Raw genomic sequence first — 55613 nt, 5'->3', positions numbered from 1 at the left:
GGTCACCCCACGATCATATCGTTATTTTGTTGAATGACAATATGATGACGGCGAGGAAAGGTGTGACCATGAGCCAGACCGCCGACCAGCCGACCGGGCCGCAGAGCACCGTCCCGGGTCTTGCGCCGCAGACACAGGAGTTCCTCAAGGCGCTCGGCAGTCCCACCCGTCAGCGGATCATGATGCTGTTCGCGCGCGGCGCCGAGATGTCCGTGGGTGAGGTGGCCGAGCGGGTCGGCATCAGCCAGGCCACGGCGTCGCAGCAGTTGACGCTGCTGCGCCGCGGCGGCGTGGTCACCTCGCGGCGGGACGGCAAGACGGTGTTCTATCGGGCTGACCGCGACGGCGCCCTCGCCGCTTTGTCGGATCTGCAGTCCTACCTGGCGACCTGCTGCTGATCAGCCGGCACCAACCCCGACGCACCTGGAACCAACGCCACCGCGAGACCGGCTTGACTCCAGAGAACTGGTCAGCGATAGTTGAGTCAATGGACGTTGAGCTTTCTTCTCTCGCGGGGCGAGCCCGGATCCACGCCGCCCTCGGCGATCCGGCCCGCCTGGCGATCGTGGACGCGCTCACCCTGGGCGATGCCTCCCCCGGGGAAATCGCGCACACCCTCGACATGCCGACGAACCTCGTCGCCCACCACGTCAAGGTCCTCACCGACGCCGGCCTGGTCGCCAAGGGTCGCTCCGAGGGAGATCGCCGTCGCACCTATCTGCGGCTGCTGCCGGAGGCTCTTGCCGCGCTCGCCACCCCACGGCTGGCCGGTGTCGGCCGGGTGGTGTTCGTGTGCACCCACAACTCGGCCCGCTCCCAGCTGGCTGCCGCCCTGTGGAAGCGGCGCACCCACAGCGCCGTCGCCTCCGCTGGCACGAAGCCCGCGGCCCGGGTCCATCCCCGCGCGGTGGCCGTGGCTCACCGCCACGACCTCGACCTCGACCCGACCGGCACCGCCCACGTCACGGACGTTGTCCGTGGGGACGACCTGGTCATTGCCGTGTGCGACAACGCCCACGAGGAACTGACCGGCCCAGTCCGGCCCCGCCTGCACTGGTCCGTTCCGGACCCGGTGCGCGTGGACACCGACGAGGCGTTCGAAGCCGCCTACGCCGACCTCGCCGACCGGGTCGACCGGCTCGCTCCCGCCGTCCTGTCCGGAGGTCCCCGATGACCGACACCAGCGCATGGCCCCAGCAGGAGATCACCCTCGACCAGCAGGTCGCTCTGCACACCGCCGCGGCCCGGCTGGCCGAGGAGTTCGACGGCATCTACGGCACCGAGACCGTCGAGAGGTTCCTGCACAGCAGCTACGACCAGTTCGCCACCGCCGCCACGGTCCCGAACTACCTGCCGCTGCTGGCCGAGCGTTTCGCCCGCCAGCGGCTGCGGGCCCTGGCTCGGGTCGAGGGTCACCACCGTGATGGCCGCCCGGTGGTGCTGTTCCTGTGTACCCACAACGCAGGTCGCTCGCAGATGGCCCTGGGCTTCTTCACCCACCTGGCCGGCGAGCACGCGGTCGCCTGGTCCGGCGGCAGCGACCCCGGCATCGAGATCAACCCCTCCGCGATCGCGGCGATGGCCGAACGTGGCATCGACATCTCCGAGGAGTTCCCCAAGCCCTGGACCGACGAGGTGGTCCGTGCCGCCGACGTCGTGGTCACCATGGGCTGCGGCGACGCCTGCCCTGTCTTCCCCGGCACCCGTTACGAGAACTGGGCCGTCGACGACCCCGCCGGCCTGAACCTAGCCGACGTACGGCCGATCCGGGACGAGCTCGAACGCCGCGTACGGCGTCTCCTCGACGAGTTGAACGTCACCACCACCTGGTAACCACCACCCCGGCGAGCCGGGGCCCCTCAGATCATGGGAGAGAACAGACTGATGACCATCGCACTTCGGCGACGCCTGCTGGCCGAGTTCGTCGGCACCGCCCTGCTGGTCACCGCCGTGGTCGGCTCCGGCATCATGGCCACCACCCTCTCCCCCGGCGACGTCGGCCTCCAGCTTTTGGAGAACTCCACCGCCACCGTCTTCGCGCTCGCCGCGCTGATCCTGATCTTCGGACCGGTCTCCGGGGCCCATTTCAATCCGGTCGTGTCCGCCGCCGACTGGTTCCTCGGCCGCCGCGCTGGCACCGGCCTCACCGCCCGCGACCTGGGCGGCTACGTCGTGGCCCAGGTGTTGGGCGGGATCGCCGGGTCGGTGCTGGCGAACCTCATGTTCGACCTGGCCGCCGTCGACTTCTCCAGCAAGGACCGCGCCGCAGGGCACCTGTGGCTCGGTGAGGTTGTTGCCACGGCAGGGCTGATCCTGCTGATCTTCGCCCTCGCCCGCTCCGGCCGCGCCCTAGTCGCCCCCGCCGCCGTGGGCGCGTACATCGGGGCGGCGTACTGGTTCACCTCGTCGACCTCGTTCGCCAATCCGGCGGTCACCATCGGCCGCGCGTTCACGGACACCTTTGCCGGCATCGCCCCCACCTCTGTGCCCGGGTTCGTCCTGGCCCAGCTCGTCGGCCTCGCCGTGGGTGTCGGGCTGCTCGCCGCTCTCTACCCCGACGCCGGCGCCGCCGCGGACCAGGTTGTCGTCCCCACCGACGAGGACGCCGCCGTCGGCCACCGCCCGTGACACCGCACCCACGCGACACCAGCACGGCTCGACCTGAACGCGGCGTCGTCAACCGCCGCTACTCCCCCGGCCGCTACCGCACCGTCGACCGCAACAGCAACCCGGACCGCCCGTTCCACGACCCGGACAACGCGCCAGTCAACCGGCCCCACGACCCGCACTGCAGCAAGAGAGGCACCTCATGAGCGACAAGCCCAGCGTCCTGTTCGTGTGCATCCACAACGCCGGCCGCTCCCAGATGGCCGCCGGCTGGCTGCGCCACCTCGCCGGCGACACCGTCGAGGTCCGCTCCGCCGGTTCCGCCCCCGCCGAGACCATCAACCCGGCCGCCGTCGAGGCCATGCGCGAGGTCGGCATCGACATCACCGACCAGACCCCCAAGCTCCTCGAATACGAGACCGCCGAGTCCTCCGACGTCATCGTCACCATGGGCTGCGGCGACGCCTGCCCCGTCTTCCCCGGCAAACGCTACGAGGACTGGAAACTCGAAGACCCCGCCGGCAAGGGCGTCAACGCCGTCCGCCCGATCCGCGACGAGATCCGCACCCGGGTGGAGAAGCTGCTCACCGAACTGCGTCCCACCGCCTGACCCACCCGCCAGCGCTGCCTGCCCGACAGGTCACCCGCGGGCGGGCAGCTGCACCCTGAGCAGGAGCCCCTCCGTGTCCGACCCGCACCGCCTGATCATCATCGGCTCCGGACCCGCCGGATACACCGCCGCCCTCTACGCCGCCCGCGCCAACCTCGCGCCCCTCGTGATCGAGGGCAGCCAGTCCGGCGGCGCGCTGATGACCACCACCGACGTGGAGAACTTCCCCGGCTTCCCCGACGGCATCACCGGCCCAGAGCTGATGGACAACCTCCGCAAGCAGGCCGACCGGTTCGGCGCCCAGTTCATCACCGACGACGTCACCCGCGTCGACCTCACCGGCGGGGTCAAGACCGTCTGGGTCGGCGAGCAGGCTCACCAGGCGCGGGCGGTCATCCTCGCCACCGGATCCGCGTGGCGGCCCCTCGGCGTTCCCGGCGAGCAGGAGTTGCTCGGCCACGGCGTGTCCTCCTGCGCCACCTGTGACGGGTTCTTCTTCCGCGACCAGGACATCGCCGTGGTCGGCGGGGGCGACACCGCGATGGAGGAAGCCACCTTCCTCACCCGCTTCGCTCGCAGCGTCACCATCATCCATCGCCGGGACACCTTCCGCGCCAGCCGCATCATGTCCGAGCGGGCGCTGAGCAATGACAAGATCCAGGTGGCGTGGAACAGCGTGGTCGAGGAGATCCTCGGCCATGACGGCGCCGTCGCCGGAGCGCGGCTACGGGACGTCCACACTGGCCAGACCCGGGTCTTGAACGTCACCGGCGTGTTCGTCGCCATCGGCCACGACCCGCGCAGCGAACTGTTCCGCGGCCAGGTCACCCTCGACGCCGGCGGCTACGTCACCGTCGACTCCCCCGGCACCCGCACCAACCTGCCCGGCGTGTTCGCCGCCGGTGACCTCGTCGATCGCACCTACCGCCAGGCCATCACCGCCGCCGGCACCGGCTGCGCTGCCGCCCTCGACGCCGAGCGGTACCTCGCCGCCCTGTCCTAACCGGCGCGCGGCCAAGGTCCGGCCAGCTCGGCCGGGCCTCGGTCCGACGGCTATCCGCGCAGGTGGGAGGCGATGTCGGCGACGGTCGCTTTCGCTGTCCGGCCGGCACCCACCAGCGTGGCTGACGCCGGCCCCGTCCAATCGCCGTAGCCGAGCAGGTAGAGGCGAGGCTCGTCCACCGACCGGGTGCCCTCGGTGGCCACCTCCCCTTTCCGCCATCCGGGCAGCAGCGGCGCGAGGTGGGTGAGGTTGGGCTGAAAACCCGTACACCAGATCACGGCGTCGCAGGGCTGCTCGGCGCCATCGGCCCAACGCACGCCACGGTCGGTCAGCCGCACGATCATCGGACGGGCGTGCAGGACTCCGCGGTCCCGCGCCTCGCGGACGCTGGGCACCATCACGATGTCCCCAAGGTCGCTGACACCGCCACCGGCACCACCGGCGGCCTTGCGGGTGGCCACACCGAACAGCACTCGACCGTCGACGTCGTCCGGCATGAACCGCGCCGGGCGCAAGGTGACCCAGGTGGCCTCGGCGACCCGGGACACCTCCGCCAGGATCTGCGCCGCGGAGTTGCCTCCGCCGACGATCACGACCCGCTGCCCCCGGAACTGCTCCGGCGAGGTGTAGTTCACCGTGTGCAGCTGCCGGCCGGCGAACTCCTCACGGCCCGGGATGTCGGGCACGTACGGGCACTCCCACGTACCGGTGGCGGCGATGACGTACCGGGCCAGCCAGCTCCCAGCATCGGTCTCCACCGCCAGGCGCTCCCCGGCACGCCGCACCTCGCGTACCCGGACCGGCCGACGCACCCGCAGCTCGTACCGCTGCTCGTACGCCTCTAGGTAGTCCACGACGTGCCCGGCGGTCGGGAACTCCTCACCCTCCTGCCGCAGCATCCCCCACCCCGGCAGCGGGCTGTACTCCGCCGGAGAGAACAACCGCAACGAGTCCCAGCCATGCCGCCACGCGCCACCCGGCTGAGACTGGGCGTCGAGGATGACGTAATCCAGGCCGGCACGGCGCAGGTAGTAGCCCGCTGCCAGGCCCGCCTGCCCGCCCCCGACAACCACCACGTCACACGTCCCAGGCACGCTCGGCACCTCCCTCCGACCGCGATCATCAGGCCGAAGTGGCCCAAGATCCCGATGTCCGGGCCGGCGCCGACAGTCGCCCGTTCCGGCCACGGACACGGCCGGAACGGGGCTAACAAGGTTCCCTGCCCGCGAACGGACGGTGACCCGGTCCGGCCTGTCGATGGTGTTGGTGCAACGATGGAAGTCGTGCCAACTGCGAAAACAGCTACACCTGCCATCTCGCCGCTTGCCGGCGAGCCGATCAAGCGCGCCGACGCCGAGCGGCTCGCGGGAGTGCTCAAGGCGTTCGCCGACCCCGCCCGGCTGCGACTACTCAGTCTGATCCAGTCCGCTCCCGAGGGCGAGGCATCCGTCAGTGACCTCACCGCACCGCTTGGTCTCTCCCAGCCGACCGTGAGTCACCACCTTCGGATCCTCACCGAGGCCGGCCTGCTCGAACGCGAGAAGCGAGGCGTCTGGGCGTACTACCGCCTCGTGCCGTCCGCGATCGCGGCGATCGCCGACCTGTTGACTCCGCCCCGCAAGCGGGCGACGAAGAAGACCCGCTGAGCGGCACCCTTTGCGCTTCGGGCCAAGACCGGGCAGCTTCACCAAGCGGGCGGTTCCTCCTCGATCACACAGGGCGCCCAGACCGAAGTGCGCCACGATCCGCTCGGTGAACGCCGGCCCGATGCCCTTCACCAGGCCAAGCCGAGATAGTGCTGGCCGTGATCATGCTCGGTACCCATCCTCGCGGTTCCCTTCGAAGACGGCGCGCGCTTCTACTCCCTGCTCGACGTCGCCGCGAGCATCGCCGCCGGACTCGGCGCGGCCTTCATCGGCGTCCTGCTCGCCGAAGCCCTCTGGCCATGACACGACCACAATTGCGGCCCGATGCCGGCACGGCTGCGACCGAGGCAGACGCATGAACCTCGACCTGGCCACCACCATCACCCTCGCATCGGCGGCCGCGTTTCTCCTGGCCTGGCTGTCCGCGGTCGCGGGATTCGGCGGTGGAGTGCTGCTTCTGCCGGTGTTCACCGCCTTGTTCGGCCTCCGCGCGGCCGTGCCCGTGCTCACCCTCGCCCAACTGTCCAGCAACGGCAGCCGCGTATGGCTGAACCGACATGACCTCAGATGGCCGATCATCGGCCGCTTCGCCCTCGGCGCGGTCCCCCTCGCCCTCGCCGGCGGCCTGCTGTTCGCCGCCGCGCCGCTGGCCCGCTCAAACGCCTCCTGAACGTGTTCCTCCTCATCGTGGTCGTCTGGCTGCGGCTCAACCCCCACCCACGCCGACCCCCACTCCGCGCGTTCGTCGGCGTCGGCGCCGCCTCCGGACTCGGCTCCGCCCTCCTCGGCTCCGTCGGCCCGCTCACCGCACCGTTCTTCCTCGCCTACGGCCTCGTCCGCAACGCCTACATCGGCACCGAAGCCGCCTGCGCCCTGGCCATGCACCTCACCAAACTCATCGCCTACGGAGCCAGCTCCCTCCTCAACCTCAAAGTGCTGCTTCTCGGCGCAGCGCTCACCCCCGCAACCCTCGCCGGAGCGTGGGCCGGCACACGAACCGTGCACCGGATCAGCGACCGCCTCTTCGTCCGACTCGTCGAAGCCGGCCACGTGGCCGCCGGCCTGCTATTCCTCCTCGGCTACTGAACGGCAGCCAAGCCGGGCAGACGTTGCAGCGGAACCTAGAGCCGCCGTCCCACCACCAGCATGAACGGCCGCGCGCCGTCGAGCCACAAGCGTCTAGGGCTGCTGTTGATGATCACTGGTTGCCGACGTCTCGCGGTGCCTTGTGCCCGTGTTGCCCACACTGCCGTGTTCCCGCGAGGTTGCGCCAGCCTCGCCCGACGCCCTCGCGTGAGCAAGCCCCCGGCCGGCGACGGCCTTGGCGAGTGGCGTGCAGCATTGGGCTTGCATCTGGTACCTGGGTACAGGCTTACCGTCGGGGTATGAGTGACGACCACATCACCACCGATGAGGCCTGGGTGCCGGATGCGTGCACCCTGCCGACCGTCGAACGGCCGCTGCGGCTCGCCGAATTCGATCAGTTCTTCACCGAAGCCGTGCGGGGGGTCAACCGGATGTCGGCGCAGCACCTGCGGTTGTGGCTCGACGGCGCGGCACAGGTGGAGCAGACGGCGCAGGACCTGACCGCGCGGGAGTCGTCGTGCTGCTCGTTCTTCGCCTTTGATCTGTCCCGACCCGAGCCCGACTCGCTGACATTGGACGTTCGGGTACCGGCGCCACACGTCGACGTGCTCGACGCCCTCGCCCTCAGGGCGGCATCGGTACGGGGCGACGGATGACCGGGGCGGGGCTGCGCAGCGGGCAGCTGGCCAAAGCGGCCGGGGTCAACCAGCAGACCCTGCGCTACTACGAGCGCCGCGGCCTGCTCACCTCCCCGCAGCGATCACCGGGCGGGCACCGGCTCTACCCGGCCGAGACGGTCACCCTGCTGCGGGTGATCAAGACCGCGCAACGTCTCGGCTTCACCCTCAACGAGGTAGCCGACCTGCTCGCCGCCGGACGACACCAGCACGGCAGGCGACCGGACACGGGACTACAGGCCCGGGCCCGAGACAAGCTCGCCGAGGTCGAACAGAAGCTGGCGGACCTGACCGTCATCCGCGACACCCTGCGAACCGCCATCTCCGCCGGGTGTGACGACCTGGTCGCCTGCGCCGGCAGCTCCTGCTGTCCCCTGCCATTCGCTGAATTCGCCGAGAGGAACAGCCGTGCCGACCATCGCTGACCGCGCTCGCTGCCTGATGCCATCCGGCCTGACCGGACTCGCGGCGACCGCCTGCGCCGCCTGCTGCGTACTTCCGGCCCTGCTGGCCGCCGGGGTCATCGGTGGTGCCGGCTGGGCGGCAGCCAACCGCTTCATGCCCGGCGTTGCCGCCGCCCTGGCGATACTTGCCGGGCTGTCCTGGTGGTGGGCCAGCAAGCGCCGGCACGCCGCCGGCTGCGCCGGCGGCAACTGCTCCTGCGGAAAGCCCGAGGAACAGGGCCGCAAGGAGCTGCCGTTACGGTCCGAGGCATGACGGTTGCTCGCTCGATCCTGCTGTTCCTGCTCGCCGCGCTCGCCGAGATCGGCGGCGCCTGGCTGGTGTGGCAGGGCTGGCGGGAACACCGCGGGCTGCTGTGGATCGCGGCCGGAGTCATCGCACTCGGGTGCTACGGCTTCGTCGCCACCTTCCAACCCGACCCGAACTTCGGCCGCATCCTCGCCGCCTACGGCGGCGTCTTCGTCGCCGGCTCCCTCGCCTGGGGCATGGTCGTCGACAAGTTCCGCCCCGACCGCTACGACCTCATCGGCGCCACCATCTGTCTCGTCGGCGTCGCCGTCATCATGTACGCCCCACGCAGCGGCTGATCCCCGACGCCCGCACGGTCCGGCCCGGTCCCGGATTGGGTGGTGCCCTGGGGCGCGTGGGGGCCACCTGAACGTCCCGTCGCTGCCCGCGAACAGCCATCGCCTACATGCGAGATGTGCGCGTGAGGGCGGCGAGCGGGTGGGGCTGGTCCGTCATGGCCGCGAGAGCGGCGGCGACGGCGTTCAGGTCTGCCTTGATGTAGGTGGTGGTGGCAGGTCCGCGGCGGTCGGTGTGGCCGGCGTAGGCGCGAGCCACCCCGTAACCGAAATGGCGTTCCACCCACGTCAGGGTGGTGTGGCGTAGCCAGTGGGTGGAGATGCCCTGGGCAGCAACCCAGGGTAGGCGTTCGCCTATGCGCTTCCACAGGTGGTCGTAGCGGCGGCTGCTGATCGGCTGCCCGTTGCGGTAGCACAGCAGGCGGTCGGTGGGCGTATCAGTGTTGCGTTGTCGTTGGCGGTTGGGCGGTGGGTGGGAGTCGGTGCGGCCGAGCTGGGGGTGGGCGATGCACTGCTCGGGGTCGGTGACGCGCCGGTCGGTGCCGCAGCGGCTGGTTTGAGCTTGAGGACCGGGGCGGGGTTGGCGGGCTCGGGCTGTCCGGGTTGGGGGATTTCGATCCAACGGGCCACGGTGCCGTCGCTGTAGGTTTCCAGGGTCTTGAAGGGCAGTTCGGTGGCGTCGGACGGCAACTGCGCGACCGTGATGGCGAACACGGCGTCCTGGCCGACCTTCAACGGCGGCCCGGCCACGGTGAATCCGTCAGGACTACCGGACAGCTTCCAGCCGGTGGGCGCCTTGGCAAGTCGGACCTGCTGGGGGCTGATCCCGGAGGGAAGGACGACACGTTCCGATTGGATGCCAGCGCTGGTGGACTCGGCCTCGCCGGTGAAGGTGATGGTGACGTCGCGGGCCCCGGCCTGGGGTTTGTCGGCTACGACTTCGACGTGGGCGCTGGCAGGTGCGGCGAGCGCGACGGCAATGGCGACGCCAGCCGCGGCGGCCAGGGCCACACGAAGGGAACGAGCTGGCCCCGCGATACGCACCGGACCTCCTATACGACGTGGGCACCCTGGGCCGCAGGGGGAACAAGATTGAGCGGCTATCGGTGGGTCACTTCTCCCGGCGGCGATCAGATCCCGCCTCTTGTTCAAATTACCCCTGCTGTCATCAAACGCTTGCGTTTGATGAGGAATGTGCTCCTCGTCTGGGCGCGGACGCCGGCCGCCGGAGACTGGCGGCCGGCGTCTCAGGGCAGGGTCAGTCCCCTGCAGTGCCGGCGGTGGGTCGACGCCGCCAGGCCAGCAGGCCGAAGCCCAGGCCGGCGAGGCCGGCGATCAGTCCGGCGATGCCGAAGGTGAGGGCCCAGCCGGTGCGGCTGTCGTTCGTGTCGGTGGTGTCGCTGGTGCGGACCGTGGCGATGTTGTTCGAGCCGGCCGGCGTGGCGGCAACATCCTTGGCCGGGGCCTTGGCGAGCTTGAGGACTGGGGCAGGGTGCTCGGGCTCGGAGCCGTCAGTGCTGGGTTCCTCGATCCAGCGCACGATCTCGCCGTTGGAGTATGTCTGCAGCGCCTTGAAGATCATCGTGTCGACCTCGGGCAGCGGACCGGCGGAGATCTCGAACTCCTGGAACTGGCCCGGCTTGATCGCGTTCGCGTCACCCTGGGCGGTCCACGTGATCTTCGATGGCGCCTCGGTCACCTGGCTGCCGTGCATCTCGATCGGCTTCGCGAGCGTGGCCTTGTCGACCTGCACGGTCCATCCCGCCATCGGCCGGACCGACACCGACGCCACCGGCGCATCAGCCGGCAAGGTCACTTCCAGCTTGGTCGTGCTGGCGTTGTCCCGCTCGTTCGGCACCCGGAAGGCGAGCTTGGCGTAACCGCCCTGGGTCGCCTCGCGCGGGTTGACCGACACGTGGGCGGAGGCCACACCGATTCCCATGGTCGCAGCGGCAAGCACCCCGGCCGCGGTCGCGGCCACCAGCCTGGCTACCGATCGTGCACTCATCAGCAAAGACTCCTTGATCAACACCTCCGTGCCAGCTGGCCCCGCCGCCCGCACGTGGTGGCTGCACAGCCACCACCGTGTTGGTCGTAGCCGGGGGCGGCCGAGTTCCCGTAGACCACGAGCCGAGCACTTTTCACTACTGGCCGCCGCCCCGCCGTCTACGAGGCCACCGGCCTCCGCCCCGTACCCGTCAGCGAGGTGACGTGAAATCCACACATAGACCGTGTGCGTTGAAACGGGTCGAACCCATGCAGCTCGGAATGAGACGCGCCCTCGCTCGTCCCGTACCCTGGCACGGGACTACTACAGGTCGTCGTTCTGGCAGGTGGGCGGCGGCTGCTGGCGGATCCCGACACGGAGGTATCAGGGTGACCGATGACGCGGACATCACCGCGTGGGCGCTCGCCGCGGGCCGTGGCGACCGGGACGCGGCCGCCCGGTTCATCGGCGCGACTCAGCACCGCGTGCACCGCTTCCTCGCCGCGCTGATCTCTCCAGCGGAGGCCGATGACCTGGCGCAGGAAACCTATCTGCGGGCGATGCGGTCGCTGCCGTCGTTCGCCGCGCGCTCCTCCGCGCTGACGTGGCTGCTCAGCATCGCCCGGCGAGCCGCCGTCGACCACGTCCGTACGGTGTCGGCCCGGCCCCGTACGGTGCCGATGCCGGACTCCTACGACACGCCCGATGCCTCGCGTAGTGGTTTCGACCGGCAGGTGGTGTTGGAGCGTCTGATCGCGGCGCTGCCTGCGGACCGGCGGGAGGCGTTCGTCGCCACCCAGGTTCTCGGGCTGTCCTACGCCGAGGCGGCGGAGGTGTGCGGTTGCCCGGTCGGCACGATCCGCTCCCGGGTGGCCCGGGCCCGCGAGGACCTCGTCGCCGCGGTGAACACCCAGCCGGTCAGGCGGCGGACACCGGGCGACGCCGCGGGCTGAGGTGGGCCCGGCCTGCGGCGACGTGACCCGGGACGCACCGAGCGCGGGAACCATTCCGGCCGTGGCTGCGACTACCAGTGCATGAGGTGCGAACGTTGGCGTGAGGTCCTGTCGGCACAACTGGACGGCGAGGCGAACGCCGCCGAGCAGGCCGGAGCCGACGCGCACCTTGACGAGTGCGCCGGCTGCCGCACCTGGCTGGACCAGGCCGCCGCGGTGACGCGACGCGCCCGGCTGACCGTCACCGCCCCGGCGCCGGACCTGGCCGACGCGGTCCTCGCCGCGCTGCCCGCGGTGACGCCCTCCCACCATGGTTTCCGGAAGCGGGTTGTGCTCACCCTGCGGGGCCTGTTGGGACTCCTCGGTGCCCTGCAACTGCTGCTCGGGCTGGCGCAGGTCGGTCGGGGACCGGCCGGCGGGCACGACCATGCTGGTGTGCTCGCCACAGGGCATCTGTGGCACGAGTCGGCGGCCTGGAACGTGGCGGTCGGGGCCGGGTTCCTGTTCGTGGCGGCGCGGCGCACGCGGCCGACCGGGCTGGTGCCCATGTTGAGCGCGTTCGTGGGCACGCTGGTGCTGCTGTCGGTCAACGACCTGCTGACCGGTCGGGTCGACACCCTCCGGCTGGTCAGCCACGGGTTCCTCCTCGCCGGGTACGCGATCGTGGTGGCGCTGTCGCGGCCCCGCCTGCGGCCCGACGGGCCGTCGTCGCGTGGGCGGGGCGACCGTCCGGGCTGGCGCCTGAATGTCGACGAGGCGCCGGAATCCGGCCCGGCCCCGCTCCGGCTGGTCCCGCCGTACCCGGGTACGGCACAGACCCCCCGCGACCGCCGGGTGGCCTGAACCCGCGGCCCCGCCCGGGGCTGGGTGAGATCAATCACTTTTGTCCTGGAACTTTCTATTTGTCGCGGTCGACCAACCAGCCGACAGTCCGATTCAGCGAAGGGACCATCCATGCCCCGCACCACCGTCACCGACGCGCGTCGTCGCCCGGTCATCCTGCTCGCCGCCGCCGCGGCATGCCTCGCGGTCGGCGTCGCCGGCTGCGGCTCGTCGGATTCGTCTTCGTCGGCACAGCCAAGTCCGTCGGCGTCGGCGAGCGCCACGGCTGGGGTGCTCGGCATCCGGGATCCGTGGGTGAAGGCCGCCGACAAGGGCATGACCGCGGCGTTCGGCACTCTCGTGAACGACGGCGACACCGACGTGACGGTCACCGCCGCGGCCACTGATGTGTCGCCGATGGAGCTGCACGAGATGACCATGAAGGACGGGAAGATGGTCATGCAGCCCAAGCAGGGCGGCATCGTGGTCAAGGCGCACAGCAGCACCGCGCTGCAGCCCGGTGGCGAGCACCTGATGCTGATGGACCTGAAGCAGCCGGTGAAGGCCGGCGACGAGCTGACCTTCACGCTCACCTTCGCCGACGGGGAGACCCAGACGTTCACGGCGGTGGCCAAGCCGTTCACCGGCGCCCAGGAGAGTTACTCCCCCAACCACGGCCAGCCGACGCCGAGCCCGGCAGCATGACCGAGCGCGCCGCTGTCCGCCCGGTGAGCAGGCGTGGCCTGCTCACCGGCGGCGCCCTCGCAGCCGGAGGCGCGCTCGCATCCGCCGCCGTTATCACCGCCCGCCCCGACGAACCGAAAGCCCGGCCCGCGGACGCGGTGCCGGTCGCCGAAGTCGGCAGCGCCGTCGAACCGTTCCACGGTCCGCGGCAATCCGGCGTCGCCACCGACCCGCAGGCCCACGCGGCGTTCATTGCGCTCACCCTCAACCCCGGCACCGACCGGGCCGCGTTGGGTCGGATGTTGCGCCTGCTGTCCGACGACGCCGCCCGCTTCACCCAGGGCCGCCCGGCGCTGGCCGACACCGAACCCGAGCTCGGGCTGCTGCCCGCCCGGCTGACCGTCACCTTCGGCTTCGGCCCCGGCCTCTACACCGCCGCCGGCCTCGACGACCGGCGGCCCCCATCGGTGGCCGACCTGCCGGCGTTCCGCATCGATCGGCTCCAGCCCCGCTGGTCCGGTGGGGACCTGCTGCTGCAGATCTGCGCCGACGATCCGGTCACCGTCGCCCACGCCCAGCGGGTGCTGGTCAAAGACAGCCGCCCGTTCGCCACCGTCCGTTGGGTGCAGCAGGGCTTCCGCCGCGCCGCCGGCACCGAACCCGGCCGCACCCAGCGGAACCTGTTCGGCCAACTGGACGGCACCGCCAATCCGCGACCGGGTAGGCCGCTGGAGACTGCAGTGTGGGTGCCCGACGGGCCGGCCTGGCTGCGCGACAGCACCAGCCTGGTCGTCCGCCGGATCAGCATGAACCTGGAAACCTGGGACCTGCTCGGCCGCGCCGACCGGGAACTCGCCGTCGGCCGGCGCCTCGGCACCGGTGCTCCGCTCACCGGCACCGCTGAGCACGACCAGCCCGACTTCGCCGCCACCGGCCCAGACGGGCTGACCGTCATCCCCGACTTCTCCCACCTCACCCGCTCGCACGTCACCGACGACCGGTTGAAGATCCTGCGCCGCCCCTACAACTACGACGGCACCCCTACTCCCGAGGGGCACGCCGACAGCGGGCTGATCTTCGCCTCCTACCAGGCCGACGTCACCCGCCAGTTCCTGCCCATCCAGCAACGGCTGGCCGAACGGGACCTGCTCAACGAATGGACCACCCCGATCGGCTCCGCCGTCTTCGCCATCCCACCCGGCTGCCCCGAGGGCGGCTGGATAGGCCAGCAACTGCTCGGCTGACCACCACCAACCACGGAGAGAACCAGTCATGCCCATTCGAATCCGCCGCCCGAGCTCCGCCGGGCTGGTCGCCGCCGCGCTGGCCGCGCTGGCGGTGCTGCTGGCGCCGGCCACGCCCGCCGCCGCGCACAACTCGCTACAAACGGCCAACCCCGCCCAGGACGCGCGTCTCGCCGCACCACCGACGCAGATCACCCTGAAGTTCCTGCAGAAGCTGGACCCCGCCTTCACCACCATCGTGCTCAGCGACGCCAACCAGCGGAAAGTCCCCACCAGCGAACCCGCCGTCACCGGAACCACGGGCACAGTGATGATCAGCCAGCCGCTGGCCAACGGCACCTACACCGTCGCCTACCGGGTCGTCTCCACCGACGGGCACCCGGTGCAGGGCTCCTACTCCTTCACGGTCGCCGATCCCGCCGCCAGCGCCGCCCCAACCGCCAGTGCCGCCCCGGACATGGCCGCCTCTGCTGCCGCCAACACCGGCGCCGCGTCCCCCACGTCGGCCAGCCCGGCGGCCTCGGCCCGCCGCTCCGACGGCTCTGGCCAGACGCTGCTGGTGGCCGGCGGGATCGCCGCCGTGGCCGTTGTCGCCGGGGTCGTGATGCTGCGGCGTCGACGCCGCGCCGCCTCCTGACCGAGACCCACCGGCTCCGTACGCTCCCGCCCGTCCGCAACCTACCAGGGACATCGACGTGTCAGACACCCGTTCGCACCAGCCTCAGCCGCACCGTGTCCCGGACGGCTCGCCAGGGGTGAGGACGACGAACATCGGCGACGGCCGGACCCCGGGGGCACGCGGAAACCGCACCACGGGCTGGACGGGCTCAGTCGTGGTCGCGGTCGTGGCCGTGGTGTCGGCGGGGGCGGCACTGCTGCTCGCCTTGCGGGCCGGCGGGGCGCTCGCGGTCGCGATCCCCGGCCTGCCGGATCCCGGACCGGTCACGACCTGGGCGTTGCCCCTGGTCCGGCTGCTGAGCGACGCGCTCGCCACGCTGGCGGTCGGGATGCTGGTCACGGCGGCGTTTCTGCTGCCCGGGGACGGGCCGAGCGTGTCCCCCCACGGCTGGCTGCTGCTGCGGCGCGCCGGCGCGCTGGCCGTCGGGTGGGCGGCCGCCGCCCTGGCGCTGATCGTGCTGACGGTCTCGGACCTGCTCGGGGTCCCGCTGCAGCGGCTCAGCGCGGCCGCCGTCATCAGCTTCGCGTCCTCGATCTCCCAGGGGCGGGCGCTGCTGCTGCAGGCCGGGCTGGCGCTGGCCGTGGCGGTGCTCGTCCGGGTAGGCGTGTCGCGTGGGCTCGCCGCCACGGCAGCGCTGTTCGCGCTGGTCGCGGTGGCACCGCCGGCGTTCACCGGACACGCCGCCGGGGCCGGCAACCACCAGATCGCGGTCAGCAGCCTCGTCCTGCACGTGCTGGCGGCCGCGCTGTGGGTCGGCGGCCTGGCCGCTCTGTTGATGGTCCGTCGCAGCCGTCACCTCGCCGACGCCGCCGCCCGGTACAGCCGCCTCGCCCTGGGCTGCTTCACCGCCGTCACGGTCAGCGGACTCGCCAACGCCGCCGTACGCCTCGGCACCGTCGACCAGCTGTGGCAGTCCCGGTACGGGTGGCTGATGGGCGGCAAGCTCGTCGCGCTCGTGATCCTCGGCGCCGCCGGCGCGGCACACCGGTCCCGCACCCTGCCTGCCCTGCACGCCGGCCGGCGTCGAGCATTCACCCGGCTGGCCGCCGGAGAACTGATCGTCTTCGCCGCCACCCTGGGCCTGGCCGTGGCGCTGTCTCGCAGCCCCACCCCAGTGGCGACCGACCCCGTCGACGCCGACCCACTGACCGAGCTGCTCGGCTTCCCGCTGCCCGCCGCCCCCACCCCGGGCAACCTGCTCGGCCAACCCCTGCCGGACCTGTTCTTCCTCACCCTCACCGCCGGTGCGGCCGCCGCCTACCTCGCCGGGGTGCGACGGCTGCGCCGAGCCGGACACCGCTGGCCGATCGCCCGCACCGCCAGCTGGCTCACCGGCCTGCTGATCCTCGCCGCCTTCACCGGCCTCGGCGTCGCGCGCTACGCGTACGTGCTGTTCAGCGCCCACATGGCGCAACACATGGTGCTGTCCATGCTGGTGCCGATCCTGCTCGTCGGCGGCGCCCCGGTCACCCTCGCCCTACGCGCCCTGCGCCGCCCGACCGACCCGCAGGTCCACGGCGCCCGGGAATGGCTGCTGATCGCCCTGCACAGCCGGCCCACGAAGCTGCTCACCCACCCACTGGTCGCGCTCGGCATCTACACCGGCAGCCTCTTCGGGCTCTATTTCAGCGACCTTCTCGGCACGCTGATGCGCTCCCACCTCGGCCACCTCGCCATGCTGGTCCACTTCGTGGCCGCCGGCTACCTGCTGTTCTGGGTGCTCATCGGCGTCGACCCAGGCCGGCCGAAAATCCCCCACCCCGTCCTCATGCTCATCCACCTGGCGGCGATGATGGCCCACGGCTTCTTCGGCCTGGTGCTCATGCAGACCACCACCGTCATCGCCCCGGACTGGTACACCTCCGTCCACCCCGCCTGGGCCTCGTCCCTACTGGTCGACCAGAAGCTAGGCGCCGGCATCGCCTGGGCATTCGGCGAGATCCCCGCCGCCGTCGTCATGATCCTTCTCGTCCGCCAGTGGATCCGCGCCGACCAGCGAGAACAGGCCCGCCTCGACCGCGCCGCCGACCGCGCCGAAGCCACCGGCGAAGACGACGACCTCACCCGCTACAACGCCTTTCTCGCGGCCGCCAGCCAGGCCGGCGAGGACCAGCGGCCGTAGCCGACGACACCGAATATGACTCGGCCCTGTGACGCCACGTCGCGGCAGGCCGTCGCACCGGCATTCACGGCCGGGAAACTGCGACCAGGCCAACCGCTGCGCCGTGGTGGGTGGAGCGATGGCTGCCGCTGGCGGTCACTCGGCCCGGGATGTGCGCCGCCGGTAGGCGGCAAGAACGAGGTCAACGCACAGGAAAGCCAGCAGTGTGATCCCCAGCAGGGGCAGGAAGATCCCGAAGACGGCCGCGACCGCGGCTACGGCCACCAGCCCGGGCCACGGGAGCGCCCACAGTCCCCCGGCCCGTACGGCTGGGCCGGGACGCCACGGGGCGGCGGTGGTGGGGCGCCGCTGCCACCACATCCGGTAGCCGAGGACCACCATCACGACCAGCCCTATGGCGAGGCCGGCGAGGGCGATCTGGTTCGGCAGCCCGAACAGGACTCCCATGTGGATGTCGACGCCCCAGCGGGCGAGCTTGGCCATGAAGGGGTATTCGGCAAAGCGCACGGTGTCGGTGACGGCCAGGGTGGCGGGGTCGACGGCCGCGGCGTCAACGGCGGTCGGGAAGGCGCGGTGGACCTCGGTGACGGTCCAGGTGGCCCCCGGTTCAGCGGGGAGCCCGATCTCGACCTGGTCGGAGGTGATGTCGGCCGCCCGTGCGGCGGCGAGCACCTGGTCGATCTCGTCGACGTTCACCGCGCCCGTCCCGCCGGCTGCGGCGCGGTGGTCACCGTGGCCGCTCGGGCTGTTCCCCGCCGCAGCGGACGCCGTCGTGGTGACCAGGGTTGGGGTGGACCAGCCGACGCGGGCCCGCAACTCGGTGACGTTGTCCCCGGCCAGACGCGACCAGGTCAGACCGGTGGCCGACAGTGCCAGCAAGCCGAGCACCAGCCAAACCCCCAGCGCGCCGTGCCAGGAACGGGTACGGGCCCGGCCCTGCGCGCCCGACTCGGGAAGCAGGAGGGCGCGTGCCGACCGGCGGGCGCGGACCCGTGCCACCCACAGCACGAGCCCACCCAGCGCCACCACCCACAGCCAGGACGCGGCGAGCTCACTGTAGAGGCGGCCCACCTCCCCCAGATGCAACGACCGGTGCAACTCGTCGATCCAGGAACGCACCGGCAGCGCGCCGCTGGTGCCGTACACCTTTTCCTGGCCGAGCACCTTGCCGGTGGCGGGGTCGACGAACACCGCGTGCCGGTAGGACTCCGCCATGGTGCCGTCGTCGAACAGCACCCGAGTCGTACCCCCTTCGGGCGCCGGCCGGACGGCGACCAAACCCGGCACCGTGCTCACCTTCGTCGCGGCAGCCACCTGCTCGGTCAGCGGCACCCGCGCCGACGAGGACGCCGACGATGCTTCGAGCAGGTCGGCGTAGACCACCCGCTCCACCTGCGGGCTGAGCGCGTAGAGCCCACCGCTCACTGCCGCCACCAGCAGGAAGGGGGCGATCAGCACACCCGCGTAGAAGTGCAGACGCAGGACCAGGGGTCGCAGCAGCGACCACATTCCCCGCCGCGCAGGCCGCACCGGCTTGTCGGATATCTGGTCGATCGTGGTGTCGCTGTCCACGGTCAAGGCAGAACTCCTCGTTCAGGGTGCGACGGCACCGGCCTTGCCGGCACCGCCGAGGAAGGTCAGGCACCGGTTGGATCAGTAATAGAGTCGTCCGCCGGCCCTCGCTGGTTCCCGCAACGCCTCGACATATTGACGGCGGTTGAGGACTTTTCACACAACGAGCACTGCTGACCGACATCGAGCGACAACCGGCCCCGGCTGCCCGCCGATCATTGGCACACGCCTACGGCATGCTGCCGCAGGCGCCACGCCGCTCAGGCCACGTTAATCGTGTACTGCGCGGTGTGCACCTTCCCGTCGACCTGGAAGTCGAAGAACGCCCGGTACCGGCCGGCGCTCGGCGCGGTCAACCAGACCTTGACCGCCCCGTCGACCAGTTCCTGCTCCGGGTGGACATGCACATAGCCCAGGTCGCCCTCGCGGACCACGACCAAGTGCCCATACGCGCCCAGGTAGCGCTGCAACTGTGCGGGCGCGCCGGTGCGGTTGACCCGGAAGACCATCGGCGTCGCCACCCCGACGGTGGGCGTGCCGTCCATCGACACGGTGAACGGCCCGACCACCGCCTGCGGCTGCGCCGGCGGCAGCGCGGCCGGGGTGTGCGCGCCCGGCACGTCGTGGTCGACGCCCAGGACCAGCGGCAGCGGGCTGCTGTCGGTCCCGGCCAGGGAGAAATCGGCGTAGATGCGGTAGCCGCCAGCCCGGGTCAGCTTCAGGGGGACGCTCCAGGTGCCGTCGGGCGCCATCGTGGGGTGCAGGTGCTGGTAGCTGGTCAGGTCGCGACCCACCACGACCAGGTGCAACGGCTTGTCGTGTACGACCGTGAAGCGCGTCGCCGCCTGCCGGTCGGCTCCGACGATCCGGAACCGGTAGTCCACGCTCACACCGGCCGACTGAGACCGCCGCACGGGCTGCAGGGTGTAACCGCCGGCGCTGACCAACGTCCCGGTCGTCTGCGTCTGACTCGCGTTGCTGTCGCCCGGATGGGTGTGCGCCCCGGTACCCGCCGCGTGCTGGTGCCCGTCCCCCGCTGCCAGAACTCGCGGCGTGGCGAGCGGCCCACCGGCGCGTGCCGCGGCCGCCGGTACGCCAGCGGCGGTCCGCTCGTTGCCTGTACCGATCCGCCCAAGCCCGAATCCGGCCAGTAGGGCCACCACCAACCCGCCGACGAGCAACGCGAAACGCGTGTTGCTCAACCGAGGCCCGAGCGCCAGGGCAAGGCCGGCCATGTCGGACGCCACCACCTGGCCGGCGGTCACAGGCCGCGCCGGGGGACTCGCCGAGGTCCCGTCCTGCCCGGCCACCGACAGCTCGGTCGCGGCGGCCGCCCCGGCGGCGACAACCGCCCTGTTCTTCTGCGTCGCAGGGACTGCGGCCGGTCCCCCCTTGCCGACGGAGCCCGACGCCGCGGCCTTGCCGTTGGCGCTGGCGCGATTGGCCGCGCCCGTTCTGCCCCTTGGGCGGGGGCCAGCGCCCTGCTGCCGAGAGGCCGCGCCAGAGACGCGGCCCCGCCCGGAGGCCCTGCCCGCGGAAGCCGGGCGGCGGCGCCAGCCCACGAAGCCGGCCACCGCCGCCGCGATCGCCACCGCCCAGCCGGTCCATGCCATCCAACCGAGGTCACCCTCGCCATCCGAGGCCATCGAAGCAGCGGCCACCGCAGACGAGGACGCCGACAGCGGTGGCGCAGCCGGCGGGGCCGACGAAACGGGCAATGCAGCCGACGACGACTCCGGACCGTGCCCGGACGTCCCGTGCTGCTCGGCGGCCGCCACCAGCGACGGATCCGGCTGACTGGTCGGCGGACGCCATCCCGGCGGCGGGGCCGTCGCCCGCCCCGTGTAGCGGAAGCTCATCGTGCCCCGCACCGGCTCACCGTCCGAGGCCACCGACAGGTAGCTCACCGAGTACTGCCCCGCCGCCGGCAGATGCGCCAGCGTCACCACCGCCGGGAACCCCGTCGCGTACTCCCGCGGCTCGAACTTCCCCCCGACCAGGAAGTACTCCTTCACCGGCTTGTCCAGCTGCTTGGGCGACCCATGACCCCAGCCGTTGTCGACCCGACCGCCGCCCGGCGCGGTGATCGTGAAGTACGCGTTGTCGGGGACCTTCTCCGTGAAGTAGAGCTCCACCGCCGCCAACGGCTCGTTCACCGTGGCCCCATCCGCTGGCGTGGACGCCGCCAAGGTGCCGTGAGCTGCTGCCGGCTGGGCGAACCCGAAGACCACGACCGCTGAGACGAGGACGAACGCGAGCAGGCCCGAGGCCACACGTCCAAGAGCCGGAGGCAGACGACGCATCAGAGCATCCTCGCCACGGCGAGGCTTTAATCAAGGCATCGGCAACTTTTTATGCAAATGGCAAAAGTTCTGCCCGATGCGACTCGACATCCGCACCTGAGCCACAAAACTCCGCTACGCCAGCACGGCGAGCGACTCATCCCCACCACGGGGCGGGAGTCGCCAAGCATCCGCAGCGTGAAGGACGGGACGTGGACGACAAGACAACGGCTACCCGCCTAGCCCTTGCCGCCGGTCAAGGCGACCAGAGCGCAGCGGCCGCGTTCATCCGCGCCACCCAGCAGCAGGTCTGGCGGTTCATCGCCCACCTCGCGGGGCCTAACGAGGCCGACGACCTGACCCAGGAAACCTACCTACGGGCACTGCGCAGCCTGCCGAAATTCGCCGCCGCTTCCTCCGCTCACACCTGGCTGTTCGTGATCGCCCGACGGGTCGTCGTCGACCACCACCGCGCCGCAGCCGCCCGACCCCAGCCGGCCCGGTTGGAAGACCGGCAGAGCATCACAGGCTCGCGAGGCGGCTTCCCGGTCGAGGACAAGGTCATCCTGCGGAGACTCCTGGACCACCTCCTACCCGAGCGGCGGGAAGCATTCGTCGCCACGCAAGTGCTCGGCCTCTCCTACGCCGAGGCCGCAGAAGTCTGTGGCTGTCCGGTCGGCACGATCCGGTCCCGGGTCGCCCGCGCCCGCGCCGACCTCATCACCGCCATGGCCGACACTGACACCCCCGGCAACTGGGACCGCCGCTCCAGCTGACTCGAAGTGCTCGCGGCGTCCGATGTAGCGCTGCACGGGCTCCCACTGTCCCGGTTCGGAGATGGTCCGCTGATCCACTGGGCTTCCCCGCGCTCCCGCTCCCAGGGGCGCCGCCGTCAACCGGTTCGTCGAGCAGCAGGTTTGGCCGTTCCCCAGAGCGACCGCCAGCGCGAACTGGGAGCGCTGGCCGCCGGAGAGCTGACCGGCCTTCTGCCCCAATGGATGGGCCCATCCGCGTCCGCACCCCGGTCGGGGGACTCGCCCGCCGGGTGCAGCGTGCATGCGCCAGCAGCAAGCCGAGCAGACCCAGGGCCAGGGTGACCGGATCGTACGTCCGTTAGGGTGCTCCACCTGGCCACCCTGGCCCTGGCCCGCTCCACCGACGTGAGGGTCGGCGGAGGGCAGGATGGCAGCCTGCAGGAGGGGTGTTAGATCAGCCGGGCGAGAACCCCGGACTCAATCACGATCACGGCACCGATCAGCATGAACACGCCCGGCACGATCCAGTGTCCGAACCGTTCAACGACGTCAACCACCTTGCGACGGGAGCCGAGCCAGGATCCCGCCAGGCACCAGACAGCGACCCCGACAGCGAACACGGCGACCGTGACCAAGCTGGCGGTGACGCCGATCGTTCGGAACATGGGGGTGTAGACGGAGATGTTGTCCGCGCCGTTGGCCACCGTGACTCCGACCACGGAGGCCAGGCCAGCAGCCACGGCCGGAGTGGGCAGCTCCTCGTCACTCCGGCTGCGGATCGCCCCGATCAGGCCCCGCACGCCGAGGCCGAACGGGACCAGGCCCAGCAAACCCACCCATTGGTCAGGGATGACCGTCAGGCCGAGGGCGGCCACGGCCGAGGCGGCAACCAGGGCTGCGACCCCGACGTACTGGCCCACCCAGATCTGCCACGGCTGAGGCTTTCCCGACGCCCTGGCAGACAGGAACAGCACGGTCAGGACGATGATGTCGTCGATGTTCGTGCCCGCGAACACCCCGACCGCAGCGGCGAGGGTCCCGACAAGATCTCCCACGGCTAGGCACTGTACGGCCCAAACGGGAAGCAGGCAGACGGCGAAAGAAGCGGCGGGCGAGCGACGCCAGGACGCACCAGCAACCAATCGCGCGGCAAGCTCGTCGGCGAGCGCGTTGAGGCAGACAAGTCGCCTCCGCAGGCTGCGGTGCGTGAGGTGAAGGCTCAGCTGGATCTGACGGTAGTGCTGGGCCAGCTGGTGGTGGTTGGTCAACTGGGTGCCGCCGCAGCACGCTATCCCCGCCGGGCATGCTGGCTGCGGATCTCCGGCCGACCGGGACAGACGGTTTCGGCGGGCGGCTGTGTCTGAACCTTCAGCGCCCGACCCTATCGGCCTGCTCGACCTCGTGGCCCGCTGGGCCATCAAGCTCGTCCAGCGACCCAAGACCGCAATTGCCGTTGTCGCCGGCATGACATGAGCTGCCCACCTCCACGGCGGACAGCTCGTCCGCCCCACTCGTCCCTGCCGTCCTGCCCACCCGCCCAACACCGATGGCAACACTGAGCCGGGCCATCGCCTCGACATCCAGCCATGCCAGGGAATGGTCGTGGCCGGGTCCTCCGCAGACGGCCGGCCTCGAGTAGGCAGCCGGTGAGCTGCCCCTACCCGCGCCCGCCCGGCGAATGCGCCGGATCGAATCCAGCCAGCCGGCGCTGCTCGCTGCTCTCGTCGCCCACGACCTGCTCGTCGTACACCAATCACCCTGTGGTGCGGGCGGCGGCTCGCTCGACGCCCTGCTGCCAGATCTGCCGGCCGGGAGCAAGTCGTGGTACCAACGGAGCGGGTAGTTGCCGGCATACTGCTGCCATGGCTGACGGGCCCCATGGACCAAATGTCGTCCGTGCCGGGGAATCTTCCCTCCTTCTCGTTGGGGTCAGCGGCGGTCAGGCGGTGCACCTCGTGCGCCGCCACGAGCAAGCGGAGCCAGGTCGCGGTGCCGTGCCCGACTACTTCTTCGACCGGGCGAACAGCGACCGGGAGGAGGCCCTGCGCCGGTACGACATCGCGGCGCTGCGGGATCCGGTGTGGGCGCACACAACGATGTGCGGTCGGATCTGGGCGGTGATGGTCGGCGGTGACGGTGGAGCACTCAGCAGATACCGAAAGCCGGCCTTCGCGCCGACGTGTCGACGCTGTCTGACGCTGATGGATCGCCTGTTCCCCGCGCCTGCGGTTGACCGGCGGGTACCGGTCGTCGCGCAGATCGTCTTCGAAGCGGTACACAAGCACGGATACGCGGAGGTGCGGGGCGTGCCCGGTGATCAGCTCGCCGTTCTACGGAAGGAGATTCGGTCGCTGATCAGGCAACGGACGGGCCACCCGAGCGAGACACTCGTTCACGGTGACCTCCTGCATGTGGTGTGCGAGCCGCTGCGAGACCCAGAGGCTGAGATGCGGACAGCTGCGGAGGCAATCGACGCCGTGCTGTTCGGGAAGCAGCCGCTGCCGTCGGTGCGGTCCGACCGGGATTGGGTGGTGTCCTGGAGCGCGTGGGCACAGCCGTAACAGCCTTACCCGCCGCCGGCGAAACGACCGTCACCTACCGGAAGGGGTGCATTGAGGCGAGTGGGTGTGGTTCGCCGGCCATGGCGGCGAGGGCGGTGGCGACGGCGTTCAGGTCGGCTTTGATGTAGGTGGTGGTGGCGGGTCCGCGGCGGTCGGTGTGGCCGGCGTAGGCGCGCGCGATGCCGTAGCCGAAGTGGCGTTCCACCCAGGTGAGGGTGGTGTGGCGTAGCCAGTGGGTGGAGATCCCCTGCGCGGCGACCCAGGGCAGACGTTCGCCGATTCGTCTCCACAGGTGGTCGTAGCGGCGGCTGCTGATCGGCCGGCCGTTGCGGTAGCGCAACAGCCGGTCGGTGGGCAGGACCGCGCCCCGAGCCTGGGCGTGATCGAGGAGGCGTTCGGCGAGGGTCGGGGTGATGGGTTGCCAGCGCAGGGTGCCGCCCTTCTCCGTGAGACAAACCAGCGCGTGGGTGGTGTCCAGGTCGATCAGGCGCAGCGCGAGGGCGCCGCCGCGGCGGCACGCGGTTTCCGTGTGCAGGCGCAGCAGCAGGGCGTCGAGGACAACATCGTTGCCGCTGGTACGCGCGACCACGTTGATGTCCTGCAGTTCCTCGGGCGTGAGGGCGCGGCGGGGATTGGGTAGCCGGCGCGGCTTAACGACCCGGTGCGCCGGGCTATCCGCGGCGGTGAGGTAGCCGTCGGCGACGGCACGGCGGTAGACGGCGCGGGCGGCCGCGACGACATGCTCCCCCGCGTGGCGACCCTGCCGGCCCGTGCGTCGAGACCGGGCGGTGGCGGTGACCTGCATGAGGGCTTCGATGTCGCTGGCGGTCACCTCGTCTAGCCGCAGATGGCCGAGCGCGGCGGCCATGCGGTTCCAGTAGGTGCCGTAGGTGCGGCGGGTGCCCGGACTGGCCGCGGCCGCGACCCGCGGCAGGTATTCGGCGAGCGTCGGCATACGACGCGACGTGTCAGGTTCGGAGACGAGGTCAGCCAGGGTGAGGCCAAGGTGCGTGAGCATCTGTCGGGCGGTGACGATGCGTGACGGATCAGCCGGCATGAGAGGCACCTCCGAGGACAGTGGCGTGCAGGTCCGCGAGGAGCCGCGTGATGGTGTTCGAGGGGTGCACGACGAGCAGATCGCGCGCCGGGAAGGCGACCAGGAGCACCGCCTGGTACGGGTGGACGCCGCACATCTGCCGGGCCGCGGCGGGCAGGGGTAGCGCCCCGCGGGCCCCGACGACGTGCGTCCCGTCGGGTGCCGCGGTGACCAGGAGAAGGCAGTCGGCGACGTCGATGTGGAGGCGGTGACCGGACGGCCAGCCCAGCGCCCGCAGCAGCGCTCGGGCGGCCACCCGGCCGTCGGCGTCCGGGCGGGCCACGTCGAAGACGACGTCGTCGACCGGTTCCCGCGCAGCTGGGAGGGCTTCGGGCAGCGCGGGCATCGGGGCTGGTGGCGGTGCCGGGCGAGGAAGCGGGGTGGGGATGACCGCGCCGATGAGCTGCTCGTCGAGGTGTCGGCGGGTCGGTTGCCGGGGGGCGGTCATGGTGACCGCCGCAGGCGCTCGCGCGGCCTCAGCGCGTGGCGCCGAGAGCCCTGATCGTCGATGGGTGCACGGATGCTACGGGGTGTCCTCATCGGGAGCCACCGCGGTGGTGAGCTCCCGTGACCTCGCACGAAGACTGGTGTCCGAGGGGGGACTTGAACCCCCACGCCCTATACGGGCACTAGCACCTCAAGCTAGCGCGTCTGCCATTCCGCCACCCGGACCTGCTCGTCCAGCCTACCCTGTCGGCCGCCGCCGGCTCTCCGGCCGGCCAGCCGCCCCTGGTGGGCCGCACGGGGCATTACTGTACACGGCCGAGATGGATCATGCACATCGCCGCCCGACCGGCTCAATGTCGAGGCATACGACCAGGTCAGAGGCTTGGAGCGGAGACCACCGGCAGGGCGTCCCGTCGGCCGGGTAGCGTCCGGGCACCGTCTACCGGCAGCATTGCCCACGTGTCACAGCCCTCCCCCCTCGTCGCGGTCCAGCAGCGGGCGCTCGCCCTCCGTTCCGCCGGTGATCTCCCAGCCGCCCGCAGGCTGCTGGCCGACACGATCGCCTCGGCCCGGCCCGCCTACGGCGAGGACCACCCGGAGGTGCTGGGCACCGCCCACCTGCTGGCGCGGATGCACCGCGAGGCCGACGACCCGGCCGCCGCCCGTCGGGTGCTGGAAGCGGCCTACGCGGCGGGTGAGCGCCGTTGGAACGGCGCCGAGCCGCTGATGCTCGCCATCTCCTTCGACCTCGCGTCCGTGGCCGAGGAGCTGGGCAACCGGCACGAGGCCCGACGCAACTACACTCGGGTGGCCACCGCCGGGCCCGCCGTGCTCGGCGAGCACCACCCCGCGGTACGGGCGGCCCGGCAGTACCTCGGCGGCGTGACACCGGCGGCTCCGGCGACGCAACCTCCGCCCGTCGCCCAGCCCGGGCCGGTGCCGCAGCCCGGGCCGGTCCCGCCCCGGCACCCGGTGTCGCACCCGGGGCCGTCCGCCGTCCGGCAACCCGCTCCGCCCAGCACCCCGCCGACGACCAGCGGCGCGTTCTCCGCGCCCACGGTCGCCGTCCCGCAGCAGAGACCGGCCGCACCGCCGGTTCGGCCGCAACCCGCGGCGCCGATGCCCCAACAGCGGACCGTGCCACCGGCACCCCAGGTTCCGGCCCCGCCCCGGCAGGCGTCCGCGCCGGCGCAGGTGCCACCCCCACGGCAGATGCCGGCAGCCCAGGTGCCACCGGCGCCGCCGCCCGGGGCGGCCCCGCAGGTTCCGCCCGCACCCCAGGTCGCCGCGCCGCACCGCCAGGTGTCCGTGCCGCCGGCACCCCAGGTACCGGCCCCCCGGTCGGCCCCACCCGCACCGCACCCGCAGGCGCGACCGACGCCGCATCCGCCCGTGATGTCCCCGCCCGCCCCGCCCCGACCCGGGCCACCGGCGCACGTCGCTCCGGCCACGTCGCCGTGGGCACCGCCGCATTTGCAGGCACCGGCCGTGCCCCCGCCGGCGCCACACCAGGTACCCGCGCCACCGAGTGCGGGTAGCGGCCCCGCCAGGCCGACCGTGCCGCCGGCACCCGGCCCCGCCGTGACGCCGCCGGCTCCGCACCCCGCGCCGGCCCGGGCGGCTGTTCCACCACCCCCCGTCCCCCAGCGGGCACAGGTGCCGACCGGCCCGGTGCCCGCACCTCCGGTCGTGCCACCCCCGCCCCAGGTGCCGGCCCGGCCCCCGGCGCTTCCGGCCCCGCCCGCGCAGCCGGTCGACGCGGCACCGACGCCGCTCCCGCCCGCTCCGCTGCCGACCACCGGTACGCCGGGCCCGATGACCACCGGCACCACCGGTACGCCGGGCCCGGTAACCACCGGCACGGCCACCTCGCGGGCCCTGCCGGCCGCGCCGCCCGCTCCGCCCCCGTCGGCCGCGCCCCCCGCCCCGTCCGCCGAACCGGTGGCCGCGCAGCCACCGCAGCCGGCGGCCCCCAGGGCGCGTGGCTGGGACCGGCCGACCATCCAGGTCCAGCAGATCGGTCCGCTGCTGCGTGAGGAGGCTGAGCGCCAGGCGTCGGCACCGCAGGCGGCGACCCGGCCGACCGATGCTCCGGTCAGCGCACCGCCGGTCAGCGCACCGCCGGCGTCCGCCCGGCCGGTGGCCGCACCGCCGGTCGTCAGCGCACCGCCGGCCACCGCGCACCCGGTGAGCGCTCCCCCGGTCCCCGTCCGCCCGGTCGGCGCTGCCCCCACTCCCCCGTTCACGGCGCCCGCACAGCCGGTCAACGCGGCGCCCACGCCACCGGTCAGCGCGCCACCCGCCAGCGCGCCACCGGTCCCGGCGCCCACGCTGGTGCACCCGGGCAACGCCCCGCAGCCGCCCCACCGTCCGGTCGCCTCACCGACCCACCCCGTGAGCACCCCGCCGGCACCGAGCCACCCGGTGCACAGACCACCGATGCCGCCCGTGGTCAACGCGCCGCCGGCGCCCCACCACCCGGTCAGCGCAGCACCCGTGAGCACCCCGCCGGTCAGCGCGCCGCCGTGGGGGCTGACCGCGCCGCCATGGAGCAGCGTGGCGCCGCCGCAGCCGCTGACCACACCCTCGGTCGACGACGAGCCGACCGAGGACGACGATGCCCCCGCCGACACCGACGGACCGATGGAGGTCGTCAACGAGCCGCTGGTCGCGTACGACGTGCCGGAGCGGGTGGTGGAGAAGGCCGACGGCTCGTCACCGGTCGCGGTCGACCAGCCGCAGGAGGCGACGTACCCGCCGGTCAGCCCGGTGTACCAGCCGCCGCTGCCGCCCGCGTACCCGATGGAGGCGCCGCCGGAGCGGCGCGGACGGGGTCGCATTGTGCTGGCCGTCGTGGCGGGTGTCGCGGTGGTGGGCGTGGCGGGCCTGGTCGGCGCGGTGGCGCTGGACCGCGACGAGCCCGCCGTCCCGCCGGCCCCGTCGGGGGGCGCCTCGGGCGCGGCGAAGGCGACCGGTGCCCCGCCGGGCGACCTGAAGCTGCGCGACGACGCCACGACGGTCACGATCACCTGGACCGACCCGACGGGTGGGGGCGTGCCGTTCATGGTCGCCGGGGGGCGCGCCGGTAAGGCTCTCGGCGTGATGGCCACCGTCGATCCGGGACAGACGACCTACACGGTGAACGGGCTCAGCGCCACGGTGGACTACTGCTTCACGGTGCTGGCGGTCTACTCCACGGACGCCTTCGCCACGTCCGGCCAGGTCTGCACGGACCGGGAACGGCGTACCCCGTTGGGCTGACGGGCCGTCCACCTCGCACACGCTCGGTGTCCACAGGGGGACCCAGCGGGTTTCCTCGTGCTGGCCCGGCCCATATGATGTCCCACGGCTCAGGGGAGGGTCGCCGGGGACACGGCGCGCCACCTGGGCAGCCAGACGGGGAGGCAGCCGGACGTGTCCACCATCGACGACGCCGCGAGCACCGTGACCGACACCGGCGCACCGCCACGCCGCTCCCGGATGCGCGGCGGGCTGGTCACCATCGGCACGGTGGGCGCGCTGCTGGCGGCGATGGGGCTGACGGTGCTCGGGCTGGGCGCCGCCGACAACGCGGTGGCCGACTACGACGCCAGCAGCTGGTTGTGGAGCGCGGCGCGCAGCGAGATGGCCCGGGTCAACGGCGTCACCGCGCGGGTCGACACCCGGATGGAGATTCCCGGCGCTCGTCGGCACCCGATGCAGGTCACCCAGACCGACCGGCTGCTGATCCTGCGCGACCTGAACACCGGCCAGGTCAGCTCGCTGGACCTGGCCACCCTGCAGATCACCGCGACCACCCGGACCACCCCCGGTCTCGGCGTCAACGTCGCGCTGCACGAGGACGCGGCGTTCGTCGTCGACGCCGTGCAGGGCATCGTCCGGCAGCTCGACCCGCGGTCGCTCACCCCGGTGGGCGAGCCGGTGCGCTACCCGCCGGGCATCACCGGCGGCGCGTTCGACGGCAAGGGCCGCCTCTGGATCGCGATCCCGAGCGAGGGCACCGTCTCGGCGGTCACCGCGGCGGAGCTGCCCGCCGCCCCCGCCTCGGCCGGCAACCTCAGCCCGGAGCGGGTCGAGACGTACACCGTGGCGGAACCGAGCCACGAGCTGGTGGTGTCCACCCTGGACGACGGCGTGGCGGTGCTGGACCGCACCTCGGTGTCGCTGGTCACCGTCCACGCCGGCGAGACCCTGCGCGCCCCGCTGACCATGTCGTCCGCGGGCACCCTGCCGGCCCGCACCAGCGGCCCGGCCGTACCGGTGACGGTGGGCGGCGAGCGGCGGGTGCATGTCGTCGCCGGCGGCAGCGAGGTACGGCAGTTCACCGTTCCGGGCACCGGTGACCGGCTCAGCGCGGCGGTCGCCTGGGCCGGCCGGTTCTACTGCGCGGACGAGGCCAGCGGGACCGTCTACGCCTTCGACGGCGCCGGCCAGCTCGTCGACACCATCCGGGGCAAGGGGATGACCGGCCCGCTGGAGCTCGACGTGCGGGAGAACCGCCTGTTCATCAACGCGCCCGACTCGTCGACGGCGCGGGTGGTCGACGACAAGCACCAGGTGCGCGAGGTCAACAAGTACGCCAACGACGTACTCGGCGGCGACCCGCCGCCGGTCCCCCCGCCGCCGCCCCCGCCGAAGAAGCCGAAGGTGGGCAAGCCGAGCGCGCCGCGCAGCGTCACCGCGTCCGCCGGCAACGCGCAGGCCCGGGTGACCTGGAAGCCGGCGGCCGCGAACGGCGCCGAGATCACCAGGTACGTCGTGGAGGGCGCCGGCCGGAGGCACGAGGTGGGCGCCAACCAGCGGGCGGTGGAGATCACCGGCCTGACCAACGGCGAGACGTACACCTTCTCGGTGCACGCGGTGAACGCCAAGGGCGACGGCCCGGCGCGGAAGAGCAACCCGGTCACGCCGACCGCGGCCGTGCCGGACCCGCCGGCGAGCGTGACCGCGGAGGCCCGGCCGGACGGGACGGTGCTGGTGAGGTGGCCGGCCGCCAACGGCCAGGGCAACACCATCGCGAAGTACGCGGTGACCGCGACCTCGGCCGGCACGAACGCCCCGGCCGGCGAGTCGACCAAGACCGAGCTGGTGGTGCCGGCCGGTGAACTGGAGTACGGCACCCAGTACGCCTTCACCGTGGTGTCCGTCAACGACAAGGGCGCCGGCTCGGCGGCCTCGCCGGTGAGCAACACGGTGGTGCCGTTCGCGCCGCCCGGGCAGCCGGTCGGACTGCGGGCGACCACGGTCGCCGACCAGCCGGGCACGATCGCGGTGCGGTGGTCGCCGGCGCTCGACAACGGCCGCCCGGTGACGAAGTACCTGGTCGACGTCGCGGGCCGGGTCAGCGAGGTGACCGACACGCAGACCACCGTGGGTGGGCTGGGTGACGGGCAGAACGTCACGGTCAAGGTGAAGGCGGTCAACGAGGCCGGCCCCGGCCCGGAGGCCACCACCACCGCCCGGACGGTCGCGCCGCCCCGGGTGACCGTGACCGGTTCGTCGGCCACCGCCACCTCGGCGACCGTCACCTTCACGGTCGACGCGGGCGGCGGGCAGGCGACCTGCATGTTGAGCACCGCCGGCGAGACGGCGAAGCCGGGTCCCTGTTCCAGCATCACGATGCCCGGTCTGACGCCGGGTACGGCGTACACGTTCACGGTCACGGCGAGCAACGCGGCCGGCAAGGGCACCGCCGACCGGGCGCAGACCACCGACCCGCTGTACGGCATCGCCACCTGCAACAACGGCGCATCCGGGCCGGAGGCGAGCTACTGCGACAAGGAGGTGGACGGCCGCAACGGCAACGAGGTCTTCTCGGTGCCCCGGCAGGACAACAACAAGCAGGTGGGCTGGGCCAAGCCGGGCACCCGACTCAAGGCGTACTGCAAGAAGCAGGGCGAAGAGGTGTACGCCTACATCTACAACAACAACAAGCGCAGCACCTGGTGGGTGCAGGTCGAGTACTCCGGACGGAACTACATCCCGTGGGCCTGGCTCAACCTGGAGGGCGGCGACAACATCAACGTCCTGCCCACCTGCTGACGCCGCACCACCCAGCCGAGGAGCACCACCACCGTGAACAGCAGCCACGAACCGCTCACCCAGCCGGAGGTGCAGGGCTTCGCCGCCCTCGCCGCCCGGCTGGCGGAGAACGTCAACGCGGTCGTGCTGGGCAAACCGCAGGTGGTCCGGCTGGCGCTGACCGCGCTCTTCGCGCAGGGGCACGTCCTGCTGGAGGACGTACCCGGGGTCGGCAAGACCACCCTGGCCCGGGCGATCGCCGTGACGGTCAAGGGTGAGTGGCGCCGCATCCAGTTCACCCCGGACCTGCTCCCCTCGGACGTCTCCGGGGTGACCATCTTCAACCAGGCCACCCGGGGTTTCGAGTTCCACCCGGGCCCGGTCTTCGCCAACATCGTCATCGCCGACGAGATCAACCGGGCCTCACCGAAAACCCAGTCGGCGTTACTGGAGGTGATGGAGGAGCGCACCGTCACCGTGGACGGCGTCCGGCACCCGGTGCCGCAGCCGTTCCTGGTGGTGGCCACGCAGAACCCGGTCGAGATGGACGGCACCTACCGGTTGCCGGAGGCGCAGCTGGACCGCTTCCTGGTGAAGCTCTCGGTGGGCTACCCGGACGAGTCGGTCGAGGTGGAGGTGCTGCGTGGGGCGACGGTCCGCTCCCCCGACCAGCTCAGCGCGGTCACCGACACCGCCACCGTCGGGGAGATGGTCCGGATGGCCCGCCGGGTGCACATCGCCGAGCCGCTCTACGCGTACGCGGTCCGGCTGGCCGCCGCGACCCGCAACCACCCGCAGGTACGGGTCGGAGTCAGCCCCCGGGGCGTGATCGCGCTGACCCGCGCGGCGTGCGCGTACGCGCTGATCGACGGCCGGGGCTGGATCATGCCGGAGGACCTGAAGACGCTCACCGAGCCGGTCTTCGCGCACCGGCTGCTGCTCACCCCGGACGCGCAGGTGCGCGGGGTGACCGCCGCCGAGGTGCTGCGCCAGGCGGTCGGGTCGGTGCCGGTGCCGCTGCCGTCGGGCCAGCCGGCCCCGGCGCACAGCTGACCGGCCGTACGCCGATGGGAATCACCGCCCGGGGGGTCGGGCTGCTCGGCGCCGCCGTGCTGCTGCTCGGCGCCGGTTTCCGCTTCGCGTACCCGGAGTTGGCGCTGCTCGGCGCGGCTGCCGCGGTGGCGGTCGGCTACGCCGTGGCGACCGCGGCCTGGCGACCCCGGCTGCAGGTCACCCGCAGCGCCGACCCGGATCGGGTGGCCCGGGGCGAGCCGGCCCACATGACGGTCACGGTCCGCAACACCGGGCGGCTGCGGGCGGCGAACCTGCTGGCCGAGGACCGCTGCGGCCCCTCGACGGTGCCCGTGCCGGTGCTGCAACTGCGTCCCGGGCGGGACACCACGGTCCGGTACGAGGTACCGACCCGCCGCCGGGGCGTGGTGCCGGTCGGGCCGCTGCGGGTCACCCGGCGCGACCCGCTGGGGCTGGTGGCGCTCTCCCGCCCGTACGGGGGGACGGTGCCGGTCTGGGTGCACCCGCGGATCCACCCGCTGACCGCGGTGCCCACCGGCGCGGGGCGCAGTCTGGACGGCCGGCTGGACGGCGTCCCGCACGGGTCGATCACCTTCGACTCGCTGCGCGAGTACGTGGTCGGCGACGAGCTGCGCCGGGTGCACTGGCGTACCAGCGCCCGGGTCGGCGAGCTGATGGTGCGGGAGAACGTGGACACCAGCCTGCCCCGGATCGTGGTGCTGCTCGACAACCGGTCCGCCACCCACCCGCAGCGGGTGGACGGGGTCGCCGAGTCCTTCGAGTCCGCCTGCGAGGCGGCCGCCTCGGTGGTCACCGCCGCCGTCCGGGCGGACCTGCCGGTGGCGCTGCTGCTGGTGGCGCCCGGCGAGGACCGGGCCGGCGATCCGCCGCTGGACCGGCTGGCCGCGGTCGAGCTGACCGACGGCGACGCCGGGACGTTGCGCACCTCGGCGAGCCGGCTGCGCCACGACCGGGCCGGCGACACCCTGGTCTTCCTCACCGGTCCGGGCGGGCGGGGGGACCTGAGCCAGCTGGGCGCGCTGCGCGGGGCGTACCCGTCGGTGGTGGTGGCGGTCTTCGGCGCGGACGGGCCGACGCCGGCCGCCGCGGCCGGCCCGGTGGTGCTGGACGTGGCCGACGGCGCCGGGTTCGCCGCCGAGTGGGACGGGGTCCGCCGGTGGTGACGACGCAGGCCCGCCCGACCGTCCCCGGCCCGGCCGCGCCGCGGGGCGACGGTCGCGGCGCGACGGCGCGGCGGGTGCTGCGCGCGGTGCCGGTGCCGTTCGCGCTGGTCGTGCTGACCGCGCTGGCCGGAGTGGTGCTCGGCCGGGTGTACGCGGGCGACCTGCTGACCCGGCTGATGCTCGGCGCGGCACTCGGCTCGGTGCTGGTCAGCGTGGCCGCCCGGCGGCTGCCCTCCTGGCTGGTGGCGCCGGTGTCGGTGGCCGCGATGGCCGGCTGGACGGCCTTCTCGCTGCACCTGGCCGCCCGGCACGCCGACCTGACGGGCGACTTCGGGCCGATCGTCGCCGACGCGGCCCGCAACGGCATCCCCCGGCTGCTCACCGCGATGATCCCGGTCGAGCCGGCGCCGGACACCGTGCTGGTGCCTCTGGTGGCGGCCTGGCTGGCCGGGCTGACCGGGGCCGAGGTGGCGCTGCGCGCCGGCCGCACGCTGCTCGGCTTCCTGCCGCCGGCGCTGCTGTACGCCGGCGCGCTCTACGTGGTGGGGCCGAACGCGGACCCGGCGACCTGGCCGTCGGTGGCCTTCGCCGGCGCGGTCGCGCTGGGGCTGGCCTCGTCCGGCCCGCGGGGCGCGCCCGAGGCCGCCGATCCGACCGCCGGGCTGGCCCCGTCGGTCCGAGCGGCCGTGCGGGCCCGGCTGGTGGCGGGCACCGCGCTCGGCCTGGCGGTGGTGGTGGGGCTGGCCGCCCTGCTCGGGCCGCTGCTGGCCGCCCGGGTCGACGAGCGGCCGGTGGACCCGCGCCGCTACGTGGAGCCGCCGCGGGTGGAGTCGCTGGACGAGAACCCGCTGATCCGGATCTCCGGCTGGGCCCTCAACCCCGAGCAGAAGCTGCTGGACGTGCGTACCCAGGCGCCGGCCGGGGCGGAGAGCCGAATCCGGCTGGCGGTGCTCAGCGACTACGACGGGGTGACCTGGCGGGTCGGGGCGACCTACCGCAACGCCGGGCGGATCCTGCCCGCCGCGCAGCCGGGGGCCGGGCCGGTGGAGACCGTGCGGCAGGAGATCACGGTGGCCGACCTGACCGGGCGGCTGCTGCCGGCGGTGGCCACCCCGCGCGAGGTGACCGGCGCGCGGGTGGCGTACGACCCGGCGAGCGGAACGCTGATCCGCCCGGAGGGGCTGAGCCCGGGACTGCGCTACACGGTCACCTCGGCCCGGGAACGGCCGGACGTGAACCTGCTCGCCACCGCCGACGTGCCGGCCGGCGAGGAGGTGGCGCGGGTGCTGCGGGTCGCCGACGGGACGCCGGAGCCGCTGCGCCGGCTCGCCACCCAACTCGCCGAGGACAACGGCGCCCCGTACGCCCGGGCCGCCGCGATCGAGCAGTTCCTCGCCGAGCACTACCGGGTGGTGGCGGACGCGCCGAGCGGGCACGCCTACCCGAATCTGAACTTCTTCCTCTTCGGACCGCGCGGCGGCGGCGGGCAGCGCGGCACGTCGGAGCAGTTCGCGGCGGCGTTCGCGGTGCTGGGCCGGCTGACCGGCCTGCCGACCCGGGTGGTGGTGGGCTTCTCCTCGCGCGGCGACGGGCCGGTCCGGGCCGCCGACGCGTTCGCCTGGCCGGAGGTGCTCTTCTCGGGCGTGGGCTGGGTGCCGTTCGACCCGCTGCCCCGGCCGGACGCCGAGCCCCGCCCGGTGGAGGAGGACTTCCGGCCGACGCCGGACGACCCGCCCCCGTCGGAGGTGCCCGAGCCGACCCTGGAACCGACCGCGACTCCGCCGGCGGTGGCCGCACCCGACCGGCCCGCCGATGGTGCCGGCGTGCCGACGCCGGTGCTGGTCGGCGGGGCAGTCGCCGGCCTGCTGCTGCTGGTCGGAGCGGCGCTGGCCACGCTGGCCGGGATGCGCCGGGCACAGTCCCGGGCACGACGGGAACGGGGTGACCCCGGCGAGCGGATCGCCGGCGCCTGGCGGGAGGTCACCGACGCGCTGCGGCTGGCCGGTCGGCCGGTCGGCGGCGACCTGGCCGCCACCGAGGTGGCCCTGCGCGCCCGGCAGGCACTGGCCGACGCCCGCGCCACGACGGCCGGCGGCCCGACCGCCGGGGCCGGCGCAAACGCCCGACCGGCGGGGCCCGGAGGGCTTGGCGAGCCGACGGGGCCCGCCCCGCGGGGCGCGAACGTCGGCCTGGGAGCCGGCGTGCCCGACGGCGGCGGGTCGGCGCCGTACGGCCCGGCCCTGACGGCTCCGCCTCGCGCGGCCACAGTGGACGGGCCCGACGTGGACGAGTTGGCCACCCTGCTCAACCAGGTGGCCTTCGCCCCGGGCACGGCGACCCCGGCCCAGGCCGACCGGGCGGCGGCAATCGCCGAGGAGTACGTGGCCGCCCTACGCGCCGCCCGCCCCTGGTGGCGCCGCCTGCTCTGGTCGGTCCACCCCGGCCCCCTCCGCTGGCGCCCCTGACCCCGCCCCGCCCGGCCGCCCGCCGTGATTTCGGGCCGCTGAGACGCGAACCTCTTGATCACCGGGCGGAGCGGCGGGAAGGGGGCGAGCGCGGGTCAGGCGCGCAGGCGGCGGACCAGTTTGCGGAGGCCGGCCTGCCAGCCGTCGGGATCCTGGGCGCGGCGCAGTGCGTAACCGGCGACCTCGGGGTGCGGCAGGATGAGGAAACGCTCCTCGGCCAGCCCGGCGACGGCCGCGTCGGCGACCTGGTCGGGGGTGAGCACCGCGCCGGAGGCGGCGATCACCCGGGCGCCCAGGTGACCGTCGGCCAGCCCGTCGGCGAGCATCGGCGTGTCCACCCCCTGCGGGCAGAGCGCGCTGACCCGGACACCCTGGTCGCGGTAGGTGATCGCCAGCCACTCGGCCAGCCCGACCGCGGCGTGTTTGGTGGCGGTGTACGGGGCGTCCCCCACCGCGGTCAGCACCCCCGCCGCCGAACAGGTATGCAGCAGGTAGCCCTCGCCCCGGGCCAGCATCGCCGGCAGCACCGCGCGGGCCGCGTACACGTGGGACAACACGTTGACCCGCCAGGACCGGTCCCAGTCCGCGTCGTCCGCGTCGACGCCCCCGCCGGTGGCCACGCCCGCGTTGGCGCAGAACAGGTCGATCCGGCCGTACCGTCGCTCGGTGTCGGCGACCAGCTCACGGACCTGGTCCTCGTCGGTGACGTCCACGGCGACGGCCCGGGCGACCGGGCCGACGCCCTCGGCCACCGCGCCGGTGGCGGTGGCGTCCAGGTCGGCCAGCACGAGCGCCGCCGCGCCCTCGGCGGCGAACCGGCGGGCCAGCGCGGACCCGATCCCGCCCGCCGCTCCGGTGATCACCGCCACCCGGTCGGTCAGGTTCACGCCCGATCCGGCCCGTTCAGGCCCAGCCGGGCGACCATGTCGCCCAGCGCGGCGGCGCCGCCGGAGGCCAGCTCCGGGGTGGGCAGCAGCGCGAGCACCGGCACGTCCACCCCCGCCTCGGCGTAGCGACGCACCTGGTCACGGCAGTGCTCGGGCGAGCCGTGCAGCACCAGCGCGTCGACCACCTCGTCGGGCACGGCCGCGCCGGCGCCGCGCCGATCCCCGGCGGCCCAGGCCGCCCACATCGGGCCGAGCGCGCTCTCCCGGCCCAGCCAGCGGTGGAACTCGGCGTACGCCGGCACGGTCAGGTAGCTGGTGATCAGCCGCCGGCCGAGGGTGCGGGCGTAGCCGGCGTCCTCGGTGGGGCAGACGAAGATCCGGGCGACGACCTCGAAGCCGGCGCCACGCCCGCCCAACTCGGCGAGGGCCCTCGGCACGTCGTCGGCGGCGAGCCAGTTGAGGATCACCCCGTCGGCCTCCGCGGCGGCCAGCCGGAGCATCCCCGGGCGCAGCGCCGCCAGCAGCACCGACGGCGGCACCGCCGGCGGGCGTTCCAGGCTGAACCGGCGGACGGCGAAGGTGTCGAACGCCCCGTCCACGGTCTCCCCGCGCAGCGCCGCCTTGAGGAAGCGCAGCACGTCCCGGGTACGCCGGAACGGCTCGGTGAACGGGACGGCGTTCCAGTCGTTGACCAGCACCGGCGAGGAGGCGCCGATGCCCAGCGCGAAGCGGCCCGGGGCGGCCTCCGCGAGCGCGGCGGCGCTCATCGCCAGCAGCCCGGGCCCCCGGGTGAAGACCGGGGTGATCGCGGTGCCGAGGCGCAGCCGCGGCTGCCAGGCCGCAGCGAGGGCGAGCGGAGTGAACGCGTCGGCGCCGTTGACCTCCGACGACCAGACGTCGGTGAAACCGGCCCGGTCGAGGGCCGCGTAGACCGCGGCGTGGTCGGCGAGCGGGATACCGCCCAACGGCACCGTCATGCCCCATCGGTTCGTCATCCGGTCGATCGTGCCCGCTCCCCCGTCGGGGAACAAGAGCCGGGATCGGGCGTTTGCCCACCGGTCGGGGCGGCGCAGATGTTACGAACGCCTGGTGAGCTGGCGCGACGGACATCGACGATCATGACGGGCGGCGGCGAGGGGCCTCCGCTGCCGGCGGCCGACGACCCGCAGCGGGCGACGTTCCTCGAGCTCTTCTTCGACCTGATGTACGTCTTCGCGCTGACCCGGATCTCGTTCCGCGCGTTCGAGGACCTCGCCCTGGAGCCGGGCGGCAGCGAGGGCTGGTCCCCGGTGACCGGGGGCGGCAAGACGCTGCTGCTGGTCCTCGCGCTCTGGGCGGTCTGGCAGGGCACCGCCTGGGCGACCAGCCGCTACGACCCGCACCGCGGCTGGCTCCAGGTCATCGTGATCACGGCGCTGGTGAGCAGCCTGGTGATGGGGGTGGCGATCCCCCGGGCGTTCACCCAGACCGGGCTGGCGTTCGCGCTGGCGTACGTGGTGGCGCAGGTGTCCCGGCCGGGCATCCTGCTGCTGGCGTTAGGGAGGCACCGGGACCGGCGCCTGCAACTGCGAATGCTGATCGTCCTCTGCGCGACTGGGGTGCTGTGGTTGACCGGCGCGCTGCTGCCGACCAACGCCCGGGTGGCGGTCTGGGCGCTGGCGCTCGTCCTGGAGTACCTCGCGGCCCGGTTCGGCTGGCCGGTGCCCGGGCTGGGCCGGTCCACGGTCAGCCGCTGGCGGGTCGCCGCGGAGCACCTGGCCGAGCGGTACCAGCAGTTCTTCCTGGTCGCGCTGGGCGAGACGATCCTGGTCAGCGGGCTGGCGTACAGCGGCGGCGGGTTCGAGCCGGCGCGGACCGCCGCGTTCGCGGTGTCGATCATGACCTCGGTGCTGCTCTGGCGGATCTACGTGCAGCGGGCCGGGCAGATCCTGGCCGAGGCGGTGACGAAGTCCCGCCATCCGGCGAGCACCGGCCGCTCCGCGGCGGACACCCACCTGGTCATGGTGGTGGGGCTGGTGGCGACCGCGATCGGGTACCAGCTGACCGTGGAGCATCCGCTGCGCCATCCCGAGGCGGCCTGGGTGGCGCTGATCCTGGGCGGTCCGCTGGTCTTCCTGCTCGGCCGGGCCCGGTTCGAGTACGAGGTCTTCGGCCGGGTGTCGCCGTCGCGCTGGGTCGCCAGCGGGGTCCTGCTGGCGCTGGTGCCGGTGCTGCTGCACACCGCGCCGCTGGTCATCGCGACGCTGGCGTCGGTGGTGCTGGCCGGGGTGGCGGTGGCCGACGCGCGCCGCGCCCGGGGCAAGCCCCCGGAGGAGGCGTCGCCGCCGCTCTGACCGGCCCGGCGGCCGACGCGGTGTCGGGGCTCCCCGGGGTCGCCGCTCGGCGCTAACCTCCACGGGTGACCTTTTCCCTCGTCGCCCGGTCCGCCGACGGTCGCCTGCACGGCGTCGTGGTGGCCAGCAAGTTCCTCGCCGCCGGCGCGCTGGTGCCGGCCGCCGAGGCGGAGGTGGGCGCGCTCGCCACCCAGGCGCACGTCAACCTCGCCTACCGGCCGCAGGGGCTGGCCCTGCTGCGCAGCGGTGTCGCCGCCGCCGACGTGGTGGCCGGCCTGGTGGCCGCCGACCCGGGCCGGGACGACCGCCAGCTCGGCGTGGTCGGCGGGACCGGCGACGGCGCCACCTGGACGGGCCCGCGCTGCCACGACTGGGCCGGCGGGCAGGCCGGCGAGGGCTGGGCGGCCCAGGGCAACATCCTCGCCGGGCCGCACGTCATCGACGCGCTGCGCGACGCCTGGCTGGGCGGGGCGGCGCTGCCGTTCCCGCAGCGGCTGCTCGCCGCGCTGCGCGCCGGCGACGAGGCCGGCGGCGACCGGCGCGGTCGGCAGAGCGCCGGCATCCTGGTGGTGCAGCGCCACGGTGGGTACGCGGGCACCGGCGACACCCTGGTCGACCTGCGGGTGGACGACCACCCCGACCCGGTCGCCGAGCTGGGCCGGCTGCTGGACATCCACACGCTGCTCTTCGGCAAGCCCGACCCGGCCACCCTACTGGACCTCACCGGCCCGCTCGCCGAGGAGGTCGCCGCCCTGCTCGGCGCCGTCGGGCACCCGGTCGGCGGGGCGGGGCTGGACGACGCGCTCGCCTCCTGGGCCGGTGTGGAGAACCTGGAGGAGCGGCTGGTGCCCGGCCGGATCGACCCGATCGTCCTGGCCCACCTGCGCGCCGGCGTCGCGCACGTCCCCGCTCCCCGCACCGCGACCTGACCCACCGCCCGCCGCTTCACCCGCACCCGGTCAGCTGCCGAAGGTGAGCCAGCGGAAGCCGGACGCCGCCACCTCGGCCCGTTCCGCCTCGGTGAGCGGCAGCCGCCCGGTGGTCTTGCGGATCAGGGTGACCGGGTCCCAGCCGAGCCGCGCCGGGACGGGACGGCCGCCGGTCAGCAGGTCGGCGACCACGCGGGCGGCGGTCGGGGTCAGCCACGGCCGCCGGTCCAACGCGCGGGCCAGGTCCAGGCCGTGCACGCCGACCTCGACCACCCGGGTGACCAGGAAATCGGGCAGGGTCATCGCGTCGCCGTGCCGGGTACGCACCACCCGGTCGACGGGCTGGGCCGCGACGGCGGAGTCGGTGCCCTGCCAGGCGGCGGTGAAGGCCGCCGCCGTCGCCGCCACGTCGGCCGGTCGACGGGCCTCCCGGCGGGCGCTGTCCACCCGCGCGGCGTCGACCTCCGGGGTGAACTTCGCCGCGCCGAAGTAGCCCGCGGCGTCCACCTCCGCCCCGGGTGGGGCCGGCGCGGCGAGCATGTCGACCAGGCGGCCCGCGCCGGTGCTGACGTGGGCGACGAGGTCCCGTACCGCCCAGGGCGGGCAGGGGGTGGGGCGGTCCAGGTCCGCCTCGGTCAGGGTGCGCAGGACCCCGTCCAGCCGGGCGCACTCGTCCCGGAACGCCGTCCGTACCGTCTCCACCGGCCCGATCCTCCCCGCCGTCGTCGCAGTCGTACCCTCGCACGCCGGTTTCGGCTCGCCGGTCGCGGGTACGCGCCGGGCCGACGAGAGGGGGCGGGCGACGAATGGCCGGCATCATGCTGCGCAGCACCGCGTTCAACGACCACGACCAGCTGCCGGGGCGGTTCTCGCGGGACGGCGGGAACGCCTCACCGCCGTTGCAGTGGTCCGACGTGCCGGAGTCGGCGACCGAGCTGCTGCTGCTGGTCGAGGACCCGGACGCCGGGCGGAGTCCGTTCCTGCACTGGCTGGTCACCGGGATCTCCCCGACCTCGGGCGGGGTCGACGAGGGCATGGTCCCCGACGGCGGCCGGGAGTGGCCCAACGGCTTCGGTGGCACCGGGTGGGGCGGGCCGCACCCGCCGCAGGGCGACGAGGCGCACCGCTACTTCTTCCGGCTGTACGCGTTGCAGCGCCCGCTCGACCTCGGCGACGCGCCGCAGGCCGCCGACGTGCACGCGGCGCTGGCCGGCCGGGAACTGGCCAGCGGCACCATGGTCGGGACGTACCGGCGCTGATCAGCCCTGGTAGCGGGGCACCAGGCGGTGCACGGAGAGCAGCACCAGCGCGGCCACCACGCCCATCGTGCCGGCGATGCCGGCGGCGCTGCCCGCGTACCCGATGAAGAGCGGGCGGCGGCTCAGCTCGTCGACCGCCACCTGCTGCTGGCCGAGCAGCCAGGACAGGGCCAGCCCGGAGGCGAGGACGGCCGCCAGCCCGCCCAGCCCGAGCACGGCGGCGGCGACCCGGTGCGCGTCCTCGGCGGAGACCTTCGCCCGCTCCCGCTGGAAGACCAGCAGGAGCAGCCCGGCCAGCGCGGCCCAGACCCCGACCACCAGGAACGCCGCCACGGCGTCGCTGGGCCGGTGCCAGCCGGCGGAGAGGGTGGCCACGCCGGCGCTGGCGGCGTACGCGACACCGAGGAACGCCCCGAGGGGACGCACCCTGGGCGGCAGCACCAGGATCAGCGCCAGCGCCACCGACGCGGCGATGGTGGCGTGCCCGCTGGGCAGGCTGTTGCCGGCGGCGTCCCGTTCGGGGTCGATGCCGAGCGCCGGCCGGGCGAGGGTGTACTTGAGCAGTTGCGTGCTGACGTTCGCGCCGGCGATCAGCAGGGTGGCCGCGACGGCGAGCGCCTTGCGTCCGCGGATCAGCGCGATGAAGCCGATCACCGCCGTGGCGGCGAGCAGCGACAGCACCGACATCGCGTTGAGGATCCGGTCGACCGGCCCGTCGATCCGGTCCTGGCCGATCCGGTTGCCAGTCAACGCGACGGTGTCGAGCCACTGGCCCGTCCCGGTGTGCACGGCGAAGCGCCACACCACGACGAGAGCGGCCGCCTGGGCCAGAGCCAGTACGACCAACCAGACCGCGGTCCAACCCCTTGCCGTCGCGCGCACCCGCACACCGTAACGGCAAGCCCGGCAGGTCGCTCGCGAGGCCACCGGTGCGTCCCGGTTAGGTTGGGGCCGGACCTCGGGAGGTGACGGTGGGCGGTACGGCGGAACGGGAGCTGGCGGTCGCGGAACGGCCGGAGTCGCTGGCGGACCTGCTGGGCGGGCGGCGTGGCGCGGTGGACGCCACCCTGCCGCCGGTGGCGTTCACCCTCGGCTGGCTGCTGGCCGGGCGGTCCGTCGCCGGCGGGGTGGCGGTGGCCGTCCTGGCCGGCACGGCGGTGGCCGGGTGGCGGCTGCGCCGGGGCGACCGGCCGAGGTCCGTGCTGATCGGGCTGCTCGCCGTCTGCGTCGCCGCGTTGATCGCGCTCTACACCGGACGGGCGGCCGACTTCTTCCTGGTGCAGCTCCTCTCCAACGCGGCCAGCGCGCTGGTCTGGGTGGTCAGCATCGTGGTGCGCCGGCCGCTGCTGGGGGTGGTGGTCGGGGTGGCGTTGCGGCAGCGGGGCCGCTGGCGGCGGGACCGGGCGCTGTTGCGGGCGTACTCGCGGGGCAGTTGGGTCTGGGCGGCGACGTACGCGTTGCGGGTGGCCGTGTTCCTGCCGCTCTACCTCGGCGGTCAGGTGGTCGCGCTGACGGTGGCCCGGGCGGCGCTGACCTGGCCGCTGGTGGTGGCGGCGCTGACGGTGAGCTGGGTGCTGATCCGACGGTCGCTGCCGGCCGGCCACCCGGGGCTGCGGCACCCGGTGACCCCGGGCGGAAGCTGACCGGGGAGAAATTAAGGGAGAGGCCGCCACGGGGGGAGCGGCCTCTCCGAGAAACACGGTACTCCGTCGTGCGGCGTCGTGTGATCCCACGACGCCCTCTTTTTTTCGCGGCTTTTCCACGACGGCACGGACAGCGGGTGGCGGGGTCGCCTCCCGATCCGCTGCGTCGACCGACCGGTCGACCCACCCCCGGCCTGATCGTGGGAAACAGGCCGTTCGCCGACCGGGCGGTCCACTCCCCCGGACCCGGTCGGCCCCCGGGTGGATGGCGCCACACACCCGACCGGGAGGATCAGCTCAGCCGTTCGGGAACAGGTTGCCGCAGTCGGCGTACGCCTGGCCACGTCGGTCCGGGCCCAGAACCGGTGGTAGTGGAACGCCGTCTCTGAACCACCCGCGCCGGACCGCGTCGGGGCGGTCCGGTGGACCGCCCCACCCCGGCCGCACGGGCTCGGCCCGGACTCTCCGGTACGGGCCGAGCCGCCGTCGGTCAGCGGGGCAGCGCCTGCTGCAACTCGGCGCGGAGCGCCGGGGTGAGCATCTCACCGGCCTGCTTGGCCAGCCGGGCCATCTCGTAGCCCACCACGCCGATGTCGGCGTCGGAGCCGGCCAGTGTGGCCAGGATGGAGCCGTCGCGGATCTGCATCACCAGGAAGTAGCCGCGCCCCATCTCGACGACCGTCTGCTTGACGACGTCGCCGTCGAACATCTGGGCGGCTCCCGCGGTGATGCTCATCAGCCCGGAGGTCACCGCGGCGAGCTTGTCGGCGTTGTCGCGGGGCAGGTGCGCCGAGATCGCCACCAGCAGCCCGTCGGAGGAGACCACCACCGCGTGGACCACCCCCGGCACCCGCTCCGCGAACGCGTTCACCAGCCAGCTCAGGTCCCGCGCCTCCTGGCTCAACGTCGTCACTGTCGTCCCCCTTCGCCGTGCCCACCAGCGGGCAAGATTATCTCCCGGGTCTCCTCGGCCTCCGCCCGGCGGACGCCGCTGTACAGCCGCGACAGCATCCCGCCGACCGCCTCCGGGTCCGGGTCCTCCCGGGGCGCGGGGACGCTCGGACGGGCCGGCTCGGTGACGGCGGAGAGTTGCGCCATCGGCACCCGCACCGGAAGGCCACGGTCGTTGGTGCCCCCGGTGACCGGCGTCGCGGGAGGCGCGGGAGGCGCCTCACCGGTCGGCACCGGCGCGGCAGGCGCCGGCGGCTGGCGGGACCACCAGCCGCCCCCGGCCGCGGGGTCGCCGGCGGCCGGCGACAGCACGTCCTCGGCGCGGACCGGCACCGGCCGCCGCTGGGCGGGCGCCACCGGAGCCGGGCCGGGGCGGCGGCCCGCCACCGGCAGCTCCAGCGGGGCCGGCGGACCGGCCGGACGGGTCGGCCCACCGGGCCCGGTCGCGCCGGCGACCGCCGTGGTGAGCAGCCGCGGCGACACCGGCGCGTCCAGCTCCGCCGGGGGCGGCGCGGCCAGCAGCGTGGCCGGGAGCTGGATCCGGGCGACCAGGCCGTGGGCGCCGCCGCTGAGGCGTACCCGGACGCCGTGCCGGGCGGCGAGGTGACTGACCACGAACAGGCCCATCCGCTCCGAGGCGGCGACGTCGGCGGCCGGCGGGGAGGCCAGCAGCATGTTGGCCTGTTCCAGTGCGGCGGGGCTCATCCCGAGCCCCTGGTCGGCGATCTCCACCAGCGCGCCGCCGCCCTCGGCCCGGGCGCCCACCCGGACCACGGTGTCCGGACGGGAGAAGGCGGTGGCGTTCTCCAGCAGCTCGGCCAGCAGGTGCACCAGTTCGCCGACGGCGTGCCCGACCACGTGCAGGTCGGCCATCGACTGGCGGCGGACCCGCTGGTACTGCTCGATCTCAGCGCTGGCGGCGAGGAGCACCGCCCCGAGACCGACCGGCCGGTTCCACCGCCGGGTGGACTCGGTCCCGGCGAGCACCAGCAGGCTCTCGTCGTTACGGCGCATCCGGGCGGCCAGGTGGTCCAGCTTGAACAGGTTCTCCAACTGGTCCGGGTCGGCCTCCTCCCGTTCCAGGTCGTCGAGCAGCTCCAGCTGCCTCTCCACCAGCACCTGGCTGCGTCGGGCCAGGTTGACGAACATCGCGTTGACGGTGCGCCGCGTCTCCGCCTGCTCCACCGCGACGCTGACCGCGCTGCGGTGCACGGCGACGAACGCCTCGGCAAGCTCGCCGATCTCGTCGAGGGAACGGACGACCGGGGGCGGCACGTCGATCGTGGGGACGCCGCCCTGCACGGACCGGAGCCGGTCCAGCGCGTCCGGCAGCTCGATGTGCGCGATCCGCAGGGCCTGGCCGCGCAACCGCTGCATGGAGTTGGCGATGGACCGGCCGATCAGCAGGGCGAGCAGCACGGCGAGCCCGAGCACCACGACGATGCCGCCGACCACCAGCAGGGTGGTGCGCAGCCGCTCGCCACTGACCTCGTCGGCCCCGGTCACCGCGTCGTCCAGCACCCGCGCCTCCAGCTGGCGCAGCAGCTCCTGCCGCGCCTCGCTGGCGGCCCACCACTGGGCCGCGGGCAGCACCTCCACCCGACCGTTGCCGGTGGGCAGGCTCTTCTCCTCCAGCTTCATCGCGCCGACGAACGCGGGATCGACCGAGGCCCGGTCGTAGAACCGGACCTGCTCGTTGGTGGCGGCGACCCGGAACGCGCCGAGCGCGGCCAGCTGCTGGGCCCGCAGGTCGGTGAGGGTCACCTGATCGTCGAGGTCGTACCGGCCGGCCCGGGCGGCCGCGTAGAGCTGCCCGCGGATCCGGGACGACAGCTCCTTGACCCGGGCCAGCTGCACGTAGCGCAGCACGGCGTCGGTGAGGGCGGGCTGCTGCTCCCCCGGCGAGGGCTCCGCCAGCAGGTTGAGCAGCGCGTCGATGGCCCGGTGGTAGTTGCTCAGGATGGTGTTGCTGCTCAGCACCGCCGGGGGGATCGTGGCCCGGATGTAGATGACCTGGTCGTACGCCTCCAGCGCCTCCCCGTACGCCACCCGCCAGGACGCGTCGGCGTCGGCCAGCGGCTGCGCCGCCGCGCGCAGCTCGGTGACGGCCTGGTCGGTGGCCACCTGCAACGGCCGCAGCGCGGCGATCGCGGCGTCCCGGTCGGCCCCGGCCCCGACCCGGCGCAGCTCGGCCAGCTCCCCCGCCGAACGGTCCCGCTCCTGCTGGAGCCGGTCGACCACGGTGGTGATCTGCCGGCCGATGCCGACCTGCCGGGCGAAGTCGCTCAGCGCGGTGGTCTGCCCGACCAGCGCTGCGGTCTGCATCCCGGCCAGCACCAGGAAGGCCACGGACGGGATGACCAGCACCGTGGCGAGCTTGGTACGCATCCGCCAGTCGCGCAGCCGGAACGGCGAGCGCCGCCGGTGGGGGACGACCTGGACGTCCCACCGGCTCCGACCCAGCTGCTCGCCCCGCGTCCGGTCGGGACCTGCGCCCACACCTGCCTCCTCGGTCCCCACCTCCCCGCGTCAGGGAGCGGAGTCCATCCAACCAGGCCCGCGAGCTGTGTCAACGGGCCGTTAGGCACGTGTTTCAGGAAGCGGCGCCGGGGGACTCGGGCGCGCGTTCCGCGTCGATCCGGGCGGCCACCGGCAGCCGATCCGCCTCGGCCACCCGACCCAGCGCCACCAGCGCCGCCCCGATGGCGCCGATCTCCGGCTCGGCCCGGTGCCGTACCGGCCGGGGGGCCAGCGCCACGGCGAACGCCGAGCGCCACCACGCGGAGGCCGCCAACGCTCCCCCGCCCAACACCACCTCGACCGGCGCGTCCGCAGTGGACTCCAGCACGACCAGGTCGTCGGCGACCATCCGGCACAGGCCGGCCATCAGTCCGGCCAGGATCTCGACGCCGGTGGTGGAGAAGCTGAGCCCACCCAGCACGCCCGCGCCGGCCGGGACGAGGCCGGGCGGCCGGTCACCGCCGAGGCGGGGGTCCGCCACCACCCCGTTGCCGTCCGGCGGCACGCGGGCCAGCGCGGCCGCCAGCTCCGGGCCCTCGGGCAGCCGGAACTCCTTGTTCGCCCAGGCGAACAGGTTGCCGCCGCAGGAGTAGGCCGCGCCGGTCACCACGTACTCGTGGTCCACCCGGTAGCGCCAGAGCTGCTCCGGCAGCGGCGGGAGCCGTTCCCCGGCCGGAAGCCGTTGCAGCAGGCGGATCGCGGCGGAGGTGCCCACGGTCACCGCGGCGCGCCGCCGGTCGACGCAGCCGGAGCCCACGTTGGAGGCGGCTCCGTCACCGACCGGGGCGGCCCAGGCCGCGCCGGTCAGCTGCGGCCACCGGCGGGAGTGCTCCGGGCGCAACCTCCCGCGCCAGTGCATCGGCGCCAGCTCGGGCAGCTCGCCCGGGCGCAGACCGGCCAGCTCGCAGGCCTCGGCGTCCCAGGTCAGCGCGCGCAGGTCGAGCAGTCCGGTGCCGGAGGCCATGGAGACCGACATCGGCGCGGCGTCGAGCAGCTCGCCGAGGACGTACTCGACCAGGCCGGCGAACCGGGCGACCGGGGCGCCGGACCGCGCCCGCAGCCAGGGCAGCCGGACCGACCAGTAGCCGCGGTGCCACCACGCGCCGGTACGTTCGTGGTAGGCGTCCGGATCGGCCGGTCCGGCCGCGCCGGGGGCCGGCGCGGGACGGGTGTCCAGCCAGGTGAGGACCGGTCCGAGCGGCGCACCGGCGTGGTCCAGCGGCACCACCGAGTGCCACTGCGCCGAGACGGCGACCAGCTCCACCTCCCGCAGGTGCCCGGCGGCGGCGAGCTCGTCCAGGCACTCCACCAGGCAGGCCAGGTAGCCTGCGGCGTCGAGGGTGCCGGAGCCGTCGTCACCGACGCTCAGGTGCACCTTGCGGCGGGCCAGCGCGCCCGGCCGCGGTTCCGCGTCGGCGTTCAGCACGAGCCCGCGTACCGAGGACGTGCCGAGGTCGAGAGCGAGAATGTTCATCGCGGGTCACGGTACCCGCCGGCCGGGTCGGTGAAGCCTCGATCGGTGGCCGGCGCGTGAGGCCGTACCCCGAACGGCTTCCGTGCCCGGCGGCGGGCGCGTAGGGTGGTCGGCATGCTCGCGCACCTGTCCTGCTGGTGGCCCGCCGACCCGGCGGCCACCTACCGCGCGTAGCTTTCCCACGCGGCCGCCCGACGAGGCGGCCGCCGGTCTCTCCCCGGCTCCCGGGCCGTCCCGACAGGCGGCGCCGACGGCCCGGAGGAGACCCGATGAACCGCCCGCACGACCTGCTCGCCACCCTCGCGCACGACGCCGACCCCGGCCCGTTCGCGCTCGTCCGCCGCGAGGGCGCCGCGCACCTCGACCTCTTCACGGGTACGGTCCGCACCGCCGACCGGCTCGCCGACCTGCCGCTGCCGGACGGGGCACCCGGCCCGCGCACGCTGGCCCTGGTGCCGTACCGGCAGATCACCGAGCGCGGCTTCGACTGCGTCGACGACGGCACGCCGCTGGAGTACCTGGAGATAGCCGGGCACGCCCGGATCGCCCTGACCGACGCGCTCGCCGCGCTTCCGCAGGCCCCGGTGGTCACCGCCGGCGCCGCGTTCGACATCGCCGACGAGGAGTACGCCGGCACGGTCGAGCGGGTGCTGGCCGAGGAGATCGGCCGCGGCGAGGGGGCCAACTTCGTCATCCACCGCAGCCTGCGGGCGACGGTGCAGGGGTCGCCGCTGCGGGCGGGGCGGGCGGCGCTGCGCCGGCTGCTGCTCGGCGAGCGGGGCGCGTACTGGACCTTCCTGGTGCACACCGGTCACCGCATCCTGGTCGGGGCGAGCCCGGAGCGGCACGTCAGCGTCGACGACGGGCTGGTGATGATGAACCCGATCAGCGGCACCTTCCGGCACGCCGGCGCGGCCCCGGACCGGGACGCCCTGCTGCGCTTCCTCCGCGACCCGAAGGAGGTCGAGGAGCTGTACATGGTGCTCGACGAGGAGCTGAAGATGATGGCCACGGTCGCCGAGCACGGCGGCCGGGTGGTCGGGCCGTACCTGAAGGAGATGGCGCACCTCGCGCACACCGAGTACCTGCTCGCCGGGCGCGGCACGAAGGACGTCCGGGAGGTGCTGCGGGAGACGATGTTCGCCCCGACGGTGACCGGCAGCCCGATGGAGAACGCCTGCCGGGTGATCGCCCGGCACGAGCGCGCCGGGCGGCGCTACTACGCCGGGGTGCTGGCCCTGCTGGGGCGCGACGCCGAGGGCCGGCAGACGCTCGACGCGCCGATCCTGATCCGGACCGCGGAGATCTCCCCCGCCGGCGAGCTGCGGGTGCCGGTCGGGGCGACCCTGGTGCGGCACTCCACCGCGGCCGGCGAGGTCGCCGAGACGCACGCCAAGGCGGCCGGGGTGCTCGCCGCGCTGGGGCTGGGCCCGCAGGCGCCGGCCGCCGACCCCGGCCGGTCGGTACGCTACGCCGACGATTCCGAGGTACGCGCGGCGCTCGCCGCGCGGAACACGCCGTTGGCCCGGTTCTGGCTCGACCAGCGGGTGCCCGGGGCGACCACGCTGGCGGGGCTGGCCGGCCGGCGGGCGCTGATCGTGGACGGCGAGGACACCTTCACCGGGATGCTCGCCCACCAGCTCGGCGCCCTGGGCCTCAGCGTGGACGTCCGCCCGTGGCGGCGGGACGCCCCGCTCGACGGGTACGACCTGGTGGTGGTGGGGCCCGGGCCGGGGGACCCGGGCGCGGTCACCGAGCCGAAGATGACGGCGCTGCGCGCGCTGTTGGCCGAGCGGCTGGCCGCCGGGCTGCCGACGCTGGCGGTCTGCCTCGGCCACCAACTGCTCGCCGGCCTGCTGGGGCTGCCGCTGCACCGGCGGGAGGCGCCGTACCAGGGGTTGCAGCGGGACGTGTCGGTCTTCGGCACGCCCCGGCGGGTGGGCTTCTACTCCACCTTCACCGCCCTGGCCGACAACGACCGGCTCGGCACCGGATACGGGCCGGTGGAGCTGTCCCGCGACCCGGTCGACGGGGCGGTGCACGCGCTGCGCGGCGCCGGCTTCGCCGGGGTGCAGTTCCACCCCGAGTCGGTGCTCAGCCGGGACGGCATGGCGGTCCTGGCGGATCTGCTCGGGCACCTGCTGGCCCGTCCAGCGCTGACCGTCAGCTCGCCGCCATGCCGCGCTTGACCGCGGCGCCGAGACGCACCGCCCGCTTGGCGGTCAGGGCGGTGGCGCCCAACGCCAGGTGGTCCGGGGCGATCTCGCCGTTGTTGCTGGTGTGCGAGGCGCCGTACGGGTTGCCCGCCACGAACTGGCTGGGGTCGGTGTAGCCGGGGGTAACCACGACGCCGCCCCAGTGGTAGAAGATCGTGAACAGGGACAGCAGGGTGGACTCCTGCCCGCCGTGGGAGGTGGCGGTGGAGGTGAAGGCGCTGTAGACCTTGTCGGCCAGGGCGCCCTGCGACCAGAGCGGGCCGGTGGTGTCGATGAACTGCTTGAGCTGGGCGGCGACCATGCCGTAACGGGTGGGCGAGCCGAAGATCAGCACGTCGGCCCAGGACAGATCGTCGAGCTGGGCCTCGGGGACGTCCTGCGTCTCCAGGTGGTGGGCCTGCCAGCCCGAGTTGGACCGGATCGCCTCGTCCGGCGCCAACTCCCGTACCTTGCGCAGGCGCACGTCCGCGCCGGCCTCGCCGGCGGCCTCGCAGGCCGCCTGCGCCATCTGGTAGGTGATACCGGTCGCGCTGTAGTAGATGACCGCAACCTTGACCTGGCCGTCCATCGACACGTCCCTCCTCGGTTCGGATCAGCTTCCGCGACTACCCGTTACCTGCCGGGTGAAACTGCGCGGGTCGGCCGATCCGGTCCGGCTGCGGCACGGATGAGGGCTCCGCCACCGGGTCGGCGGCCTGAGCGTCCGGCTCAGTGTCGGTGCCGCCACCTATGCTGGCCGTCGTTCCCGGCGGAAGGGCGGCGACGTGCGGTTGACCGGCGGCGAGGCGTTGGCGTTGCGGATGACCAGCCTGCTGTTGCGGGAGCAACCGCGCGGCCGGCCACGGGACGTCGCCGGCGTGGTCGAGTGGTTCGGCGCGATGCAGGCCCAGGACGTGGCGAGCGGCATGTGGTCGCTGGGCGCGCGGCTGCCCGGGTGGACGGCGGCGGACGTGCGGGCGGCGCTGGAACGCCGGGAGGCGTTGCGGACCTGGCCGATGCGGGGCACCGTGCACCTCGTACCCGCACGGGACGCCCGCTGGATGTTGGAGCTGACCGGGGTACGGGCACTGACCGGTGCGGCGGCCCGCCGGGCCGCGCTCGGCCTCACCGAGGCCGAGGCCGACCGGGCGGCCGAGGTGCTCGGCGCCGCACTGGCCGGCGGTGGCCGGCTCACCCGCGCGGAATGCCTGGCCACCCTGGCCGCCGCCGGCATCGACACCGCCGGGCAGCGCGGCTACCACCTGCTCTGGTACGCCAGCCAGCGCGGCGTCACCTGCATCGCGCCGCACGTGGGCGCCGAGCAGACCTTCGCCCTGCTCGACGAGTGGGCGCCCGCGCCGCACCGCCCGGAGCGCGACGAGGCGCTCGGCCTGCTGGCGCTGCGCTACTTCCGCAGCCACGGGCCGACCACCCGGCAGGACTTCGCCGGTTGGACGGGGCTGACCGCCGCCGACGCCAAGCGGGGCATCGTGGTGGCCGGCGACGAGCTGGCGACCGTGGAGGTCGACGGGGTGCCGGCCGTCGTCGACGCGGCCCTGCTCGACACGGCCCGCACGACGCCCGACGACGTGCTGGCGCTGCCCGGGTTCGACGAGTACCTGCTCGGCTACAAGGACCGCACGCTGATGCTCGACCCGACGCACCGGCAGGCCGTGGTCCCGGGCGGCAACGGGGTCTTCCAGTCCACGATCGTGCGCGGCGGCCGGGTGGTCGGCACCTGGAAGCGCACCGTCGGCCGGGCCCGGGTCACCGTGACGGTGCGGCCGCTGACCCCGTTCAACGCGTCGGTGCGCCGCCGGGTCGAGGCGGCGCTGGAGAGGTACGCCCACTTCCTCGGCCTACCCCTTCGTCACTCCTGGTGACAGCGCGCGGTGCGCCGTCGGGCCGCACGCGGGGCGGCGCGCTGTCGGGGCCGGCGGGCATGATGACCGGATGATCGCGCGCTTCAAGGACCTCTGCATGGACGCCGCCGACCCCCACTCGCTCGGCGGGTTCTGGGCCCGGATCCTCGGTGGCGAGGTGGTCGACACCGGCGACGGGGACGTCCGGCTCGACCCACGGCCGGGCGGGGCCGGGCCGGAGTCGATCTGGGTCAACCGGGTGCCCGAGCCGCGTACCGGCAAGACCCGGGCCCACCTGGACCTGCGACTGGCCGACGCCGACCCGGCGGCGCTGCTGGCGACGGGCGCCCGGCTGGTGCGGGAGCCCGACGCCGAAATCAGCTGGTGGATCCTCGCCGACCCGGAGGGCAACCAGTTCTGTGTGTTCGCGCCCCGGGAGGGTGCCCGGCCCGGGCCGTTCGAGCTGGTGGTGGACAGCACCGACCCGATCGCCCAGGCCACCTGGTGGGCGGGCGTGGTGGGCGGGCGGGTGGAGACCTCGGAGGAGGGCCACGCCTCGGTGACCGGCGCGGCCGGCTTCCCGTGGGACCACTGGGTCTTCGACCCCGTGCCCGAGCGGAAACGCGTCAAGAACCGGGTGCACTGGGACGTCGACCTGACCGGCCGGGACGCCACCGCGCTGATCGCCGCCGGGGCGACGCTGCTGCGCGAGCCCGACGAGACGGTCAGCTGGTGGGTGCTCGCCGACCCGGAGGGCAACGAGTTCTGCGCCTTCGCCCCGCGCCCGGCAGCCTGACCGGCGGCCGTCCCAGCAGGTGGGCGCGGCGGGGCTACCCTGCGCCCACCGGTTCGGCTAGCGTTTGGACGACTCCCCGAGCCAGCGCGTCGCCGTCGAAGTCGATACGCCTCCGGCCGACCCCAGCCCGCCCGATCGGTTGGTTCTCGCGCGAACTTCCCTCTGCCGGTCCACCGGTTGGGCAGGATCGTCCCCACGAGGAGGTGCCGTCGTGCAGGACACCCGCGCTCTCGCCCTGACGTTCGAGGTGAGCGGCCTGCCACCGGTCAAGACCGAGGCGCTGTCCATCTTCGCCGCCGGACACCGGCAGGCGACGAGGGTCCGCGCCCTGCTCCAGGCAGCCTGCGCCGCGGCCCAGCACACCGGCTGGACACCGCTGGGCGGGCCGGTCGAGGTCGACCTGACCCTGCGCTGCCCGCCGAGGCACCGCACCTCGGACGCCAGCAGCCTGCTCGGCGGGGTGTGCGCGGTGCTCCAGGACAAGAAGCGGGTCGCCAACATCGGGCTGGCCCACCTCGGCGTCCTGGTCGACGTGGCGCTCTACGCCGACGACCGGCAGATCCGGCGGCTGTCGTACGCGGAGGAGCCCGCGGAGGACTTCTCGTACCAGGTTCGGGTGGCCGCCGTACCGGCCGGGGTTTGACCGACGATCGCGGTGGGGTACCGCGGACGCCGACGAAGGGAGCGCCGATGTCGGAGCCACATGTCACGCTCGACCCGAGCGGGCTCGACCCTGTGCAGCAGAAGCTGCGCGGCCCGCTGGAGGAACAGCTGACCTCGGCCCTGCAGGCGGCCACCGACCGGGTCCGCGCCAGCTACGCGGGCGAGCCGGTCGAGCAGGTCTGCCAGCGGCTGCTCGACGAGACCCGCGCCGGGCTGCACCCGGACATCGCCGCCGGGTTCAACCCGGACATGGACGAGTTCTGCCGGGTGGCGGTGGCGATCGTCCGCGAGGTCTCCTGAGGCTGGTGTCGCCCGACCGCGCCGGCCCGGGAGCCGGCGCGGTCGTCCGCGTCAGCCCCGGCGTACGGCCCGCCGAGACGAGGTGCACGCCGTCCGGCCAGGTCGTCCCGCACAGTCTCCCACGCCGGCGGCGCCGGCCTGGGCCAGAGTCGATGGCCTGGTCAGGGGGTGTCGGTGATCGGTCAGGCGGCCAGGGGATCGCCCCGCCGGACGGTCACCGGGTGCGCCAGGACGGTCGGCACGTCGGCCAGCTCGGCGGCGTACTCCCGGACCAACCCCGGCAGCCGGTAGCCGCCGGGCTCGTCCCGCTGGACCAGATGCGCGTCCGCCAGGTCGTCCAGGGTACGGCGCAGCCGCGCACCGGAGATCCCGAGCTGCCGGGCGACCCGCTCGGGCCGGCGCAGGGCGTCGGGCGCCGCGCCGAGCAGGGTGAGGAGCCGCACGGCCACCTCGTCGTCGCTGCGGACGGCGGCGACGACGGTGGCCAGGCTGGAGCGCACCGACAGGTCCTCGTAGTCCAGCAGGTCCAGCCGTTCCCGCCCGTCGGCGAGCTGGCCGACCAGGGCACCCACCGACATGTCCGGCCGGGCCGCCAGGCGCGTGCCGGCAACCCGCAGGGCGAGCACCGACCCGGCGCAGAGACGTACCAGCTCGCCGGTGGCCGCTGGGACGACGGTCAGCCGCTCCGGGCCGGCGAGAGCCACCAGCAGGTCGCGCGCGTCAGCGGCGACGAGCGGGCGGAGACTCACCCGCCGTACGCCGTCCAGGCTGCCCAACCGACGCTGGCCGATCACGACGAGGGCGGGGCCGGGGCCGGCCGGGAGCAGCGGTCGCACCTGGGTAGCACGGGTGACCCCGTCCACCACCAGCAGCAGCCGTCGTCCGGCGACCAGCGACCGGAACCACCCGGCCCGCTCGTCGGTGCTCTCCGGTACGTCGGCGGGGGCGACGCCGAGCGCACGCAGTACCCGCCCCAGCACCTCACCCGAGGTCACCGAGGTCCGGTTGCCGAGGTCGACGAACACCTGTCCGTCCGGGAAGTCGGCGGCGACGGCGTGCGCCGCGCGTACCGCCAGGGCGGTCTTGCCGCTGCCGAACGCGCCGGTGACGACCACGGCGGCGCGGGTCGTACCCCGAAGGGCGGTGACCACCTCGCTGGTCTCCCGGTCCCGGCCGACGAAGGTGACCAGACCGGCCGGTAGCTCGCGGGGCACCGCCCA

At 73.7% G+C, this 55613-nt stretch carries 53 protein-coding genes, 1 tRNA gene and 1 pseudogene (2 of these 55 cut by a window edge); 35 read left to right on the top strand and 20 right to left on the bottom strand.

Features of this window, described 5'->3' with window-relative positions:
- Window positions 1-6, bottom strand: partial view of an NAD(P)/FAD-dependent oxidoreductase gene (locus tag AB0I41_RS15005; protein ID WP_357106808.1) — the start only. 1152 nt of this gene lie to the left of the window's left edge; 6 of the gene's 1158 nt are visible here — the first part of the coding sequence; it begins with the start codon at window positions 4-6; the stop codon falls past the left edge of the window.
- Window positions 7-68: 62 nt separating this feature from the next.
- Here AB0I41_RS15005 and AB0I41_RS15000 point away from each other — a divergent pair, with 62 nt between their 5' ends.
- The 6 genes and pseudogenes from AB0I41_RS15000 (at window position 69) to trxB (ending at window position 4220) form a co-directional block, all read left to right on the top strand.
- On the top strand, window positions 69-398 hold the full coding sequence (locus tag AB0I41_RS15000) for a metalloregulator ArsR/SmtB family transcription factor (RefSeq protein ID WP_357106805.1): 330 nt from the start codon (window positions 69-71) through the stop codon (window positions 396-398).
- A gap of 89 nt (window positions 399-487) precedes the next feature.
- Window positions 488-1174, top strand: coding sequence for a helix-turn-helix domain-containing protein (locus AB0I41_RS14995; protein ID WP_357106802.1), 687 nt, complete (start codon window positions 488-490; stop codon window positions 1172-1174).
- Window positions 1171-1833 (top strand): arsenate reductase ArsC, encoded by a 663-nt coding sequence (locus AB0I41_RS14990; protein ID WP_357106800.1) that lies wholly within the window; start codon window positions 1171-1173, stop codon window positions 1831-1833. Before AB0I41_RS14995 ends, AB0I41_RS14990 begins: the two co-directional genes overlap by 4 nt.
- Before the next feature lie 51 nt (window positions 1834-1884).
- A pseudogene (locus AB0I41_RS14985) lies at window positions 1885-2622 on the top strand (MIP/aquaporin family protein); the annotation flags it as partial.
- Between the two features lie 187 nt (window positions 2623-2809).
- Window positions 2810-3217 carry an arsenate reductase ArsC gene (locus AB0I41_RS14980; RefSeq protein WP_357106797.1) on the top strand — a complete coding sequence of 136 codons (408 nt, stop codon included), beginning with the start codon at window positions 2810-2812 and terminating at the stop codon, window positions 3215-3217.
- Between the two features lie 73 nt (window positions 3218-3290).
- Window positions 3291-4220 (top strand): thioredoxin-disulfide reductase, encoded by a 930-nt coding sequence (gene trxB / locus AB0I41_RS14975; protein ID WP_357106795.1) that lies wholly within the window; start codon window positions 3291-3293, stop codon window positions 4218-4220.
- Window positions 4221-4270: 50 nt separating this feature from the next.
- Here trxB and AB0I41_RS14970 read toward each other — a convergent pair whose 3' ends face one another.
- Window positions 4271-5314 carry an ArsO family NAD(P)H-dependent flavin-containing monooxygenase gene (locus AB0I41_RS14970; RefSeq protein WP_357106792.1) on the bottom strand — a complete coding sequence of 348 codons (1044 nt, stop codon included), beginning with the start codon at window positions 5312-5314 and terminating at the stop codon, window positions 4271-4273.
- Between the two features lie 180 nt (window positions 5315-5494).
- On the opposite strand from AB0I41_RS14970, the gene AB0I41_RS14965 reads away from it, so the two are divergent.
- From AB0I41_RS14965 to AB0I41_RS14935, 7 genes are all read left to right on the top strand, one after another.
- Window positions 5495-5866, top strand: coding sequence for a metalloregulator ArsR/SmtB family transcription factor (locus AB0I41_RS14965; RefSeq protein ID WP_357106789.1), 372 nt, complete (start codon window positions 5495-5497; stop codon window positions 5864-5866).
- 355 nt (window positions 5867-6221) lie between these two features.
- Complete coding sequence (locus AB0I41_RS14960; protein ID WP_357106786.1) at window positions 6222-6536, top strand: TSUP family transporter; 315 nt, start codon at window positions 6222-6224, stop codon at window positions 6534-6536.
- Window positions 6537-6538: 2 nt separating this feature from the next.
- Window positions 6539-6952: a TSUP family transporter gene (locus AB0I41_RS14955; protein ID WP_357106783.1), complete on the top strand. Its 414-nt coding sequence runs from the start codon at window positions 6539-6541 to the stop codon at window positions 6950-6952.
- A gap of 299 nt (window positions 6953-7251) precedes the next feature.
- Window positions 7252-7608 (top strand): hypothetical protein, encoded by a 357-nt coding sequence (locus AB0I41_RS14950; RefSeq protein ID WP_357106781.1) that lies wholly within the window; start codon window positions 7252-7254, stop codon window positions 7606-7608.
- Window positions 7605-8054 (top strand): MerR family transcriptional regulator, encoded by a 450-nt coding sequence (locus AB0I41_RS14945; RefSeq protein ID WP_357106779.1) that lies wholly within the window; start codon window positions 7605-7607, stop codon window positions 8052-8054. Before AB0I41_RS14950 ends, AB0I41_RS14945 begins: the two co-directional genes overlap by 4 nt.
- The gene (locus tag AB0I41_RS14940) at window positions 8038-8346 is read left to right on the top strand and encodes a hypothetical protein (protein WP_357106777.1); all 309 of its coding nucleotides are present in this window, start codon (window positions 8038-8040) and stop codon (window positions 8344-8346) included. The genes AB0I41_RS14945 and AB0I41_RS14940 overlap by 17 nt, the downstream gene beginning before the upstream one ends.
- A complete protein-coding gene (locus AB0I41_RS14935; protein WP_357106774.1) occupies window positions 8343-8678 on the top strand; it encodes a YnfA family protein in 336 nt (111 codons plus the stop codon). Before AB0I41_RS14940 ends, AB0I41_RS14935 begins: the two co-directional genes overlap by 4 nt.
- A gap of 103 nt (window positions 8679-8781) precedes the next feature.
- On the opposite strand, the gene AB0I41_RS14930 is transcribed toward AB0I41_RS14935, so the two are convergent.
- From AB0I41_RS14930 to AB0I41_RS14920, 3 genes are all read right to left on the bottom strand, one after another.
- Window positions 8782-8958 carry a hypothetical protein gene (locus tag AB0I41_RS14930; RefSeq protein ID WP_357106771.1) on the bottom strand — a complete coding sequence of 59 codons (177 nt, stop codon included), beginning with the start codon at window positions 8956-8958 and terminating at the stop codon, window positions 8782-8784.
- Window positions 8959-9029: 71 nt separating this feature from the next.
- On the bottom strand, window positions 9030-9719 hold the full coding sequence (locus AB0I41_RS14925) for a DUF1775 domain-containing protein (protein WP_357106768.1): 690 nt from the start codon (window positions 9717-9719) through the stop codon (window positions 9030-9032).
- A gap of 214 nt (window positions 9720-9933) precedes the next feature.
- Window positions 9934-10683 carry a YcnI family protein gene (locus tag AB0I41_RS14920; RefSeq protein ID WP_357106864.1) on the bottom strand — a complete coding sequence of 250 codons (750 nt, stop codon included), beginning with the start codon at window positions 10681-10683 and terminating at the stop codon, window positions 9934-9936.
- 368 nt (window positions 10684-11051) lie between these two features.
- On the opposite strand from AB0I41_RS14920, the gene AB0I41_RS14915 reads away from it, so the two are divergent.
- The 6 genes from AB0I41_RS14915 to AB0I41_RS14890 all read left to right on the top strand — a co-directional run bounded on the left by AB0I41_RS14915 (window position 11052) and on the right by AB0I41_RS14890 (window position 17166).
- A complete protein-coding gene (locus AB0I41_RS14915; protein ID WP_357106765.1) occupies window positions 11052-11615 on the top strand; it encodes a sigma-70 family RNA polymerase sigma factor in 564 nt (187 codons plus the stop codon).
- An 81-nt stretch (window positions 11616-11696) separates the two neighbouring features.
- Window positions 11697-12458, top strand: a complete 762-nt coding sequence (locus AB0I41_RS14910) for a zf-HC2 domain-containing protein (RefSeq protein ID WP_357106763.1) — start codon at window positions 11697-11699, stop codon at window positions 12456-12458.
- 111 nt (window positions 12459-12569) lie between these two features.
- Entirely contained in the window at window positions 12570-13142 is a 573-nt protein-coding gene (locus AB0I41_RS14905) for a copper chaperone PCu(A)C (RefSeq protein ID WP_357106760.1), read from the top strand.
- Complete coding sequence (locus AB0I41_RS14900; protein ID WP_357106757.1) at window positions 13139-14365, top strand: Dyp-type peroxidase; 1227 nt, start codon at window positions 13139-13141, stop codon at window positions 14363-14365. Before AB0I41_RS14905 ends, AB0I41_RS14900 begins: the two co-directional genes overlap by 4 nt.
- Before the next feature lie 28 nt (window positions 14366-14393).
- Window positions 14394-15002 carry a copper resistance CopC family protein gene (locus AB0I41_RS14895; protein WP_357106753.1) on the top strand — a complete coding sequence of 203 codons (609 nt, stop codon included), beginning with the start codon at window positions 14394-14396 and terminating at the stop codon, window positions 15000-15002.
- 196 nt (window positions 15003-15198) lie between these two features.
- Window positions 15199-17166 (top strand): cytochrome c oxidase assembly protein, encoded by a 1968-nt coding sequence (locus AB0I41_RS14890; RefSeq protein ID WP_357106751.1) that lies wholly within the window; start codon window positions 15199-15201, stop codon window positions 17164-17166.
- Window positions 17167-17301: 135 nt separating this feature from the next.
- On the opposite strand, the gene AB0I41_RS14885 is transcribed toward AB0I41_RS14890, so the two are convergent.
- Window positions 17302-18738 carry a PepSY-associated TM helix domain-containing protein gene (locus AB0I41_RS14885; RefSeq protein WP_357106861.1) on the bottom strand — a complete coding sequence of 479 codons (1437 nt, stop codon included), beginning with the start codon at window positions 18736-18738 and terminating at the stop codon, window positions 17302-17304.
- A gap of 260 nt (window positions 18739-18998) precedes the next feature.
- Window positions 18999-21041, bottom strand: coding sequence for a copper resistance protein CopC (locus tag AB0I41_RS14880; RefSeq protein ID WP_357106749.1), 2043 nt, complete (start codon window positions 21039-21041; stop codon window positions 18999-19001).
- Window positions 21042-21232: 191 nt separating this feature from the next.
- Here AB0I41_RS14880 and AB0I41_RS14875 point away from each other — a divergent pair, with 191 nt between their 5' ends.
- Window positions 21233-21796, top strand: a complete 564-nt coding sequence (locus tag AB0I41_RS14875) for a sigma-70 family RNA polymerase sigma factor (protein ID WP_357106747.1) — start codon at window positions 21233-21235, stop codon at window positions 21794-21796.
- Between the two features lie 428 nt (window positions 21797-22224).
- On the opposite strand, the gene AB0I41_RS14870 is transcribed toward AB0I41_RS14875, so the two are convergent.
- A complete protein-coding gene (locus AB0I41_RS14870; RefSeq protein ID WP_357106744.1) occupies window positions 22225-23043 on the bottom strand; it encodes a cadmium resistance transporter in 819 nt (272 codons plus the stop codon).
- A 726-nt stretch (window positions 23044-23769) separates the two neighbouring features.
- Between AB0I41_RS14870 and AB0I41_RS14865 the strand changes: the two genes are divergently transcribed.
- Entirely contained in the window at window positions 23770-24336 is a 567-nt protein-coding gene (locus AB0I41_RS14865) for a hypothetical protein (protein WP_357106741.1), read from the top strand.
- 34 nt (window positions 24337-24370) lie between these two features.
- Here the strand turns inward: AB0I41_RS14865 and AB0I41_RS14860 are convergent, their stop codons facing one another.
- The 3 genes from AB0I41_RS14860 to AB0I41_RS14850 all read right to left on the bottom strand — a co-directional run bounded on the left by AB0I41_RS14860 (window position 24371) and on the right by AB0I41_RS14850 (window position 26104).
- Window positions 24371-25393: a site-specific integrase gene (locus AB0I41_RS14860; protein ID WP_357106738.1), complete on the bottom strand. Its 1023-nt coding sequence runs from the start codon at window positions 25391-25393 to the stop codon at window positions 24371-24373.
- Window positions 25383-25880 carry a hypothetical protein gene (locus tag AB0I41_RS14855; protein WP_357106735.1) on the bottom strand — a complete coding sequence of 166 codons (498 nt, stop codon included), beginning with the start codon at window positions 25878-25880 and terminating at the stop codon, window positions 25383-25385. The genes AB0I41_RS14860 and AB0I41_RS14855 overlap by 11 nt, the downstream gene beginning before the upstream one ends.
- Window positions 25881-26017: 137 nt before the next feature.
- Window positions 26018-26104 (bottom strand) — tRNA-Leu (locus AB0I41_RS14850).
- Window positions 26105-26338: 234 nt separating this feature from the next.
- Here AB0I41_RS14850 and AB0I41_RS14845 point away from each other — a divergent pair.
- The 5 genes from AB0I41_RS14845 to AB0I41_RS14825 all read left to right on the top strand — a co-directional run bounded on the left by AB0I41_RS14845 (window position 26339) and on the right by AB0I41_RS14825 (window position 36581).
- Entirely contained in the window at window positions 26339-29140 is a 2802-nt protein-coding gene (locus AB0I41_RS14845) for a tetratricopeptide repeat protein (RefSeq protein ID WP_357106732.1), read from the top strand.
- Between the two features lie 219 nt (window positions 29141-29359).
- Window positions 29360-31921 carry a fibronectin type III domain-containing protein gene (locus tag AB0I41_RS14840; RefSeq protein ID WP_357106858.1) on the top strand — a complete coding sequence of 854 codons (2562 nt, stop codon included), beginning with the start codon at window positions 29360-29362 and terminating at the stop codon, window positions 31919-31921.
- Window positions 31922-31954: 33 nt separating this feature from the next.
- A complete protein-coding gene (locus AB0I41_RS14835) occupies window positions 31955-32953 on the top strand; it encodes a MoxR family ATPase (RefSeq protein WP_357106729.1) in 999 nt (332 codons plus the stop codon).
- Between the two features lie 14 nt (window positions 32954-32967).
- Window positions 32968-34116, top strand: coding sequence for a DUF58 domain-containing protein (locus AB0I41_RS14830; RefSeq protein ID WP_357106727.1), 1149 nt, complete (start codon window positions 32968-32970; stop codon window positions 34114-34116).
- 74 nt (window positions 34117-34190) lie between these two features.
- Window positions 34191-36581 (top strand): transglutaminaseTgpA domain-containing protein, encoded by a 2391-nt coding sequence (locus tag AB0I41_RS14825; RefSeq protein ID WP_357106855.1) that lies wholly within the window; start codon window positions 34191-34193, stop codon window positions 36579-36581.
- A 95-nt stretch (window positions 36582-36676) separates the two neighbouring features.
- On the opposite strand, the gene AB0I41_RS14820 is transcribed toward AB0I41_RS14825, so the two are convergent.
- Window positions 36677-37468 (bottom strand): SDR family oxidoreductase, encoded by a 792-nt coding sequence (locus AB0I41_RS14820; RefSeq protein ID WP_357106725.1) that lies wholly within the window; start codon window positions 37466-37468, stop codon window positions 36677-36679.
- Window positions 37465-38445, bottom strand: a complete 981-nt coding sequence (locus AB0I41_RS14815; protein WP_357106852.1) for an LLM class F420-dependent oxidoreductase — start codon at window positions 38443-38445, stop codon at window positions 37465-37467. The genes AB0I41_RS14820 and AB0I41_RS14815 overlap by 4 nt, the downstream gene beginning before the upstream one ends.
- Window positions 38446-38586: 141 nt before the next feature.
- Between AB0I41_RS14815 and AB0I41_RS14810 the strand changes: the two genes are divergently transcribed.
- Both AB0I41_RS14810 and AB0I41_RS14805 read left to right on the top strand, forming a co-directional pair.
- Window positions 38587-39801 carry a low temperature requirement protein A gene (locus AB0I41_RS14810; RefSeq protein ID WP_357106722.1) on the top strand — a complete coding sequence of 405 codons (1215 nt, stop codon included), beginning with the start codon at window positions 38587-38589 and terminating at the stop codon, window positions 39799-39801.
- A gap of 65 nt (window positions 39802-39866) precedes the next feature.
- Entirely contained in the window at window positions 39867-40730 is an 864-nt protein-coding gene (locus AB0I41_RS14805; protein WP_357106720.1) for a DUF1028 domain-containing protein, read from the top strand.
- A 30-nt stretch (window positions 40731-40760) separates the two neighbouring features.
- On the opposite strand, the gene AB0I41_RS14800 is transcribed toward AB0I41_RS14805, so the two are convergent.
- The gene (locus AB0I41_RS14800; protein WP_357106717.1) at window positions 40761-41432 is read right to left on the bottom strand and encodes a maleylpyruvate isomerase N-terminal domain-containing protein; all 672 of its coding nucleotides are present in this window, start codon (window positions 41430-41432) and stop codon (window positions 40761-40763) included.
- Window positions 41433-41536: 104 nt separating this feature from the next.
- Here AB0I41_RS14800 and AB0I41_RS14795 point away from each other — a divergent pair, with 104 nt between their 5' ends.
- Entirely contained in the window at window positions 41537-41989 is a 453-nt protein-coding gene (locus AB0I41_RS14795) for a YbhB/YbcL family Raf kinase inhibitor-like protein (RefSeq protein ID WP_357106714.1), read from the top strand.
- Here the strand turns inward: AB0I41_RS14795 and AB0I41_RS14790 are convergent, their stop codons facing one another.
- Window positions 41990-42877 (bottom strand): phosphatase PAP2 family protein, encoded by an 888-nt coding sequence (locus AB0I41_RS14790; protein WP_357106711.1) that lies wholly within the window; start codon window positions 42875-42877, stop codon window positions 41990-41992.
- An 83-nt stretch (window positions 42878-42960) separates the two neighbouring features.
- Between AB0I41_RS14790 and AB0I41_RS14785 the strand changes: the two genes are divergently transcribed.
- A complete protein-coding gene (locus tag AB0I41_RS14785; RefSeq protein WP_357106708.1) occupies window positions 42961-43632 on the top strand; it encodes a DUF3159 domain-containing protein in 672 nt (223 codons plus the stop codon).
- A gap of 490 nt (window positions 43633-44122) precedes the next feature.
- Here the strand turns inward: AB0I41_RS14785 and AB0I41_RS14780 are convergent, their stop codons facing one another.
- From AB0I41_RS14780 to AB0I41_RS14770, 3 genes are all read right to left on the bottom strand, one after another.
- Entirely contained in the window at window positions 44123-44536 is a 414-nt protein-coding gene (locus AB0I41_RS14780; protein WP_357106849.1) for a roadblock/LC7 domain-containing protein, read from the bottom strand.
- Between the two features lie 5 nt (window positions 44537-44541).
- Window positions 44542-47082, bottom strand: coding sequence for a nitrate- and nitrite sensing domain-containing protein (locus tag AB0I41_RS14775; protein ID WP_357106705.1), 2541 nt, complete (start codon window positions 47080-47082; stop codon window positions 44542-44544).
- Window positions 47083-47176: 94 nt separating this feature from the next.
- On the bottom strand, window positions 47177-48577 hold the full coding sequence (locus AB0I41_RS14770) for an FGGY family carbohydrate kinase (RefSeq protein ID WP_357106702.1): 1401 nt from the start codon (window positions 48575-48577) through the stop codon (window positions 47177-47179).
- Window positions 48578-48846: 269 nt separating this feature from the next.
- Between AB0I41_RS14770 and AB0I41_RS14765 the strand changes: the two genes are divergently transcribed.
- Window positions 48847-50766: a chorismate-binding protein gene (locus tag AB0I41_RS14765; RefSeq protein ID WP_357106699.1), complete on the top strand. Its 1920-nt coding sequence runs from the start codon at window positions 48847-48849 to the stop codon at window positions 50764-50766.
- Here AB0I41_RS14765 and wrbA read toward each other — a convergent pair.
- Complete coding sequence (wrbA, locus tag AB0I41_RS14760; RefSeq protein ID WP_357106696.1) at window positions 50741-51361, bottom strand: NAD(P)H:quinone oxidoreductase; 621 nt, start codon at window positions 51359-51361, stop codon at window positions 50741-50743. The genes AB0I41_RS14765 and wrbA overlap by 26 nt on opposite strands.
- Window positions 51362-51593: 232 nt before the next feature.
- Between wrbA and AB0I41_RS14755 the strand changes: the two genes are divergently transcribed.
- From AB0I41_RS14755 to AB0I41_RS14740, 4 genes are all read left to right on the top strand, one after another.
- A complete protein-coding gene (locus tag AB0I41_RS14755) occupies window positions 51594-52655 on the top strand; it encodes a winged helix DNA-binding domain-containing protein (protein ID WP_357106846.1) in 1062 nt (353 codons plus the stop codon).
- 70 nt (window positions 52656-52725) lie between these two features.
- Window positions 52726-53430 carry a VOC family protein gene (locus AB0I41_RS14750; protein ID WP_357106693.1) on the top strand — a complete coding sequence of 235 codons (705 nt, stop codon included), beginning with the start codon at window positions 52726-52728 and terminating at the stop codon, window positions 53428-53430.
- A gap of 211 nt (window positions 53431-53641) precedes the next feature.
- Window positions 53642-54073 carry a hypothetical protein gene (locus AB0I41_RS14745; protein WP_357106690.1) on the top strand — a complete coding sequence of 144 codons (432 nt, stop codon included), beginning with the start codon at window positions 53642-53644 and terminating at the stop codon, window positions 54071-54073.
- A gap of 47 nt (window positions 54074-54120) precedes the next feature.
- Window positions 54121-54393, top strand: coding sequence for a hypothetical protein (locus AB0I41_RS14740; protein WP_357106688.1), 273 nt, complete (start codon window positions 54121-54123; stop codon window positions 54391-54393).
- 182 nt (window positions 54394-54575) lie between these two features.
- Here AB0I41_RS14740 and AB0I41_RS14735 read toward each other — a convergent pair whose 3' ends face one another.
- On the bottom strand, window positions 54576-55613 hold the 3' portion of the coding sequence (locus AB0I41_RS14735; protein ID WP_357106685.1) for an AfsR/SARP family transcriptional regulator. It continues 858 nt past the right edge of the window; only the last 1038 of its 1896 coding nucleotides appear in the window; the start codon falls outside the window, past its right edge — the gene reads right to left on this strand; the stop codon is at window positions 54576-54578.

Source organism: Micromonospora sp. NPDC050200 (assembly GCF_040656135.1).
In the GTDB taxonomy this organism is placed as follows: Bacteria; Actinomycetota; Actinomycetes; order Mycobacteriales; family Micromonosporaceae; genus Micromonospora.
The sequence above is the reverse complement of the archived record's forward strand: the minus strand, read 5'-3'. Positions and strand labels throughout refer to the sequence as shown.

Coding starts and splice junctions, on each gene's coding strand:
- AB0I41_RS15000 (WP_357106805.1), top strand. CDS start 69: ATGAGCCAGACCGCCGACCAGCCGACCGGGCCGCAGAGCACCGTCCCG.
- AB0I41_RS14995 (WP_357106802.1), top strand. CDS start 488: ATGGACGTTGAGCTTTCTTCTCTCGCGGGGCGAGCCCGGATCCACGCC.
- AB0I41_RS14990 (WP_357106800.1), top strand. CDS start 1,171: ATGACCGACACCAGCGCATGGCCCCAGCAGGAGATCACCCTCGACCAG.
- AB0I41_RS14980 (WP_357106797.1), top strand. CDS start 2,810: ATGAGCGACAAGCCCAGCGTCCTGTTCGTGTGCATCCACAACGCCGGC.
- AB0I41_RS14965 (WP_357106789.1), top strand. CDS start 5,495: ATGGAAGTCGTGCCAACTGCGAAAACAGCTACACCTGCCATCTCGCCG.
- AB0I41_RS14960 (WP_357106786.1), top strand. CDS start 6,222: ATGAACCTCGACCTGGCCACCACCATCACCCTCGCATCGGCGGCCGCG.
- AB0I41_RS14950 (WP_357106781.1), top strand. CDS start 7,252: ATGAGTGACGACCACATCACCACCGATGAGGCCTGGGTGCCGGATGCG.
- AB0I41_RS14945 (WP_357106779.1), top strand. CDS start 7,605: ATGACCGGGGCGGGGCTGCGCAGCGGGCAGCTGGCCAAAGCGGCCGGG.
- AB0I41_RS14935 (WP_357106774.1), top strand. CDS start 8,343: ATGACGGTTGCTCGCTCGATCCTGCTGTTCCTGCTCGCCGCGCTCGCC.
- AB0I41_RS14920 (WP_357106864.1), bottom strand. CDS start 10,683: ATGAGTGCACGATCGGTAGCCAGGCTGGTGGCCGCGACCGCGGCCGGG.
- AB0I41_RS14910 (WP_357106763.1), top strand. CDS start 11,697: ATGAGGTGCGAACGTTGGCGTGAGGTCCTGTCGGCACAACTGGACGGC.
- AB0I41_RS14905 (WP_357106760.1), top strand. CDS start 12,570: ATGCCCCGCACCACCGTCACCGACGCGCGTCGTCGCCCGGTCATCCTG.
- AB0I41_RS14900 (WP_357106757.1), top strand. CDS start 13,139: ATGACCGAGCGCGCCGCTGTCCGCCCGGTGAGCAGGCGTGGCCTGCTC.
- AB0I41_RS14895 (WP_357106753.1), top strand. CDS start 14,394: ATGCCCATTCGAATCCGCCGCCCGAGCTCCGCCGGGCTGGTCGCCGCC.
- AB0I41_RS14880 (WP_357106749.1), bottom strand. CDS start 21,041: ATGCGTCGTCTGCCTCCGGCTCTTGGACGTGTGGCCTCGGGCCTGCTC.
- AB0I41_RS14860 (WP_357106738.1), bottom strand. CDS start 25,393: ATGCCGGCTGATCCGTCACGCATCGTCACCGCCCGACAGATGCTCACG.
- AB0I41_RS14855 (WP_357106735.1), bottom strand. CDS start 25,880: ATGACCGCCCCCCGGCAACCGACCCGCCGACACCTCGACGAGCAGCTC.
- AB0I41_RS14840 (WP_357106858.1), top strand. CDS start 29,360: ATGCGCGGCGGGCTGGTCACCATCGGCACGGTGGGCGCGCTGCTGGCG.
- AB0I41_RS14830 (WP_357106727.1), top strand. CDS start 32,968: ATGGGAATCACCGCCCGGGGGGTCGGGCTGCTCGGCGCCGCCGTGCTG.
- AB0I41_RS14815 (WP_357106852.1), bottom strand. CDS start 38,445: ATGACGGTGCCGTTGGGCGGTATCCCGCTCGCCGACCACGCCGCGGTC.
- AB0I41_RS14810 (WP_357106722.1), top strand. CDS start 38,587: ATGACGGGCGGCGGCGAGGGGCCTCCGCTGCCGGCGGCCGACGACCCG.
- AB0I41_RS14795 (WP_357106714.1), top strand. CDS start 41,537: ATGGCCGGCATCATGCTGCGCAGCACCGCGTTCAACGACCACGACCAG.
- AB0I41_RS14770 (WP_357106702.1), bottom strand. CDS start 48,577: ATGAACATTCTCGCTCTCGACCTCGGCACGTCCTCGGTACGCGGGCTC.
- AB0I41_RS14765 (WP_357106699.1), top strand. CDS start 48,847: ATGAACCGCCCGCACGACCTGCTCGCCACCCTCGCGCACGACGCCGAC.
- wrbA (WP_357106696.1), bottom strand. CDS start 51,361: ATGGACGGCCAGGTCAAGGTTGCGGTCATCTACTACAGCGCGACCGGT.
- AB0I41_RS14755 (WP_357106846.1), top strand. CDS start 51,594: ATGACCAGCCTGCTGTTGCGGGAGCAACCGCGCGGCCGGCCACGGGAC.
- AB0I41_RS14750 (WP_357106693.1), top strand. CDS start 52,726: ATGATCGCGCGCTTCAAGGACCTCTGCATGGACGCCGCCGACCCCCAC.
- AB0I41_RS14740 (WP_357106688.1), top strand. CDS start 54,121: ATGTCGGAGCCACATGTCACGCTCGACCCGAGCGGGCTCGACCCTGTG.